The sequence below is a fragment of the Rugosimonospora acidiphila genome, assembly GCF_039543385.1.
Classification (GTDB): Bacteria; Actinomycetota; Actinomycetes; order Mycobacteriales; family Micromonosporaceae; genus Rugosimonospora; species Rugosimonospora acidiphila.
On sequence record NZ_BAABJQ010000047.1, the window covers coordinates 1 to 53,178 of the forward strand.

Annotated in this window: 43 protein-coding genes and 1 pseudogene; 19 read left to right on the top strand and 25 right to left on the bottom strand. The window is 71.0% G+C overall.

Annotated features, from left to right (window positions below; genetic code table 11):
• A partial coding sequence (locus tag ABEA87_RS39805) for a LamG domain-containing protein (RefSeq protein ID WP_345638783.1) occupies positions 1 to 311 on the top strand: 311 nt, incomplete at its 5' end.
• Positions 312 to 349: 38 nt separating this feature from the next.
• Here ABEA87_RS39805 and ABEA87_RS39810 read toward each other — a convergent pair.
• Both ABEA87_RS39810 and ABEA87_RS39815 read right to left on the bottom strand, forming a co-directional pair.
• Positions 350 to 1,873: a DUF459 domain-containing protein gene (locus tag ABEA87_RS39810; protein WP_345638785.1), complete on the bottom strand. Its 1,524-nt coding sequence runs from the start codon at positions 1,871 to 1,873 to the stop codon at positions 350 to 352.
• A 33-nt stretch (positions 1,874 to 1,906) separates the two neighbouring features.
• Entirely contained in the window at positions 1,907 to 3,283 is a 1,377-nt protein-coding gene (locus ABEA87_RS39815; protein ID WP_345638786.1) for an MBOAT family O-acyltransferase, read from the bottom strand.
• A gap of 171 nt (positions 3,284 to 3,454) precedes the next feature.
• On the opposite strand from ABEA87_RS39815, the gene ABEA87_RS39820 reads away from it, so the two are divergent.
• On the top strand, positions 3,455 to 4,642 hold the full coding sequence (locus ABEA87_RS39820) for a permease (protein WP_345638788.1): 1,188 nt from the start codon (positions 3,455 to 3,457) through the stop codon (positions 4,640 to 4,642).
• Positions 4,643 to 4,831: 189 nt separating this feature from the next.
• The gene (locus tag ABEA87_RS39825) at positions 4,832 to 5,278 is read left to right on the top strand and encodes a cold-shock protein (RefSeq protein ID WP_345638789.1); all 447 of its coding nucleotides are present in this window, start codon (positions 4,832 to 4,834) and stop codon (positions 5,276 to 5,278) included.
• Positions 5,279 to 5,415: 137 nt separating this feature from the next.
• On the opposite strand, the gene ABEA87_RS39830 is transcribed toward ABEA87_RS39825, so the two are convergent.
• The 4 genes from ABEA87_RS39830 to ABEA87_RS39845 all read right to left on the bottom strand — a co-directional run bounded on the left by ABEA87_RS39830 (position 5,416) and on the right by ABEA87_RS39845 (position 11,131).
• Entirely contained in the window at positions 5,416 to 6,867 is a 1,452-nt protein-coding gene (locus tag ABEA87_RS39830) for a carotenoid oxygenase family protein (protein ID WP_345638791.1), read from the bottom strand.
• Entirely contained in the window at positions 6,857 to 7,456 is a 600-nt protein-coding gene (locus ABEA87_RS39835) for a MarR family winged helix-turn-helix transcriptional regulator (protein WP_345638793.1), read from the bottom strand. The genes ABEA87_RS39830 and ABEA87_RS39835 overlap by 11 nt, the downstream gene beginning before the upstream one ends.
• A gap of 344 nt (positions 7,457 to 7,800) precedes the next feature.
• The gene (locus ABEA87_RS39840) at positions 7,801 to 10,269 is read right to left on the bottom strand and encodes a glycoside hydrolase family 9 protein (protein ID WP_345638794.1); all 2,469 of its coding nucleotides are present in this window, start codon (positions 10,267 to 10,269) and stop codon (positions 7,801 to 7,803) included.
• A 199-nt stretch (positions 10,270 to 10,468) separates the two neighbouring features.
• The gene (locus ABEA87_RS39845) at positions 10,469 to 11,131 is read right to left on the bottom strand and encodes a hypothetical protein (protein ID WP_345638796.1); all 663 of its coding nucleotides are present in this window, start codon (positions 11,129 to 11,131) and stop codon (positions 10,469 to 10,471) included.
• Between the two features lie 353 nt (positions 11,132 to 11,484).
• Between ABEA87_RS39845 and ABEA87_RS39850 the strand changes: the two genes are divergently transcribed.
• The 7 genes from ABEA87_RS39850 (at position 11,485) to ABEA87_RS39880 (ending at position 20,430) form a co-directional block, all read left to right on the top strand.
• Positions 11,485 to 12,393 (top strand): helix-turn-helix domain-containing protein, encoded by a 909-nt coding sequence (locus ABEA87_RS39850; protein ID WP_345638798.1) that lies wholly within the window; start codon positions 11,485 to 11,487, stop codon positions 12,391 to 12,393.
• Between the two features lie 35 nt (positions 12,394 to 12,428).
• Entirely contained in the window at positions 12,429 to 13,988 is a 1,560-nt protein-coding gene (locus tag ABEA87_RS39855; protein WP_345638800.1) for a hypothetical protein, read from the top strand.
• 146 nt (positions 13,989 to 14,134) lie between these two features.
• Positions 14,135 to 14,692, top strand: a complete 558-nt coding sequence (locus ABEA87_RS39860) for an SRPBCC family protein (protein WP_345638801.1) — start codon at positions 14,135 to 14,137, stop codon at positions 14,690 to 14,692.
• Between the two features lie 282 nt (positions 14,693 to 14,974).
• A complete protein-coding gene (locus tag ABEA87_RS39865; protein WP_345638803.1) occupies positions 14,975 to 15,145 on the top strand; it encodes a DUF6596 domain-containing protein in 171 nt (56 codons plus the stop codon).
• A gap of 212 nt (positions 15,146 to 15,357) precedes the next feature.
• The gene (gene nicT, locus ABEA87_RS39870; protein WP_345638805.1) at positions 15,358 to 16,497 is read left to right on the top strand and encodes a Nickel transporter NicT; all 1,140 of its coding nucleotides are present in this window, start codon (positions 15,358 to 15,360) and stop codon (positions 16,495 to 16,497) included.
• A gap of 336 nt (positions 16,498 to 16,833) precedes the next feature.
• The gene (locus tag ABEA87_RS39875) at positions 16,834 to 17,910 is read left to right on the top strand and encodes a phenylalanine--tRNA ligase subunit alpha (RefSeq protein WP_345638807.1); all 1,077 of its coding nucleotides are present in this window, start codon (positions 16,834 to 16,836) and stop codon (positions 17,908 to 17,910) included.
• 9 nt (positions 17,911 to 17,919) lie between these two features.
• Complete coding sequence (locus ABEA87_RS39880) at positions 17,920 to 20,430, top strand: phenylalanine--tRNA ligase subunit beta (RefSeq protein ID WP_345638810.1); 2,511 nt, start codon at positions 17,920 to 17,922, stop codon at positions 20,428 to 20,430.
• Between the two features lie 86 nt (positions 20,431 to 20,516).
• Here the strand turns inward: ABEA87_RS39880 and ABEA87_RS39885 are convergent, their stop codons facing one another.
• Entirely contained in the window at positions 20,517 to 20,951 is a 435-nt protein-coding gene (locus ABEA87_RS39885) for a cupin domain-containing protein (protein ID WP_345638812.1), read from the bottom strand.
• Positions 20,952 to 20,984: 33 nt separating this feature from the next.
• The gene (locus tag ABEA87_RS39890) at positions 20,985 to 21,554 is read right to left on the bottom strand and encodes a DinB family protein (RefSeq protein ID WP_345638813.1); all 570 of its coding nucleotides are present in this window, start codon (positions 21,552 to 21,554) and stop codon (positions 20,985 to 20,987) included.
• A 139-nt stretch (positions 21,555 to 21,693) separates the two neighbouring features.
• Between ABEA87_RS39890 and msrB the strand changes: the two genes are divergently transcribed.
• The 3 genes from msrB (at position 21,694) to ABEA87_RS39905 (ending at position 24,577) form a co-directional block, all read left to right on the top strand.
• A complete protein-coding gene (gene msrB / locus ABEA87_RS39895; protein ID WP_345638815.1) occupies positions 21,694 to 22,143 on the top strand; it encodes a peptide-methionine (R)-S-oxide reductase MsrB in 450 nt (149 codons plus the stop codon).
• A 16-nt stretch (positions 22,144 to 22,159) separates the two neighbouring features.
• The gene (gene msrA / locus ABEA87_RS39900) at positions 22,160 to 22,678 is read left to right on the top strand and encodes a peptide-methionine (S)-S-oxide reductase MsrA (RefSeq protein WP_345638817.1); all 519 of its coding nucleotides are present in this window, start codon (positions 22,160 to 22,162) and stop codon (positions 22,676 to 22,678) included.
• A gap of 279 nt (positions 22,679 to 22,957) precedes the next feature.
• Complete coding sequence (locus ABEA87_RS39905; protein WP_345638819.1) at positions 22,958 to 24,577, top strand: ABC-F family ATP-binding cassette domain-containing protein; 1,620 nt, start codon at positions 22,958 to 22,960, stop codon at positions 24,575 to 24,577.
• 91 nt (positions 24,578 to 24,668) lie between these two features.
• On the opposite strand, the gene ABEA87_RS39910 is transcribed toward ABEA87_RS39905, so the two are convergent.
• Positions 24,669 to 25,574 carry a L,D-transpeptidase family protein gene (locus ABEA87_RS39910; RefSeq protein WP_345638821.1) on the bottom strand — a complete coding sequence of 302 codons (906 nt, stop codon included), beginning with the start codon at positions 25,572 to 25,574 and terminating at the stop codon, positions 24,669 to 24,671.
• A gap of 181 nt (positions 25,575 to 25,755) precedes the next feature.
• On the opposite strand from ABEA87_RS39910, the gene ABEA87_RS39915 reads away from it, so the two are divergent.
• Genes ABEA87_RS39915 through ABEA87_RS39925 form a run of 3 tightly spaced genes read left to right on the top strand, consistent with a single transcriptional unit; the run spans position 25,756 to position 27,743 of the window.
• On the top strand, positions 25,756 to 26,508 hold the full coding sequence (locus tag ABEA87_RS39915; RefSeq protein ID WP_345638823.1) for a M15 family metallopeptidase: 753 nt from the start codon (positions 25,756 to 25,758) through the stop codon (positions 26,506 to 26,508).
• Positions 26,509 to 26,562: 54 nt separating this feature from the next.
• Complete coding sequence (locus tag ABEA87_RS39920) at positions 26,563 to 27,336, top strand: SDR family NAD(P)-dependent oxidoreductase (protein ID WP_345638825.1); 774 nt, start codon at positions 26,563 to 26,565, stop codon at positions 27,334 to 27,336.
• Positions 27,337 to 27,389: 53 nt separating this feature from the next.
• On the top strand, positions 27,390 to 27,743 hold the full coding sequence (locus tag ABEA87_RS39925; protein WP_345638827.1) for a MerR family transcriptional regulator: 354 nt from the start codon (positions 27,390 to 27,392) through the stop codon (positions 27,741 to 27,743).
• 29 nt (positions 27,744 to 27,772) lie between these two features.
• Here the strand turns inward: ABEA87_RS39925 and ABEA87_RS39930 are convergent, their stop codons facing one another.
• The 7 genes and pseudogenes from ABEA87_RS39930 to ABEA87_RS39960 all read right to left on the bottom strand — a co-directional run bounded on the left by ABEA87_RS39930 (position 27,773) and on the right by ABEA87_RS39960 (position 36,070).
• Entirely contained in the window at positions 27,773 to 28,975 is a 1,203-nt protein-coding gene (locus tag ABEA87_RS39930; RefSeq protein WP_345638829.1) for a hypothetical protein, read from the bottom strand.
• A complete protein-coding gene (locus ABEA87_RS39935) occupies positions 28,972 to 29,808 on the bottom strand; it encodes a DedA family protein (protein WP_345638831.1) in 837 nt (278 codons plus the stop codon). The genes ABEA87_RS39930 and ABEA87_RS39935 overlap by 4 nt, the downstream gene beginning before the upstream one ends.
• Positions 29,809 to 29,866: 58 nt before the next feature.
• Positions 29,867 to 30,515 (bottom strand): annotated as a pseudogene (locus tag ABEA87_RS39940) (TetR/AcrR family transcriptional regulator); the annotation flags it as partial.
• A gap of 97 nt (positions 30,516 to 30,612) precedes the next feature.
• Positions 30,613 to 31,668: a DegT/DnrJ/EryC1/StrS family aminotransferase gene (locus ABEA87_RS39945; RefSeq protein WP_345638835.1), complete on the bottom strand. Its 1,056-nt coding sequence runs from the start codon at positions 31,666 to 31,668 to the stop codon at positions 30,613 to 30,615.
• Between the two features lie 127 nt (positions 31,669 to 31,795).
• On the bottom strand, positions 31,796 to 33,193 hold the full coding sequence (locus tag ABEA87_RS39950) for a glycosyltransferase (protein WP_345638837.1): 1,398 nt from the start codon (positions 33,191 to 33,193) through the stop codon (positions 31,796 to 31,798).
• A gap of 17 nt (positions 33,194 to 33,210) precedes the next feature.
• Positions 33,211 to 34,236, bottom strand: coding sequence for a GDP-mannose 4,6-dehydratase (locus tag ABEA87_RS39955; RefSeq protein ID WP_345638839.1), 1,026 nt, complete (start codon positions 34,234 to 34,236; stop codon positions 33,211 to 33,213).
• Positions 34,237 to 34,732: 496 nt separating this feature from the next.
• A complete protein-coding gene (locus ABEA87_RS39960) occupies positions 34,733 to 36,070 on the bottom strand; it encodes a sensor histidine kinase (RefSeq protein WP_345638840.1) in 1,338 nt (445 codons plus the stop codon).
• 234 nt (positions 36,071 to 36,304) lie between these two features.
• On the opposite strand from ABEA87_RS39960, the gene ABEA87_RS39965 reads away from it, so the two are divergent.
• Positions 36,305 to 36,964 carry a response regulator transcription factor gene (locus tag ABEA87_RS39965; RefSeq protein WP_345638842.1) on the top strand — a complete coding sequence of 220 codons (660 nt, stop codon included), beginning with the start codon at positions 36,305 to 36,307 and terminating at the stop codon, positions 36,962 to 36,964.
• 220 nt (positions 36,965 to 37,184) lie between these two features.
• Here ABEA87_RS39965 and ABEA87_RS39970 read toward each other — a convergent pair whose 3' ends face one another.
• From ABEA87_RS39970 to ABEA87_RS39990, 5 genes are all read right to left on the bottom strand, one after another.
• Complete coding sequence (locus ABEA87_RS39970) at positions 37,185 to 37,937, bottom strand: thioesterase II family protein (RefSeq protein ID WP_345638845.1); 753 nt, start codon at positions 37,935 to 37,937, stop codon at positions 37,185 to 37,187.
• 299 nt (positions 37,938 to 38,236) lie between these two features.
• Entirely contained in the window at positions 38,237 to 39,082 is an 846-nt protein-coding gene (locus ABEA87_RS39975) for an ABC transporter permease (RefSeq protein WP_345638847.1), read from the bottom strand.
• Complete coding sequence (locus ABEA87_RS39980) at positions 39,079 to 40,059, bottom strand: ABC transporter ATP-binding protein (RefSeq protein ID WP_345638850.1); 981 nt, start codon at positions 40,057 to 40,059, stop codon at positions 39,079 to 39,081. Before ABEA87_RS39980 ends, ABEA87_RS39975 begins: the two co-directional genes overlap by 4 nt.
• 122 nt (positions 40,060 to 40,181) lie before the next feature.
• The gene (locus ABEA87_RS39985) at positions 40,182 to 41,375 is read right to left on the bottom strand and encodes a macrolide family glycosyltransferase (RefSeq protein WP_345638851.1); all 1,194 of its coding nucleotides are present in this window, start codon (positions 41,373 to 41,375) and stop codon (positions 40,182 to 40,184) included.
• A 42-nt stretch (positions 41,376 to 41,417) separates the two neighbouring features.
• Positions 41,418 to 42,092 carry a VC0807 family protein gene (locus ABEA87_RS39990; protein WP_345638853.1) on the bottom strand — a complete coding sequence of 225 codons (675 nt, stop codon included), beginning with the start codon at positions 42,090 to 42,092 and terminating at the stop codon, positions 41,418 to 41,420.
• A 313-nt stretch (positions 42,093 to 42,405) separates the two neighbouring features.
• On the opposite strand from ABEA87_RS39990, the gene ABEA87_RS39995 reads away from it, so the two are divergent.
• Positions 42,406 to 42,714 carry a hypothetical protein gene (locus ABEA87_RS39995; protein WP_345638855.1) on the top strand — a complete coding sequence of 103 codons (309 nt, stop codon included), beginning with the start codon at positions 42,406 to 42,408 and terminating at the stop codon, positions 42,712 to 42,714.
• A 300-nt stretch (positions 42,715 to 43,014) separates the two neighbouring features.
• Positions 43,015 to 45,399 (top strand): beta-glucosidase family protein, encoded by a 2,385-nt coding sequence (locus ABEA87_RS40000; protein WP_345638857.1) that lies wholly within the window; start codon positions 43,015 to 43,017, stop codon positions 45,397 to 45,399.
• Between the two features lie 77 nt (positions 45,400 to 45,476).
• On the opposite strand, the gene ABEA87_RS40005 is transcribed toward ABEA87_RS40000, so the two are convergent.
• From ABEA87_RS40005 to ABEA87_RS40020, 4 genes are all read right to left on the bottom strand, one after another.
• Positions 45,477 to 46,700 (bottom strand): cytochrome P450, encoded by a 1,224-nt coding sequence (locus ABEA87_RS40005; protein ID WP_345638859.1) that lies wholly within the window; start codon positions 46,698 to 46,700, stop codon positions 45,477 to 45,479.
• Between the two features lie 211 nt (positions 46,701 to 46,911).
• On the bottom strand, positions 46,912 to 48,723 hold the full coding sequence (locus ABEA87_RS40010) for a non-ribosomal peptide synthetase (RefSeq protein WP_345638861.1): 1,812 nt from the start codon (positions 48,721 to 48,723) through the stop codon (positions 46,912 to 46,914).
• A 2-nt stretch (positions 48,724 to 48,725) separates the two neighbouring features.
• The gene (locus ABEA87_RS40015; protein WP_345638863.1) at positions 48,726 to 51,680 is read right to left on the bottom strand and encodes a condensation domain-containing protein; all 2,955 of its coding nucleotides are present in this window, start codon (positions 51,678 to 51,680) and stop codon (positions 48,726 to 48,728) included.
• A partial coding sequence (locus ABEA87_RS40020; RefSeq protein ID WP_345638865.1) for a class I SAM-dependent methyltransferase occupies positions 51,677 to 53,178 on the bottom strand: 1,502 nt, incomplete at its 5' end. The genes ABEA87_RS40020 and ABEA87_RS40015, both read right to left, overlap by 4 nt.

The following is a 53,178-nucleotide window of genomic DNA, read 5'->3' on the forward strand; positions in this document are numbered from 1 at the left end:
ACAATGCCTGGCATTTCGTGGCGTTGGAGCGTTCGGGTGACCAGTTGCTGATGTGGGTGGACGGCGCCCAGGTCGCGGCCGGTCCCGCCGAGGCCGGGTCGGTCAGCCGGACCGTGTCGTTCCAGATTCAGGTGGGCCAGCGGTTGGATGGCGCGTTCCACTTCGATGGTTCGCTGGATGAGGTGCGCGTCTACAACCGCGCGCTGAGCACGTCGGAGCTGACCCAGCTGCAGACCAAGAACTCGGCCCTCAAGAAGGGTCTGGTGGTGCGGCTGCCGTTCGACAAGATCCTTCCTGCAGCCAAGGCCTGAGCACGGCCACCGCCTGACCGACCGGGCCGCCCGACGATTCACCCGTCGGGCGGCCCGGACCGCTCCGGTGGTTCGGCGTCCCCGGCCGGCCCGGTGGGCACACCGCCCGCCCGGTCGGCCGTCGTCACGGTCGTGCCGGGGTCGTCGGAGAGGAGGAACCGCCCGCCGGACCGGGTGTTGCGCGATCGGGCGCCGACGTACGGCCGGCCGTCCACCCGCCCGTTGGGCGGTCGGCTCGGCTGCGACGCCAGGAGCCGGCGCAGCAGCCTGCCGGCGCCGAAGTTCCGGCCGTAGATGGCGGCCAGGATCGCGCCGACCAGGGCCAGGCTCAGTGGATGCGTGGATCGCCCCGGTCGCTGGCCGTCGACGGTCGAGGGCGCCCCGGCGGTCAGCCGCGACTGGTCTCCCGGCGCGGTGTCCCCGTTCGCCGCCGGTGCCGGGGTCGGGGTGGGTGTCGCGGTGGCCGACGGCGCGGAGCCGCGCGGGCGCTGGCCGCCCTGCCGCTGCGCCGCCTCCGCCTGCTGGTCGCGCCGGTCCCGCTCGCGGTCGAGGTAGCGCAGCAGCAGCCGGGCCACTATCGTCCCGCCGGCCGGGGTGAGGTGCGAACCGTCCGCCAGCCGGGCGTCCGGCACCACCGCGCCGGTCGTCGGGTCGGGTACCGAGTGGGAGAACCGGCCGCCGACCGAGAACAGGTCGTACTGGTCGACCATTGCCGTCGCGGGTATCCGGGCGACCGTGTCGCGTACGGCCGACGCGACGTTGCGGAAGATGGCGTTGACGTTGCTGCCCTCGGCGGGGTTGGTCTGCGCGTCGATCGGTGGGGCGGCCCAGATCACCAGCTTGACGCCGCCGGCCTGGTAGGCGTCGATGACCGCCTGGATCCGGTCGGCGTACAGCCGTGCCCACGCGGCACTGTCGGGGCTGGCGCCGTTCAGCGGGAACCCGTCGTTCTCGCCGAGGAACACCACCGCGACGTCCGGGTGGAAGGTGGCGGCCTGCGACGCCGCCTTCAGCGACCAGTCGAAGGCGTCGGGCCGGACCAGCCCGGTGCCGGCATAGGGTTCGTCGCGCACGTCGAGGTCGTCGCGGTCAGCCGAGGAGAGCAGGCGGGTCAGCGCGTACCCGGGCTCTCCCGCCGTCGAGTCGCCGGTGACCAGTACCCGCAGCGGGTGGCCGGGCCCCGAGGTCGGCAGCGCGTCCGGCACCGGCAGCCCGTCCACCATGAACGGGATGGTCGACGCGGTCGCCGGTGGCGACGAGGCCGGGGCGCTCGGCCGGGCCGTACCCTGCCTCGCCAGCGCCTTCGCCTTGGCCGCCAGCCCGTCCGGGTCCCCGTCGCCGCTGACCACCGGCGCATTGCCCAACGCCCGCGCCAGCAGGTCGTGCGGCTCGTCGAACCCGAGGAACCGCGCCGCCGCGTCGACCGGGCGCAGCACGTCGACCATCGGGGTGCGCACCGCCGAGTAGCGCACCTGCTGCGCCGCGGCCAGCGCGCCCTCGCTGTCCAGCAGCGTCGCCGCGGCGAGCGCGGCGACCACCACGCTGACCATCGGACGCTTCATGCCCTGCCCGCCTTCCCTGGTCCCCGTGGGCTTCTAGAACTGGTAGTAGATGAAGGCCGGCACGCCCAGGTTCGGCACGACGGCCATGAGCGCGACGAAGCCCAATGCGAGGCTCACCCCCTGGGTGGCCGGCGACATGGTGCCCAGCAGGCGTCGCGCCGGCCGCGCCAGCAGCCCGCCCGGTACGAGCTGGATGGCCGTACCGGCCAGGACCAGCACCACGAGCAGGGGAGCGATCAGGCCGGTACCGTGCCCCTTCCACACGAACAGCCGGTCGAGCACCGCGAACGCGTCCCCGAATCCGGGCGCCCGGAAGAACACCCAGCACAGCGCGACGAAGTGGAACGTGATGAGCCGGCCCAGCCACGGCCAGCGCGACGGCCCGGTGCGCCGTTCGAGAGCCAGGGCGGCGCCGTGCAGCCCGCCCCAGGCCACGAAGGTCCAGTTGGCGCCGTGCCACAGGCCGCCCAGCAGCATGGTGAGGAACAGGTTGCGCCGCGGGCGGCCCCGCCCGCCGCCCAGCGGGATGTACACGTAGTCGCGCAGCCAGCTGGACAGCGAGATGTGCCAGCGCCGCCAGAACTCGCGCAGGCTCGCCGCCGCGTACGGGCGGTCGAAGTTGACCGGGAACTGGAAGCCGAGCAGCAGCGCCAGGCCGATGGCGAGGTCGGTGTAGCCGGAGAAGTCCGCGTAGATCTGGGCCGCGTACGCGTAGATGGCGAACAGCACCTCGTACGCCGCGTGCTGTCCGGGTGCCGCGAACACCGGGTCGACGACCAGCTTGCCCAGGGTGTCGGCGATGACCAGCTTCTTCGCCAGCCCGGCGAGGATCAGCGTTCCGGCCCGGGTGTACGGCACCTGGGCCGGGTCGCGGGGCGTGGCGAACTGGGGGATGAGCTCGCGGGCGCGCACGATCGGCCCGGCGAACAGGTGCGGGAAGAATGCCTGGTAGACCAGGAAGTCCAGGGTCGGCGCGGGCCGGGGCAGGTCGCCGCGCCACAGGTCGACCAGGTAGCTGATGCCCTGGAAGGTGTAGAACGACACGCCGACCGTGGCCGCGAGCACGATGACCGGCAGCGGCGCGCCGAGCCCTATCCGGCCCAGCGCCGTGTCGATCTCGTGGGCGAAGAAGCCGGCGTACTTGGCGTACCCGAGCAGGGCGAGGTCGCCCGCGATACCGGTGATCAACAGCGCCCGGTTCCGGGTGTGGAAGACCGCCCAGCCGAAGGCCTGGTTCCACAGGGTGACCCCGACGAGTACCAGCACCAGTCGCGGGCTGGCCCAGCCGTAGCAGACGTACGAGGCGAGGAGGATGAACGGCTTCCAGAGCCGGGGCCTCGGCATCAGCCACCAGTTGACCATGAGTACGGCGGCGAAGAACGCCGCGAACTCCACGGTCGGAAAGAGCATGAACCTTACACTATGATTTGCGGCCTTTGCCCGGCGCGCTTCGGCGGCAAAAGGCGAAAAATCCTCGGGATGGCCGTGCCGACCTCGGCCGTGTCGACCCGGCCCGTGTCGACCCGGCCCGTCCGGTCCGGCGCGGCGCGGCCATATACCTCTGGGGGGTACCTTCGTACGGTGGTGCTGGACGCGATCATCCACGCGCTGGCCATCGCCGGCTCGATGGCCTGGGAGATCCTCTGGGCGCTCATCGTGGGCTTCGGCCTCTCCGCGATCGTGCAGGCCGTGGTCCGCCGCTCGACCGTCGTCCGGCTGCTCGGCGACGGCCGTCCCCGTACCCTGGCCGTCGCCGCGGGGCTGGGCGCGGGCTCCTCGTCCTGCTCCTACGCGGCGGTCGCGCTGGCCAGGTCGCTGTTCCGCAAGGGCGCCGACTTCACCGCGGCGATGGCGTTCGAGGTCGCCTCCACGAACCTGGTCATCGAACTCGGTGTCATCCTCGCGCTGTTGGTGGGTTGGCAGTTCACGGTGGCGGAGTTCATCGGCGGACCCATCATGATCGTCGTGCTCGCCCTGCTGTTCCGGCTCACCCTGCGGGCCCGCCTGCTGCGCCAGGCGCGCGAGCAGGCGGACCGGGGCCTGTCCGGCTCGATGGAGGGGCATGCCGCCATGGACATGTCCGTCCACGGTGGAGGCACCTTCCGCCGGCGGCTGCTGTCGCGCGAAGGGCTGACGTCGGTGTCCCACGTGTTCGTGATGGAGTGGGCGGCGATCTGGCGGGACCTGGCCGGCGGTCTGCTGATCGCCGGCGCGATCGCGGCCTGGGTGCCGGACGCGTTCTGGCGCGGCTTCTTCCTCACCGGCCATCCCCTGCTGTCCAAGGTCTGGGGGCCGCTGGTCGGGCCGGTGGTGGCCGTGGCCAGCTTCGTGTGCTCCATCGGTAACGTGCCGCTGGCGGCCGTGCTGTGGAACGGCGGGATCAGCTTCGGCGGCGTGGTGGCCTTCATCTTCGCCGACTTGATCATTTTGCCGATCATCAACATCTACCGCAGGTACTACGGCTGGCGCACAGCGCTGTACCTGACCGGTACCTTCTACGCCGCCTCGGTGGTGGCCGGGTACCTCGTGGAACTGCTGTTCGACGGCGCCGGCCTGGTGCCGTCCCAGCGCCACGCGAGGGTGGCGGAGGCGGCGATCACCTGGAACTACACCACGGTCCTGAACATCGTCTTCCTCGCCCTGGCCGGGGTGCTGGTGGTGCGGTTTCTGCGTACCGGGGGCGTCGGCATGCTGCGCATGATGGGTGGCGCGCCGGACGCGGGGCACGAGCGTGGCGGCGGCGCCGGCCATGCCCACCACCACGCGTGAGCCCGAGACCGTGCTTTTCCGGGGTGGTAGGGGCGCGTGGTAGGGGTGGTCCTCGGCCGGTGGCCCATTATCATAAGTCCAGCATGCCGTTGCGTTCCGGGTCACCGCCGGTGCCCCGACCGGCCACCGTCGGCCGGTCAACGCGGCGGTAGCGGTCGGTTGAGGTTGTGGTGAGGGAGTATGACAACAATGGCTACTGGTAAGGTCGTGCGGTTCGATGAGGGTCGGGGCTACGGTTTCATCGCGCCGGACGACGGCGGCGATGACGTGTTCGTGCACGCCAACGAGCTCACCGATCGGGGTGTGCGGGTCTCCACCGGCGCCCGGGTCCAGTTCAATGTGATCGACGGCGGTCGTGGTCTCAAGGCGTACGACGTCGAGGTGTTGGATGCACCGCCGGTGCCCGTGGGCGCGCCGGCCGCGGCGACGGTCGTCGCCCCCCGGGAGCAGGCGTCCGCGCCGAGCGAGCGGCAGAGTCCGGATGACGAGCTCTGCGAAATCTTCTCCGAGGCGGAGTTCACGTCGCGGGTCACCGACGTCCTCCTCGACGGCGGTCCCCAGCTGACCGGGGCGCAGATCCTCGAACTGCGCGCCCGACTGCTCAAGTTCGCCAAGCAGAACGGCTGGGTCGACTAATTCGGATTGGGCCGGTGCGGGCGATCCCCTGGTCGGGGTCGCCCGCACCGGTCGTGCCGCCGGTCAACCGTCTCGTCGTCGGTCGTCCGGGGCGCTCGTGAATCGTCCGGGGCGCCCGTCAATTGCTCGAGTGCCTGTCAGTCGTTCGGGGCGCTCACCGCGGGGAAGTGCTGCCCGTGCAAGCCGAACGGGATCCGGTGCGGCACCCAGGCCCTCGCCACCTCGGTCAGCTCGGCGGCGTCGAGCACCAGCAGGAACGACGTTCCGGCGCTCGGGTCGAGCACTATCGACAGCAGCACCCCGCCGTCCTCCCGCTCGTCGCCGGGGGTCCGGACGAAGACTGGTTCGCCCGGGTACGTGCCGGGCCGCGACCATGCCGCCGATTCGCGCCGTTCGACGTCGGTCTTCACGAGCTGATTCGGGAAGTCGCCCGGCTCACGGCTCCCCACCCCGTACACGAACCGGTACGGCCGGCCGTTGCGCCGGTCGTAGTCGATGCGGGGCAGCTCCATGGTCAGCTCGCCGAGCCGCTCGGTGCGCACCTCGCCCCCGCCGGCCGGCAGCACATACCGGCGCGGGGTCGCCTCGGGCACCCGAGCGTCCTCGGCGCGCAGCCGGTCGAGGTACAACGCCCGCACGATGTCGGCGTTGTCGTAGGCGCACACGTCGATGACGAGGTCGCCGTCGCGGGCGAAAGCGTTGATGTGGTGAAAGGCGAAGAACGGCTCGGTCCGGTACCCCCCCTCGAACCGGCCGGTCTCCAGGTCGACGACCAGGAACCGGGTGCCCCGCTCGGGTCGCCAGCGGTAGTTCTCGATGAATGGCCGGCCGGACAGCGGAATCGTCATCGGCACGGTCACGAGCGGGAACTCCACCAGCACGGCAAAGTGGTCCGCGACCGCGAAACTGTGCATGTACGACGGTCGGGGAGCCGGCAGGGTGGCGATCATCCGCTGGTGGGTGTCGCCGACGGCCCGACCGTACAGCTGGTAGTGGGTGGCCGCGCTGAGGTGCGTCGCGTAGCTGATCAGCTCGGTGGAGCCCGGCAGCCGGTGCGGATGAGCGACGGTGAGCTGGCCCGGTGCGGGCTCCCCGACGCCCAGCGTGGAGAGCGTCTGAGGATCGAACATGACCGGCAGCGGCGTCTCCGACATGGCCAGGAACTCGTCGCCGAACCTGTCGACGTTGACGTTGGTGTTGCGGCCGTTGACCGGGGTACGGAAGACCGTGACGAACCGGCGGAACATCGAGCGGCACGGGTCGGTCGCGAACTCCGAGTAGGCGATGCGTCCGGTGTCGCGGGCCGCCCGGTAGGCGGGGCTGTCCACGAAGCGGTTGCGGTACGACACGGTTCCGGCGGAGAAGCTGAACCGGTGCAGCATCGCCAGGCCGTCGAACCAGTGCCGGTACCGGTGGGTGCCGACCTCGAACTTCGCCGGCCCGACCCGGATCAGGCTGCCCGACAGCCAGGCCGGAAAGCTGCCCTCGACGGGCAGGTCGACGGCCGGCAGCTCCCGCTCGAGCGACAGGAACCCGAGTCGGTGGTCGGTCTGCGCCGGCTCGGCTTCCGCCCCGGCCTCACTCGTCATCGGGCCGCCGCTGCTCGGGGCAGTGCACCCGGATGTGAGTGTGCCCGAACGGCGCGTCGACCAGCCCGCAGTGGTGCGGCTCGGGCTGACCGGCGTGCGCGTACGGCTGGAAGTAACGGCAGGTCAGGCACATGCGGGCGGTGGAGATGGCGTCCCGGCGCTGCAACTGGGCGATCTGCCGGCACACCGCCGACAGCAGCCGGCTCTGTTCGTCGGACGGCAGGCCGTCCAGCCGCGCGAGCAGGTGTGCGGCCCAGTTGACCAGGGGCGATGGGAGCTCGCGACCCCGATCGGTCAGCGACACGTGAACGTGGCCGGGATCGTAGGAGGGGGCCGGGTCGAGGCGCACCAGCCCGTCGACGCGCAGCCGGCTCACCGCCTCGACGAGATCGGACACCTTCATGCCGACCGCCGAGGCCAACTCCGTGACCGCTCGCGGTTCGCCGCGCTGCGCGAGCATCAGGACGATCTGCTGGTCGACGAGCATGCTGGGGGTGTCGGTGGCGTGTCCGTCCGTGGCGTCGGCCATCGCGGCGGCCAGCCGTACCAGACCCGTGGCAAGGCGCTCGTCATCTTGATCCGGAAGCATGATCCGGTGTCGCTCCCCCCGAAGGAATTGATCCCCCCGGTGCTCATTCACCCACGTCAGCGACGTCGTGACAAGTGCCGGGGCGCCATTCTCGGGTGTCGCGGTGGCGGTGGGAGGTGGGGACGGGCCGGCGCCCGCCGTCCCCACCTCCGGTGGGGGCCCGGGGGCCGGCGCCCGCCGTCCCCACCTCCGGTGGGCGCCCGGGGGTCGGCGCCCGCCGTCCCCACCGCCGGTGGCCGCCCGGGGGTCGGCGCCCGCCGTCCCCACCTCCGGTGGGCGCCCGGGGGTCGGCGCCCGCCGTCCCCACCGCCGGTGGCCGCCCGGGGGCCGGCCACCGCTGCGTCCTATCCGGTGGCGCAGGTGGTGCCGTTGACCGTGAACGCGGTCGGCCTGGCGTTGGTACCGCTGTAGCTGGCGTTGAACCCGATGGAGGTGGACGCGCCCGGCGCGAGCGTGCCGTTGTACGACAGGCTCGTCGCGGTGACCACCGCGCCGGTCTGGGCCCAGGTCGCCGACCAGCCCTGGCTGATGGTCTGGTTACCGGCGAACGTGAACCTCAGGGTCCAGCCGTTGATGGTCGAGCCGCCCGAGTTCGCGATGGTGACGGTGCCGGTGAACCCGCCGCCCCAGTCGTTGGTCGAGTAGGTGACCCGGCACGCCGCGGCCGCGCCGGTCGGACTCGGGCTGGGCGAGGTCGGGCTGGGCGACGGACTGCGACTCGGGCTGGGGCTTGGGCTGGGGCTGGGCGAGGAGCCGTGGCTCGGCGACGGGCTGGGCGACGGGCTGCGGCTCGGGCTGGGCGAGGCAGACGGCGACGGGCCGGTCCCGGAGCCGCCGGGCGCGGTGCCCCACACCAGGTTCGTGCCGTCGTAGAGCGTGATGTTCGGGTCGTTGACCGGGGTGGCACCCGGCGTATTGGGCAGACCCTGGAATGAATAGTCCTTTGTGTAGTCGTGCGGACCCGGGAACGTGAGGCGGAACTGCACTTCGCGCTTGAAGTCGGACTGGCCGGACGGCTGGATCGAGGTGCCGGTGCAGTCGATGGTCACGTAGTAGGTGCTGCCCGTCAGCTGGGTCACCCCGGTCGGCGGCTTGCACTGGTTGTACGGCGAGCTGAACTGCAACTGGCTCGCCGAGTACCCGGGGTCGAGGGTGAAGTAGTAGCGGAACGTGCCGCTGGTCAGCTTCCGGGCCGGCCAGGCCGACTTGTTCTCCACCAGCGCCTTGATCTCGACGAAGTTGCTGCCGGTGGCGTTGGGGGCGGCCTGCACCAGCAACTCCGGCCCGTCCGGGGTCTCCTTCGGCGGGAAGTTGGACAGCGTCGTGCCCCCGTACTCCTGGGTCAGCTCCGACAGTGCGCCGGAGAACAGGGCGTTGTAGTCCAGCGCCCCCTCGGTCTGCTGGTAGTTGTTGCGATCGTCGGTGAACGCGTCGCTGCCCGCCGAGTTGGGGCCGCCGACCAGTTCGCCGATGGGCGTGTGCCGTTCGTTGGCCGGGTCATTGATATTGTTCGTCCACGAGCCGTGCGCGCCCCGGCTGTGGATGTTCTTCGGCCACGCCGTGCTCTTCCCGCCGTTGGTGAAGCCGGCCTCGTAACTCTCGTGGTTGGGGTTGTCGCCGAGCAGGTAGTTGACCTGGCGCACGCCGAAGTCGTGGTACGCCTGCGCCTTCGTGGCATCCCGGCCCTGGGACTTGAGCCAGTTGCCGAACTCCAGCGCCAGGAACGCCTCGTTGGCCGCGTACCGGGAGGTGCCCCAGACATCCACCACGGCCTCGCCGCCGGGCGTGTAGTTGACGTGCGAGCCATTGACCGAGCTGGTGAACCAGTCGAGGTTGCGCTCGGCGTCGTCGATGTACTGTTGCTGCCCGGTCAGCTCGGCCATCAGCACGTACACGCCGAACGACTTGTCGTCCCAGTTGATCGTCCAGTTGTACTCGGGCGTGGTGGTCTGGGACATTTTGTTCATGTTGCCGTAGTACGACTCCGCCTTGGTCAGGTAGCTGCTGTCGCCGGTCGCCTTGTACAGCCACACGGCCGCCCAGGTCAGCTCGTCCCAGTAACCCGACCAGGAGTTGTAGTAGCCCTGTGCGGCGGTGATGCAGGCGTCATACTTGCCCCGGTAGTCGTCGGCGAACTCGTACAGGGACTTGGCCTGGGACAGCAGGGTCGCCGCGTAACTCGGGTCGCTGCCCTTGAACAGCAGGTACGAGGAGGCCAGCGCGGCGGCCGCCTCTCCGGTCAGGTCCGAACCGGGGCAGGACTCGGTGACCGCGTACGAGGGCCGCGGCGACGGGTTCACCTCCGGCGGGCCCCAGAACGCGTGGTCCGACCCGCCGTCGCCGACCTGGCCGTAGAACACGTGCGCGGACGGGTGCGCCTTGATGATGTAGTCGTCGCCCCAGCGCAGGTCCCGCAGCAGGTACTGGGTCTGGCCGGACTGCGTGTACCCGCCCGGGTCGGCCAGGCCGCCCCAGGCCAGGGCGGTCATCGAGTACGCCTCGGGGAACCCGAACTTCACCTCATCGCCGGCGTCGTGGTACCCGCCGGTGAGGTCCAGCCCGTGGTCGGCTCCGTCGGTCAGGTCGGAGTCGCCGCGCCAGCTCACCCGGTTGTCGGCGGGCAGCTTGCCGGAGCGCTGCGACTCGTAGAACAGCATCGAATCCTGGAGGGCCTCGGCGTAGTTGAACTCGCCGGTCGCGACCGGCGCCGCGGCGGCGAGCCGGGCCACCGAGGCGACGACGCCGCCGGTGAGCACGGCGAGAACGATGACCAGCGCGGTGCGCAGTGACTTGCGGGGTGGGCGCAGGGACATGGGAACGCTCCTGGGGGTGGACGTGGTGGCAGGAGTGAGCGATGGCAGGAGTGAGCGATGGCAGGAGTGGGTGACGGCAGGAGTGAGTGGCGTCGGGCTCATCGGCCGCGCCCACCCGGCCCCGGTTTGGGAGCGCTTCCATCGACGTCGATTGTGGACTGTAGTCCTCGTCCGAAGTTTGGCCAAGGGCCGCCGGTGGCTACCGGCGCGAGCGGGCCGCGCGGCGCAGCTCGTCGGGGTGGGCGGTGCGGTCGAGCGCGACCCGCACCAGCGCCGAGGCCAGCCGCGGCACCTCGGCGGCGCGTACCGAGCGCGCCAGCGCGTCCGGCGCGGCCGGCAGTCCGACCTTGGCGGCGCCGGCGGTCACTTTCCGATCGAGGTACGGTCGGAACTCCGGCCACACGCCCTGCACCTCGCGCAGGAAGATGTCGGCGCCGGTGGGCCCGATGCCCGAGAACTCGATGAGCATCGAGCGCATCGGCCGCACCTCGCCGTCCGCCTCGGCGCGCATCCGGCGCAGGTCGCCGCGCCAGCGCTCCAGGCACAGCTGTGCCTCGTCGCCGAGCATGCGCGCGGTGCGCTCGTCGTAGCGGCGGTAGTGCCCGCGCCCGAGCGCGTCGACCCGCTGCTGCCAACTCGCCCGCGCCATCGCCTGTGGAGTGCGGTATCCGGCGGCGAACAGCGCCCGGGCCGCGGCCACCGCCACGCCGGCCGAGATGCGGGCACTGAGCAGCGTGGTGAGCACCAGCAGTTGGTACAGCGGACCGGGCTTGTCGGCCAGCCGGATACCGGCCTCCTCGGCGAACGTGGTGCCGTACCCGTTCAGCAGCCCGCGTACCAGCTCGGTGCTCCGCTCGGCCATCGGTGCTCACGTCCCTTCGGGTACTGGCGGCACTGAATCCCGCCCCGATACCCGTTACCGGTCAGTAGAAACCCGCCTTGCGGCAATCGCCCTCCAGGCGTCGCGCATCCGGGGCCGCGCGCGGACGCGCGAACGCCTACCATCCCCCAGGGACGTGTGACCGAACCCACCGAGTTACCGCGCGGAATCGGATGTGCGGCTGATCCGGAGGGCCGAGACCGGGTGGCATGCTTGCCCGGTCGTGTAGATCGTCCGCGGGGGCAGCGGGCGCTGCGCACTCGCCGCAAGGCGGTGTGTGTCAGCGGTGGTGTGAGAGCGTCCCGGAAGCACCGGCGGGGATCGGAGGTCGGCGGATGGCCACGGCTGGCCAGGGCGGGGGACCGACCACCGGCCCAACCGTGATGCGCATGCTGCTCGGTGCGCATCTGCGTCGGCTGCGGGAGGCGCAGGGCGTCAGCCGTGAGGACGCCGGTTGGCGGATCCGGTCCTCGGAGTCGAAGATCAGCCGCATGGAGTTGGGCCGCGTCAGCTTCAAGGAGCGCGACGTCGCCGACCTGCTCACCCTCTACGGCCTGGAAGACGAGGATGAGCGCGAGCGGCTGCTGGCCCGGGCCCGCGAGGCCAACACCCAGGGTTGGTGGCACCGGTACGGCGACGTGCTGCCCAACTGGTTCCAGTCCTACCTGGGCCTGGAGTCGTCCGCCTCGCTGATCCGCACCTATGAGGTCCAGTTCGTGCCGGGGCTGTTGCAGACCCGCGACTACGCCCGCGCGGTGGTCAGGCTCGGGCACGGGCACGCGTCGGCCGAGGACATCGAGCGCCGGGTCAGCCTGCGACTGGCCCGCCAGCGGGTGCTGACCCGGCCGAGCCCACCCCACCTGTGGGCGGTGGTCGACGAGGCGGCGCTGCGCCGGCCGATCGGCGGCCGTGAGGTGATGCGTGCCCAGATCGAGGCCCTGATCGAGGCCACCGGGCTGCCCAACGTGCGCCTGCAGGTCATCACGTTCGAGGCCGGCGGGCACGCCGCGGCGGGCGGGGTGTTCAGCATCCTGCGCTTCCCCGAGGAAGACCTTCCCGACGTCGTCTACATCGAGCAGTTGACCAGTGCCCTCTATCTGGACAAGCGCGACGATGTGGATCATTACGCCGCGGCGATGGAGACCCTGTGCGTCGAGGCCGAGCCGCCCGACCGCACGATCGAGGTGCTCACCGGCATCCTGCGGGACCTCGACGCGTCCGCGAGTGACCGGAAGGTCCAGTAGGTGGGAAAGATGAACCGTCGGGTAGCCTGCACCGCGTGCTTCCTCAGACGCGCACATCCTCCTCGCCCCGGGACGCCGCGGCGGGGGCCGGATCGACCGAGCTGAGCGGGCCGGCCACGGCCGACGACCCGATCGCGCCGTCCGACCAGGGAGAAGGCTCCCCGAGCGGGTCGGAGACCGCACCCACCGAGCGGACCCCGGGTTCGGCCGCGCCGGTGGCCACCCGGCCGCGACGCCGGCTGTGGCCCTGGCTGGTGGCCGCCGTGTTGGCCGTGGCGGTGGCGGCGACCTCGTTCCTGCCGTGGGAGTGGTCGTTCATCGACGACGGCGGCATGCTCACCTTCCTGCACGGGTACCAGCACCAGCACGGCTGGTTCCTCGGTGCGCTGGACATGATCTATCACGACTTCCAGGGCGACCGGGCCTGGGGCTTGTTCCGCCCGACCTTCTGGGTCTTCACCGGCACCTTCTACCTGCTGCCGGTCGGGGCGGCCCACGCGGTGCGGATCGCCATGGTGCTCTGCGCAATCATCGGCCCGCTCGTGCCGATCGCCAGGCGGTTCCACGGCGGGCCTCGGGTGGGGATGCTGATCTGGACGACCGCGGTGGTGGTCGCCGGCGGCGAACTGTTCGTCGGCATCTGGTACCCGTCCCTGCAGGAGACCTCTGGTCTGTGCTTCATCGGCCTGGGCTTCCTGGCCACCCGCCGGCACTGGCCGCGGGTGCTGGCGTGGCTGGCCGCGGCCTGGTTCAAGGCGCCGTTCGCCTGGCTGTTGCTGGCGTACGGGCTGGTGCTGTGCCGCAAGCGGGAGACCCGGAGGCTGGGCATCGTCACCAGCCTGGTGTCGCTGGGCACCCTGGCCGCCGCGACGCTGCTGGCCCGCAGCGGCAGCTACACCAGCAAGCTGGACTTCAGCCCGCACAACGTGCGGGTAAACCTCGACCTCAGTGTCGGCATGTTCGCGGCGCCGCTGCTGGTGGTGGTCGCCGGGCTGGTGCTGCTGCGGCCGCGCATCGACATCAGCATCGCGGGGGACAAGGACCCGACGGCCGTGGTGCTGCTGCTGGGCGGCGCCGGCTACCTGGCGAACCTGCTCGCCTGGAATGTCGGCGGCTACTACGCCGGCCCCTACGTCTACCTGCTGACCCTCGGGGTGGTCTTCGCGGTCACCGGGATCGGCACCACCAATCCACGGTGGATGACCGCCGCTCTGGTGGTTCCGGTGCTGATGGCCGGGTTCTTCCTCCACGACACCGCCGTGGAAGGGTACGACCGGTTGGCGACCGTCACCGGCCTGCGCGACTGCGTGCTGCGGCTGCCGGACGGCGCGGTCACCGGGACGAACCGGCACGAGGCCTGGGTCCGGCTCGACTACATCGTGCGCGAGCACAAGCCGGACTGGAAGGGTGAGGTCGTGCTCGTGCTCAGCGGCCAGGTCACCGGCACCGACGAGGACGGCGCTGCCCGGGGGCTCGACTACTTCATCTACCAGCCCGGGTATGGCTTCGCCGACCCGTCGCTGACCTCGGGCCCGGTGGTCTGCCGTACCCCCGACGCGAACGTGTATCAGGTCGTGCCGCCGACCACGGCCTGACGCCCACGCATCCCTCGCCGGGCCGCCGATCCGATGCCGGAACGGCGGCCCGGTCGATTTTTCCCGACGCTGTCCATCCGGGCGTTCGCCGATCGTCGTGGTGTTGAGAGCCCCGAACATCGGGGCGCTGACGCGAGGAGGAGCACGTGCGGACGAGCACGCAGGACCAGGTGACGGGCGCGACCACCGAGGTACGGATGGAGGTCGACCTGCCGATCGAGGAGGTCTGGGCGCGGGTCACCGAGGTGGGGCGGGTCGGGCGGTTCAGCCCCGAGTGCGTCCACGCCGCCTGGCTGGACGGCACGGACGGCGCACCCGTGGCGGGCGCCCGGTTCGAGGGGCGCAACGAGTTCCCCGACGGGTTCGTCGCGACCGTCGAGTGCGTCGTGACCGAGGCGCGGGAGCCGTCGGTGTTCGAATGGGTGGTTCTCGACGGCGACCGGGAGGTCGCGCGGCCCGGCTCGGCCTGGCGCTACGAGCTGCGGCCGGGTTCCCGGCCCGGTACCACCGAGCTGGTGCACCGGTTCACCCACGGCGCCGGCATGACCGGGCTGCGCAGGTTGGTCGTGGAGCGGCCGGGAGAGGCCGAGGCGGTGGTACGGGAGCGACTGGCGACGCTGCACGCCAACATGACGACGACGCTGAGCGGCATGATGGACCGCGCACCGGCCGGCTCCACCACTCCGGTGGGAGATGCCAAGTGAAGTCATGCCCTTCGCCTGCGTCGATGCGGACTACGCGGACCAGGTGACCGAAGATCCGGATCTCGACACGCCGATGCCGTGGGTCGAGGAGCTGGACGCGGCCGGCATCCGGCTCGACGGCGACCAACTGCGCCCGCCGCGGGACGCGACGACCGTCCGGGTGCGCGGCGGCGAGGTGCTGCTCGGCGACGGGCCGTGGCGGAGGAGTGCGCCCAGGAGGCGTTCGCCCAGGCCGCGGCCCGGTAGCCGGTCGACGGGCTGTCGCGCAAGCCGGGGGCGTGGTTGGTCACCGTCGGCCACCACCGGGCCGTCGAGGTGCTGCTGCACGACGCCCGGCGCCCGGCCCGGGTCGACGGCGCCGGTCGGCTGGTGGCCCTGGCCGATCAGGACCGCGCCCGCTGGCACCGGGCCCAGATCGACGAGCGCGCACCGGGCCGGAGCGCGACTACCTGATCCGGAGGTTGGCCGAGCTGGAGCCGTGATTCTCCGTAGTCTCTCCAGTTCACATCGTCACGGAGAATGATCTTCGCAGTGACGCGTCCCGCACTCGCGAAGAACTCGCTATCGCAAAAGAGTTGCAATAGCTTAGTCTGGGCGGGAGAGAGCAGCACGGACCCAGGCCGCGTGCCCCGGTTCGGCCCGCCATCGTTGGAGGTTCCCGCCCCATGCCGACCGCCACCCCCGACACCGCGACGTCCGACCCGACCTCCCGCCGCGTGCCGCTGACCCGGCGCGAGTGGGGCCGGGTGGCCGCCATGGCCACGTTCATCGCCGTGCTGCACGTGGTCGGCTTCGGCATCCTGATCCTGTTCGTGGTGCCGGCCCACTACAAGGTGGGCACCGGCCTGTTCGGCCTGGGCACCGGGATCACCGCGTACACGCTGGGCATGCGCCACGCGTTCGACGCCGACCACATCGCCGCCATCGACAACACCACCCGCAAGCTCATGGCCGACGGCAAACGGCCGCTGTCGGTCGGCTTCTTCTTCTCCCTCGGCCACTCGACGATCGTGGTGGGCCTGACCCTCCTGCTGTCCCTGGGGCTCCGGGCGATCGGGGCGCAGCTGTCCGACGACTCCTCCGCGCTGCACACCTACGGCGGGCTGGTCGGCACGCTGGTGTCGGGCGGCTTCCTCTACCTGCTGGGCATCATCAACCTGGTCATCCTGCTGGGCATCATCAAGGTGTTCCGCGACATGCGCCGGGGCCACTTCGACGAGGCGGCGCTGGAGCAGCAGCTCAACAACCGGGGCCTGATGGCCCGGATCCTCGGCCCGGCGCTGCGGGCGATCACGTCGCCCTGGCACATCTACCCGGTCGGGGTGCTGTTCGGCCTCGGGTTCGACACGGTCACCGAGGTGACTTTGCTGGTCATCGCGGGCACCAGCGTCGCGGCCGGGCTGCCCTGGTACGCCATCATGTGCCTGCCGATCCTGTTCGCCGCCGGCATGAGCCTGCTGGACACGATCGACGGATCGTTCATGAACTTCGCCTACGGCTGGGCGTTCTCCAAGCCGGTCCGCAAGGTGTACTACAACATCACCATCACCGGGCTGTCCGTGGCGGTGGCGCTGCTGATCGGCACCGCCGAGCTGCTGGCGATCCTGGCGGACCGGCTGAACCTGACCGGCGGGCTCTGGGACTGGGTGGGCAACCTGGACCTCAACAAGATCGGCTACGCCATCGTCGCGCTGTTCATCCTGGTCTGGGTCGTCGCGTTGGCCGTCTGGAAGCTCGGCCGCATCGAGGAGCGCTGGAGCGCCGACCTGCGGCAGAGCGAGCCGCAGCAGGCGACGCTGGACTGACCTCCCCGGGCCGGCGCCTCGCCCCCGCCGCCAACCCGCAACGCCGCCGGCCGCGCCGGCGGTCGGGGATAGGGGTGTACCGGTGTTGCGCGGGCTCGCGGAGTACGGCATCATGAGGACGTGATCCGCCACACTCGTCGATTTACCAGCCCCCGGTTGACCGGTGGGCTGCCCGTCTGAGCACGGCGACTTCCGCGCGATCCGCGCGTGACCCAGGCCCCCGGTTTCCGGGGGCTTCTTCGTTTCCAGGCGCTTCTTGCCGCTGAACGGTTCTTCGTTTCGAAGGCGCTTCCTGGTCTCGGGCGCTTCATTGCTTCGGTGTGGAACGGGTGGGTCATGACTGGTCAATCGGCTGCCACGGGTGCGGCCCAGCGGGTCGGCGACGTGCTGCGCGCGGCGATCGAGGGGATCGCCGCCGCGTCGACGCTGGCGGAACTCGACGTGCTCCGGCGCGGGGTCATCGGGAAGTCGGGCACGCTGCCGGCGATCCGGCGCTCGATCGGCGGGCTCGACGCCCCGGCGCGCAGGCTGGTCGGCGTTGCCGTCAACGATGCCCAGCAGCGGATCGCCGGCGCGCTGGCCGCCCGGGAGAGCGAACTGCTCGACGCGGAGCCGGCGCTGGCCGTCCCCGTCGACGTGACGCTGCCGGGCATCCAGCCCGCCCGGGGTGGGCTGCACCCGACCATCCAGCTCATGTACGACCTCAACGACGCGTTCGCCGCGCTGAACTTCGAGGTGTACTCGGGCCCGGAGATCAGCTCCGAGCTGTACGAGTTCGACTACCTGAACTTCCCGCCCGACCATCCGGCCCGGGAAAGCATGGACACGTTCTGGCTCGACGGCGGCGGCGACGGCGACGGGGACCGGCACGGGGCCGACCGGTTGTGCCTGCGCCCGCACCTGACCGGGGCGAGCGTGCGGTACATGGCCGAACACGTGCCGCCGTACGGCTTCGTGTACCCGGGACGGGTGTACCGGAACGAGAGCATCGATCCGCGACACGAGCGGGCGTTCTTCCAGTACGAGGTCCTGATCGTCGATCGCGACCTACCGCTGACCGCCGGCAAGTTCCTCGTCGACACGATTCTCGACACGGTCTTCGGCCGCCCGGTGCCCATCCGCATGCGCAGCGGGTTCTTCCCGTTCGTGGAGCCGGGATTCGAGATAGACATGCGGTGCCAGGTGTGCGACGGCGCCGGGTGCCGCACCTGCCGCGGGGTCGGTTGGCTGGAGCTCATGCCCGGCGGCAGCCCGCACCCGAACGTGCTGCGCGCCGGTGGCCTGGACCCGGAGCAGTGGACCGGGTTCTACGTCAATGTCGGGCTCGACCGGCTGGCCATGATGCGGTACGGCATCGACGACGTACGGCTCATGCACGGCGCCGACCTTCGTTTCCTCAACCAGTTCGCCTAGGAGTGCGCGGTGAAGGTCTCACTGGAATGGCTCACCGACTTCGTCCGGGTGCCCGCAGGTGTCACGCCGGCCGGGCTCGCCCACCAGTTGACGCTGCGGACGGTGGAGGTCGAGGACGTCATCGACGTCGGCGCGCCGCTGGCCGGGACGGTCGTCGGCCACGTCGAAGGCATCGAGCGGGTGCCGGGCCACCCGCACGTCGCGGTGGACTGCCGGATAGGCCCGGGGCGCATGGTGACCGCCGTGTCCCGGGCGGAGGACCTGGCGCCGGGGATGGCGGTCGCCGTGGCGCTGCCGGGCGCGCGCCTGAGCGGTCCGGGCGGCGAGCCGGTCGATGTGTCCACAATGGACGTCGCCGGCCGGCGCTGGACCGCGCTCGTCGGCACCGCCGAGCAACTCGGTCTGGGGCGGATGTTTCCCGGCGGACACCTGTCGGGCATCGACGCGCCCGCCGGCACGCCGCTGGCCGAGGCGCTGGGCTTCGACGACGTTGTGCTCGACATCGACAACAAGTCGCTGACCAACCGCCCGGACCTGTGGGGCCACTACGGCATCGCGCGGGAACTCGCCGCCATCTACCGGGTGCCGCTGGCCCCGTTGCCGACCGCGCCGCCGTTCCCCCCACCGGCCGGCGCCCCGGCGGATGGCCGAGCGCTCGGCCCCGACCTCGTCGCAGACGTGGACGAGCGGCTGTGCCGGCGGTTCGCGGCGGTCGCCTTCGAGTTACGCGACCAGTCTGGCTCGGCGCGTCTGGCGCCGCGCCGCGACCCAGACCAGTCGCCCGATCCCGCCGGGCTGTCCCCGCTGTGGCTGCGCAGCCGGCTCGCCCGGCTCGGGGAGGCCAGCGTGAACCTGTGCGTGGACCTCGCCAACTACGTGATGTTCACGGTCGGCCAGCCGACCCAGGTGTACGACGCCGACCGGATCACCTTGCCGCTGGCCGTACGCGCCACCGTCGAGCCGGTGACGGTACCGCTGCCGGCCGGCCCGGCCACGCTGGAGCCGGGTACGCCGGTCGTCGTCGACGCCGACGGTCCGGTGGCGCTGGCCGGGATTCTGGGCGCCGCCGCGCCGGCGGCGCGCGGCGACAGCCGCCGGTTCGTGCTGGAGGTCGCGACCTTCCGGCCGCGCCCGGTCCGCCGCGCCGCCCAGCGGCTCGGGCTGCGCACGGAGGCGTCCGCGCGCTTCGAGAAGGGGCTGGACACCCAGCGGGTCGATCAGGCCGTCGGGCTCTACCTCGACCTCCTCGCCCGGCTCGCGCCCGGGGCCCGGGTCACCGCCACGCGGGACGTCGACCCCGACCCCACGCCGCGGGCCCGGATCGCCGTCGACCCCGACTTCCTGGCCCGGCGCATCGGCACCGCCCTGGAGCCCGACGAGATCCGGCGGATCCTGGTGAGCCTGGGGTTCCACGTCGAGTCCACCTCCCGGCTGGACGTGACGGTGCCGACCTGGCGCTCGACGGGCGACGTGTCGCTGCCGCACGACCTCGTCGAGGAGGTCGCCCGCGTCCACGGGTACGACGCCCTGCCGGTGGCGCCGTTGAACGTCACCCTGCGGCCGGTACGCGACCTGCGGCTGCGGCCCGTCGACCGGGTGGTCCGCGAACAGCTGGCCGCGCGCGCCGGCATGCGCGAGGTGGTCACCTACCCGTGGGTCGCCGACGCGCTGCTCGCCGCGGCCGGGCTGGACGGGGCGCGGACCGTGCGCTTCGACGGCGCCCCGGCCCCCGACCGGGCGACGCTTCGTCCGTCCCTGGTGCCCAACCTTCTCGAGGTCATCGCCGCGAACCTCCGGTACGCCGACGAGTTCGCCGTCTTCGAGGTCGGCACCGTGTTCCGCGCCGGCCCGCCCGGCGACCACCGCGGCCGCTCCGAGTCGTTGCCGGAGCAGCCCGTGATGCTCGCCGGTGCCGTGGTCGGGCGTGACGGCGAGGTGTTCCGCCGGGCGAAGGGCGCCCTGGAGATGCTCGCCCGCGAGGCCCGGCTCGGCGACCTCGCCACGGCGGCCGGGACCGCCGGCCAGCCGGGTGCGGTCGGCCCGGCCCCGGCGTGGGCCGACCGCTCCGCCCGCGTCGCCATCACCGCGAACGGCGCCGTCATCGGCGCGCTCGCCCTGCTCACCAAGCGGTCGCGCCGGCTCGCCGGCATCGACGCTCCCCAGGTCGCCTGCTTCGAACTCGAACTCGACCGGCTGTCCCCGCTGCCCTCGCGGGACAACCGTTTCGAGGTGCTGCCCGCGTTGCCGGAGGCGGACTTCGACCTGTCGGTGGTGGTCGGTGACGGCGTCGGGTGGTCGAGGCTGGAGGCGGTGGCGGTCGCGGCGGATCCGCTCGTGCACCGGGTGGCGTTCCTCGACGAGTACCGGGGCTCGTGGGTGCCGGCCGGCCATCGCTCGGTGAGCCTGCGGGCGACGCTGCGGCCGGCGGGCACCACGCTGACCGCGGAGGCGATCGGCCGGTCCCGGCGGAGGGTCGTCGAGGCACTGGCCGGCGCCCTCGGCGCCGGGCTGCGGGAGTGACGACCGGGCGTCGTCGGCGCCGGGCTGCGGGGGTGACCGGCCGGCGCCCTCGGCGTCCGGTTGCGGGGGTGACGGCCGGGTCGGGCTCAGTCGGTCCTGATGCCGCCGCGGTCGCGCTCGGAGAGGTGCTCGACGGTCTCGCCGGTCAGGCAGTTGGTCCGGGTGACGTCCCGCCCGCCGTAGACCCAGTAGATGCGCATCAGGTCGCCGCCCCGGTGGCGGAACCGGTGCGGCACGCCGGCCGGCACCCAGGTGGTGTCGCCGACCTCGAGTTCGAACTCCTCGTCGCCGATGGTCGCGGTGGCCAGCCCCTCGATGACCAGCACGGTCTCCTCGACGTTGTGCGTGTGCAGGGGGAGGCCGGTGCCCGGCGCGAACGCGGTGATGCCGGAGGTCACCGTGTTGTGGGCGAGGTTCCACTTCCCCATGATCGGGAACGTCGCCACCCCGTTGCCGCGGTCGAAGCGGTCGAGCTGGGCCGACCGGAGTACCAGCGCGTCGGTGTCGGGCCTGTCCGTCATCGCCTTAGGATACGGTAGACGGTATACGATTATCTAGGCTCCGGAGCCCCGGCCGGTGCCGGTGGCGCGGTAGAGGTCGCGCAGGGCCGCGATCTCGGCGCCGTGGTGGATGAGTTCGTCGAGTTCGTGCAGGACGAACGACGCGCGGCTGCTCTCGCCGTACCCGCCGGCGACCTCTCCCATCGGGTCGCCGAGGGTGGCGGCGTCCACCGCCGCGAGGTGCCCGCGGAACCGGGTGTAGGCGAGCCCCAGCCGCCGTACGGCCTCGTCCGCGGTGCCGGGCTCCCCGGCACCGCGCCAGCCCCTGCCGAGCGGCTCCACGCCGAGCCAGGTCGCGTTGCGGCGCGCGGCGAGTACGCCGATGAGGTGGCACATCCGCCACGCGATGGTGGTCAACGGTGGCGGATCGGGAGGCGTCGGAGACTGGTCGGCCCGGTACGTCCCGTCGCCCACCGGCCGGACGGACCAGCAGGACCCGGCGGGCTCCCACAGGTACTCCTCGTCGCCCAGACCCGCCAACCGGTCGCGTAGCCGCCCGTACCCGAAGTCGGACAGCAGGAGCAGATCTCCCTTGATGCGCCCCATTGGGTCCTGGCCCGTCATCCGGCCAGCGTAAGGCAGCGGCTGCCCGGTGCCCGGCGCCGCCGCCGGCGCAATTCGACGCCTGGCCCGGGTTAGGAACATCCGCCAGCGGAGACACACAGTCTGGATCCGGTGACAAAAGTTTCGAGGGGGAACGACAATGCGACAACACGAGTACCGCAAGGACCCCGACGCCGTCTCCCGGCTGTCTCGCGAGCAGTACCAGGTCACCCAGGAGTCCGGCACCGAACCGGCCTTCAACAACGCCTACTGGGACAACAAGAAGCCGGGCATCTACGTCGATGTCGTCTCCGGCGAGCCGCTGTTCGACTCCGAGCACAAGTACGACAGCGGCACCGGCTGGCCCAGCTTCACCGCGCCCATCGAGCCGGACAACGTGGTCGAACTCCAGGACACGGCCCTGGGCATGGCGCGCACCGAGGTGCGGTCGGCGCACGGGGACAGTCACCTGGGTCACGTGTTCGACGATGGTCCCGCGGCCGAGGGCGGGCTACGGTACTGCATGAACTCGGCGGCGCTGCGCTTCATCCCGCGCGACGACCTCGAACGCGAGGGCTACGGCGAGTACCGCAAGGTGTTTGAGGCTTAGACGAAAGGGCGGGGCGATGGCGGAGCGTACCGAGAAGGCGATCCTCGCCGGTGGCTGCTTCTGGGGCATGCAGGATCTGATCCGCAAGCGGCCCGGGGTGCGGGCCACCCGGGTCGGGTACACGGGCGGCGACGTGCCGAACGCCACCTACCGTAACCACGGCACCCACGCCGAGGCGATCGAGATCGAGTTCGATCCCGACCAGGTGTCGTACCGGGACATGCTCGAGTTCTTCTTCCAGATCCACGACCCGACGACCAAGAACCGCCAGGGCAACGACGTGGGCACCAGCTACCGTTCGGCCATCTTCTACACGGACGAGGAGCAGCGCCGCGTCGCGCAGGACACCATCGCCGACGTGAACGCCTCCGGGCTGTGGCCGGGCAAGGCGGTCACCGAGGTCAGCCCCGCCGGGCCGTTCTGGGAGGCCGAGCCGGAGCACCAGGACTACCTGGAGCGGATCCCCAACGGGTACACCTGCCACTACATCCGCCCGGACTGGCGGCTGCCGCGCCGGGACGAGCGCGTCGGCTAAAGCGTTTGCGGCCGGGACGGTCGCCGCTGTTAAAATTGCCGGCGAGCAATCGTCGGGACAAGGGAGAACGGACATGCTGGGGGACGACGACATCTCCGGGTGATACCGGGCGACTGGTCAGGGTCGTAGCGCGGCGCTCGACGTCGCCGAGCCGGACCGGTCGATGGTTCGGCCATCGGTAGGTGCGCAGTGGCGCCCTCTGGCCGTGCCTTCGTCGTATCCCTTTGTCCCCGCCGGGCCGCCGTGTGCGCCCGCGGCTCACTCATCGAGGTCGTCCACATGTCCGACGCTTTCGTCGTCTGCGCGAACCTGTCCTTTTCCTGGCCCGACGACATCCCGGTCTTCCAGGATCTGTCCTTCACCCTCGGCGAGGGCCGCACCGGCCTGGTCGCGCCGAACGGCGCCGGCAAGACCACCCTGCTGCGGCTGATCGCCGGAGGGCTGCGGCCCACCGGCGGGACCGTGTCCGTCGAGGGGGTGCTCGGCTACCTCCCGCAGGACCTTCCGCTGACCGGCGACCTGATCGTGGCCGAGGTGCTGGGCGTCGCCCCGGTGATCGACGCGCTGCACGCCATCGAGTCCGGGGACGCGGGCGAGGAGCACTTCACCACCGTCGGCAACGACTGGGATATCGAGGAGCGCACCCGCGCCCAGCTGGACCGGCTCGGGCTCGAGGACGTCTCGCTCGCCGGGCGGCTGCACACCCTCAGCGGCGGCCAGGTCGTCTCCCTCGGCCTGGCCGCCCAACTGCTCCGCCGGCCCGACGTCCTGCTGCTGGACGAGCCGACCAACAACCTCGACCTCGACGCGCGCCGCAGACTGTACGGTGCGCTCGAGGACTGGACCGGCTGCCTGCTGGTGGTCAGCCACGACCGGGCGCTACTGGACCGGATGGACCGCATCGCCGAACTCGACCGCAGCGAGGTCCACTTCCACGGCGGGAACTTCACCTCCTACGAGGAGGCGGTGCGGTCCGCGCGGGAGGTCGCCGAGCGCAACGTGCGCAACGCCGAGCAGGAGGTCAAGCGGGAGAAGCGGGAGCTGCAGCAGGCCCGTGAGCGGGCCGAGCGCCGGTCCGGCAACGCCTCCCGCAACCTCAAGAGCGCCGGCCTGCCGAAGATTGTCGCCGGCGCGATGAAGCGCAGCGCCCAGGAGTCGGCGGGCCGGTCGAACACGATGCACTCCGCCCGGGTCGGCGAGGCCAGGGCCCGGCTGGACGAGGCGGGCCGCGCGCTGCGCGACGAGCAGCGGATCGTGCTGGAGCTGCCAGGTACCAACGTTCCGGCCGGCCGCGTGCTCTTCGAGGGGGAGCGGATGCGGGTATGCCACGGGCAGCGGGCCGTGTTCGCCGGCGACGGCGTGAACCTGACCGTTCAGGGACCCGAGCGGATCGCGCTGACCGGGCCCAACGGCGCCGGCAAGTCCACCCTGCTCCGCCTGATCAGCGGTGACCTGGAGCCGGACGGCGGCCAATTCAGGCGGGCCGGCGGCCGGGTCGCCTACCTGTCGCAGCGGCTGGACCTGCTGGACCTCGACCGTACCGTGGCGGAGAACCTGGCCGCGTTCGCGCCCGGGATGCCGCAGGCCGAGCGGATGAACCTGCTGGCCCGGTTCCTGTTCCGGGGACCGGGGGTGCACCTTCCGGTCGGGGTGCTGTCCGGCGGCGAGCGGCTGCGCGCCACGCTGGCCTGCGTGCTGTTCGCCGAACCGGCTCCGCAGCTGCTCCTGCTGGACGAGCCGACCAACAATCTGGACCTGGTCAGCGTCGGCCAGTTGGAGAGCGCGCTGGCCGCCTACCAGGGCGCGTTCGTGGCGGTCAGCCACGACGAGCGGTTCCTCACGGAGATCAACGTGGGCCGCCGGCTGCGTCTGGCCGAGGGGAGACTGCTGGAGGCCTGACCCCAGCACCGGGCGGGGCGGTGTCGGAGCGGGGGCGGTGTCGGTGCGGGGGCGTGCCGGTGCGGCCCCCGCGGGCGCCGCACCCTGGCCGTCAGTACCGGCTGAGGTTCTGGCTGGGCGCCATCACGATGCGCGGGTGGTCGGCCGGGTTGAGCCACTTCAGCACCTTGAGCAGGTTGGACTGTGCCAGCGAGACACAGCCGGCGGTACCGCCGCTGCCCATGACGTGCAGGAAGATGCCGCTACCGCGGGCCGGGGTGGCCGAGACCACCGGGATGTTGTAGTTGATGACCGCGAAGTAGTTGTACTGCGGCACGGTCTCCCACAGCGACTCGCTGGCCCCGCCCGGGTCGGAGCCGTGCACGAAGCTGTTGTACGTGGACGAGCTGGGGTTCTCGTCCCAGTAGTCGTCGGCCACCAGCTTGTGGTAGCCGTACCGCACGCCGGGGTTGCTGTCGACGCCGTACATGGTGGAGCCGAAGCCGTAGACCCCCGTCGGGGTGGTGGGGATGTTCTCCTGGTGGTTGTCGCTGAACCCCTTGGTGCCGATCCGCGCGCTCATCTTGCCGAACTCCGGCTGCCACACGCCATTCACCTTCTGGAAGGTCTCGGCGGTCGCCACGTCCGTGCCGTACCCGTTGGTGTAGACCACGAGGAGCTGGGTCGTGCTGGACGGGATGGTGTGCAGCCGGGAGGCGAGGTTGCTCGTGGTGGTCGGCGTCGCGGCCTTGGTGGTCGGGGCGTGCGTGGGGGTGGGCGTCGGCTTCCGGCTGGTGGGCGTCGCGGACGGGCTCGGCGAGGGCGACGGGCTGGCCGAGGGCGAAGTGGAGGGAGACGGGCTCGCCGCGAGGCTGCGGTCGACCCAGACGGCGGCCGGAGCCATCCCGCCGTTGACCGTGCTGGAGCCGTTCGGATTCGCGCACGCCGTCAGCCCGAGCCCGCCGGTCAGTGCCAGCGCGATGGTGCCGGCCACGGCCCACCTGAGTGGGGTTCGCATTCGTACTCCTCCAGCCAGCAGCCGAGCATCGCGAGCCGCCAAACGCTATCACGGTGGCCGTTCCGGGCCTCAAACGCCAGAAACGAGCAGGGCCCCGGCCTCGGGTGAGCAACCAGCCTCGCGTTGACGATTCGCGGCGGGCCGAGCGCCCCGTCGGGGCCGGGCCGCGTAGGGTGGCCGGGTGAGCGTGCGCCGGGTGAGCCCGCGAAGGGTGGCCGTGCTGGCCGCGGTCGCCGGCCTGCTGCTGGCGGGCCCGGCGCTGGCCGGCTGTGCCGGCGACTCGGGGTTGACCTCGGCCGCGTGGCACGCCTCCACCGTCCGGACGTCCGCGGCCCCGAGCCCGACGCCGGCCTCGCCCAGCCCCACCCCGTTCGTCGGCACCGCCTCGCCGGTCACCGCCGACACCGTCGCGCACACCTGGCACGCCGGCTGTCCGGTCGGGCCGAGCCAACTGCGCCTGCTGCACCTGAGCTATTGGGGCTTCGACAACTCGCCGCACGTGGGCACGATGGTGGTCAACAGCGTGGTGGTGACGGACGTACTCAAGGTCTTCCAGAGCCTGTACGAGCAGCGGTTCCCGATCCGGCAGATGCAGCCGGAGGACGCCTATGGCGGCAGTGACCCGGACTCGATGGCGGCGGACAACACGTCGGGCTTCAACTGCCGCAACGCGGTCGCCACGGGCAAGCCGTCGTGGTCCGTACACGCCTACGGCGAGGCGATCGACGTCAACACGGTGGAGAACCCGTACATCTTCCAGGGACAGTCGCAGCCGCCGGCCGGCGCCGCCTACGAGGACCGGTCGAACGTGCGGCCGGGCATGGCGGTGAAGGGCGGCGTGCTCGTGCAGGCGTTCGCGGCGGTCGGCTGGCAGTGGGGCGGCCGATGGGCCGACGGACCCGACTACCAGCACTTCAGCAAGACCGGCGGCTGAGCCACGCGCCGGTCTTGACCTTGCCGCTGGCGGCAGGGTCGGACGATGCCCGGCATGGATAGCAGCACCGGATCGCAGAACAGCTCGCAGGCCGGCAGGGTCGTCGTCGTCACCGGGGCCGGCACCGGGATCGGCCGCGCCACGGCCCGGGCCTTCGCCACCGAGGGGGCTCACGTGCTCGCGGTCGGGCGGCGGGCCGAACCGCTCGAGGAGACCGCCCGCGGCCAGGACCGGATCACGCCGTTGACCGCCGACCTGACCGCGTCCGGCGAACCCGAGCGGATCGTGCGCACCGCGCTGGAGGTGCACGGCCGGTTGGACGTGCTCGTGAACAACGCCGGGATCGTGCGCGGCGGCGCCCTCGGTGCCCTCGCGCCGGAGACGATCTCACCCCAGCTCGCCACCAACCTCGTGGCACCCATCCTGCTGACCCAGGCCGCGCTGGCGCCCCTCGCGGACTCGCGCGGCGTCATCGTCAACGTCAGTACGGCGGTGGGGCAGCGGGCCTGGCCGGGTAACGCGGTGTACGCCGCGACCAAGGCCGGCCTGGAGTCGCTGACTCGAAGCTGGGCGGTCGAGCTGGCGCCGCGCGGGATCCGGGTGGTGGCGGTCGCGCCCGGTGCCATCGACACCCCCATCGGCGAGCATCAGGGCCTGACGCCGGAGCGCCGGGCCGCGGTGCGGGAATGGCAACTGGCGCACACCCCGCTGAGCCGTATCGGCCGGCCCGACGAGGTAGCGTGGGCGATCGTCCAGCTCGCCGCGCCGGGGGCGTCGTTTATCACCGGCGCGGTGCTGCCGGTCGACGGGGGGGCGGTCGTGGCGTGAGCGGTCGTGGCGTGAGCCGTGGGTGGCACGCCGATGGGGCCGGAGGTGAGCAGGTGCGGATCGGCGAACTGGCGAAGGCGACCGGGGCGACCGCCCGCGCGCTGCGGCACTACGAGCAGGCCGGGCTGATCCGGTCGGAGCGGGCGGCCAACGGGTACCGCGTCTACAACGAGCGGGCCGCGGTGCGGGTCGGCAACATCCGCTACCTGCTGGCCGCCGGACTCACCCTGGACGACGTGCGGGTCTTCCTGCCCTGCCTGGACGGCGACGTGGCCGCCGCATCGCCGTCGGAGGCGGGCGTCCGGGTCGCGCTGGAACGGCTGGCGGTCCTCAACGAGCGCGTCGCCGCCCAGACCGAGGCCCGCGACCGGCTGGCGGCCGCCCTCCGGCGGAGCGCCCGACCCTAGTCACGAATGCCGCGTCCGTCGGGGCGGCTTCATACCGGGCCGGCTTTGTACCGGGCCAGGATGTTGTGCCAGGCGTGCGGGGTCAGGGCGTAGTTGCCGATCGCGCCGCCGCGCAACCGGTTCGCTCCGCCGGGTCTGGCGAGCAGTGAGCCGGAGAGGTACGCCAGCGGCAGTCCGCTGCGCGGATCGCCGCGCAGCGGGGTCAGCTCCTCCGTGCTGTCCCGGTAGGGGCCGGTGTGCGTGAGTGCCCGGGCGAGTTCCCGCGCGACGGCGCCCCGGCCGCGGGCGGCCGCGGCGGTCAGCGCGAGGAGCAGTTGATGGGTCCGGATGCCCGGCCGGCCGGGCGGCTGCGCCGGTGGGTGTTGGCCGAGGGAGACAGCCACCAGCGCGCCGGCGAGATCCACCCCGGCCGCCAGCGCGTTGATGGGTTCCACTATCCGCGGGTTGAGGTCGATGTATCTGGGTCCGTCGGGGGTGAGGATGGCGTCGGCGGACAGCGCGCCGTGCCAGCCGAGCGCCGCGCCGAGCCGGGTCAGGTGCCGCTCGATGGCCGGCAGCGGCTCGCTGGTCTTTCCGCTGGCGCCACCGTTGCTGCCCTCCCTGTGCCGGCGGCAGGAATGCCAGGCGATGAGCCTGCCGGCGTCGAAGACGGCCTGCACCATGAGCAGGGGTCCGGGCGCCGGGCGCTGGACGAGCAGGCGGTCCCCGGGGTCGATTCCGTCAGCCAGGACGCGAAGCTCCGCGAGGCCGTCGACGTACCGCACCCCGGTGCTGGCGGTGCCGATGGGCCGCTTGACGTAGCTCGGAAGCGGCGCGGCGAGCAACTGCTCGCGGGTACTGGCGACGGTGGCGGCCGGCTGCGGCAGCCCCAACTCGGTGAGCAGTTCGGCCGCGCTGAGCTTGTCCTGAACCCGGCGCAGCGCGGCGAAGTCGGGTACGGCCAGGGCGGCCGGTACCGCCTCGGGATCGAGTGCCAGCACCGCTACCTGTTCCTGAGTGGGCAGCAGCACGTCGAAGTGCCCGGCGCGCAGGATGGCGGTGGCCGCGTCGAGCCAGGCGAACGGATCGCGCCCGTACGGCGGCACCCGGTGGACCCGCGACACCCAGCGGGTGGCGTGGGTCAGAGCGAATCCGGCCGAGTCGAGCACCTCCACGGTGTGGCCGGCGCGCGCGAGCACGGTGGCGACCTGTCGGGAGGTCAGGCCTGAGCCGTCGGAGAGCAGGATTCTCATCGGCCGGCCCCGATTCGGTCGCGCAGCCGCGAGGAGAGCGCCCCGGCCAACTCCCGGGTGGGCCCCAGCGGGTAGGCGGCGGCCACCTGATCGAGGAGGTGCCCGGCGGCGGTGGCCTCGGCGGCGGTGAGCAGCGCGCGTGGCTCGGTCGCGTCGGCGTCCAGCGCCCGGTGCAGGTGGGTGGCGCGATCGTCCTGCTCGGTGGTTGGCAGCGATACCCGGGGACGGCGCAGGTAGGCCACGAGGGCCGGTACGGTGGCCACCACCATGATCGCGATGGTCAACGGGGTGAGCAGCGCGTCGATGTCGAACGGCACGCTGGCGCCGAACCCGTACCCGGCCAGGATGACCCCGTCGGTCCACAGCAGCGCGCCGGCGATGTTCCAGAGCAGGAATCGTCGGGGCGACACCCGCAGCGCACCGGCGGCGGGGTTGATGGCGGTGCGGATCACGCCGGCGAAGCGGGCCAGCACCAGTGCCTTGCCGATGCCGTACCGGGCCAGGTAGCGCTCCCCGCGGTCGAGCCGGTCGCGGTGCCGGCCGCGACCCAGGCGGCGGGCGGCACCGCGGCCGAGCAAGTAGCCGACCTGAGCGCCGGCGATCGCGCTGAGCGGCGCGCCGACCAGCAGCGCGGGCAGCGGCAGCGAGACGCCGGCGATCTGGTCGGAGGCTCCTGCGGCCACGATGCCGGTGAGGAACAGCAGGCCGTCGCCGGGAAGGAAGAACCCGATGAGCAGGCCGGTTTCGGCGAACAGGATCGCGAATACCCCGATCAGCCCGAAGGACCGCAGCATCGAGCCTGCGCTGGTCGGGTCGAAGGCCAGAACATTCATGGGCCGAGCATAGGTGGCCGACTGAACAATCGTCCAGTCTGCTGAACGGTTGATCAGTCGGTCGCCGTTCGGTCGGATCGCCGTTCGGCGGGTCACCGCTCGGGGAGTGGTTATCGCTCGTGGAACAGGCCGTGGCGCAACAGTCGCTGGTTGGCGGCCGACCGGCGGGCCAGCACAGCGGGCTCGAACGCGTCGGCCGGTAGCAGCGGTTCCAACAACAGCGGCCCCAGCACCAGCAGCAGGAGTTGGAACCTGGCCCAGTCCGGGTCCGCGTCGGCGCGGACGACGCCGGCCGCGCTCAGCCGTTCCAGCACCCTTCCGGCCCCGTCTCCCAGCCGGGTGAACAGGGTCCGGCCGGTCTCGCTGTCCTCCAGCAACGCGCGCCGCACGTACCGGCGGACGTCCTCATCGGCGCCGAACAGCCGAGCCGTCGCCCCGCCCAACTCCGCCATCAGTCGCGGTACCGGCAACTCGATGTCCACCGCAGTCAGCGCGTCGCCCACCGTCGCGAGCACCTCGTCGTCCACGGCCGCCCGCAACTGCTGCTTCGATCCGAAATGATGGGCGATCAGGGCCGGCGACACGCCCGCCTCGGCGGCCACCACCCGCACCGAGGTGGCTTCGAAGCCCTGCTCCGCGAACAGGCGCATGGCCACCCGCCGCAACCGGGCCCGGCCGGTGAGATCCTGTTCGGCAACCTCTCGCATCATCACAACGTACTGCCGGAACCCGCCGCCCCGGGCGTCGAGGGCCCGGGGCGACGACCCGGGTTCCGGCGAACTCCTTCAAAACCAGGGCGGTGCCTCAGGCGCCGTAGAACTTACGCACCCGGCTGATGATGAAGTCCTGGTCGGCCGGGCCGAGCGAGGTGTACGTGGGCAGGTAGAGCCCCTCCTCGGCGAAGTGGTTGGCGCGCAGCCGCGGCCAGCCCGGGTCGAGGTACATCGGCTGGCGGCTCATCGGCTTGAAGAACACCCGGGTCTCGATACCTTCGGCGGTCAGGAACGCCTGGAGCGCGCCACGGTCGCGGGCCAGCAGGTCGTACATCCACAGCACCTCACGCGCCGGCATGAGGGTCACGCCGTCGACATCGCGCAGGCCCGCGTCGTACCGGGCCTCGATCTGCTCGCGCAGCTCGAGGATGTCGGTGAGCTTCTCCGTCTGCGCGAGCGCCAGCGCGGCCTGGAGATTGGTCATCCGGAAGTTGTAGCCGATCTTCTTGTGCAGGAAGGTGTGTTCGCGGTTGAACGCCATGCCGCGCAGGTGCGCCATCTGGCTGGCCAGGTAGGCGTCGTCGGTGAGGCAGACGCCACCCTCGCCCGCGGTGACGATCTTGTTGGCGAACAGGGAGAAGCACGCGATGTCGGCGACCGGGGCGACGCCGTGCGCCTCGGCCGAGTCCTCGATCACCCGCAGGTTGTATTCGTACGCCAGCTGCATGATCGAGTCCATGTCGCAGCGGCGGCCGTAGATATGCACCGGCATGATTACCTTGGTGCGTGGCGTGATCCGCTCCTCGATGGCGTTCACGTCGATGTTGAGGTCGTCGCCGCAGTCGACGAAGACCGGGGTGGCGCCGGTGTAGGTCACCGCCCAGGCCGAGGCGATCATCGTGAACTCGGGCACGATGACCTCGTCGCCGGGGCCGATGCCCAGGGCGCGCAGGGCGAGCGTCAGCGCCGCGGTACCCGACGAGCAGGCCACTCCGTGCCGTCTGCCGTGCCGTTCGGCGAAGGCCTGTTCGAAGCGCGGGACGAACGGTCCCTGCGACGAAATCCACCCGGTACGTAGCGCCTCGTTGACGTATGTCGGTTCTAAGTCGGTGAGGTAGGGTTGGGAGACTGGGTATTTGTAGGCCATAACGCTCTCCTGGCTGGGGTGAGCGTTCGCCGATCCGGCTCCGGGTACGGAGCGAACGCGGTGCGGTCCAAATATGTTGGCGCCGCGGGGGAATGCCCCCGCGGCGCCGATGAATGACAGCAACGGTTCAGGTTGCGGCCTCCGTGAGGACAGGCTCGTCCGCGCGGCAGGCGTCAAGAATTACATCGGCGGCAGCGGACGCGCCCCCTGCCGCCCGGAACCGCTCGGCCCACTCGCGGGCCCGAGTAGTGAACTCCGGCTCGCGCAGTAGCCGGCGCAGCGCGGCGGCGATCCGCTCGCCCGACAGCGTATCCTGATAGGACAAGACAAGCGAGGTACCGCTGTCCGCGACCCGCGCCGCGTGGTCGTAACAATCCATCCAAAACGGCTGTACGAGACCGGGCTTTCCGAAGTAGATGCCTTCGTACGCGCTGTTTCCACCGCCGTGGTTGAAGTAGACGCGTACGTGCGGGTGGTTCAGTACCTCCAACTGCGAAGGCACCCAGTGCTCGACGCGCAGGTTGGCCGGCAGGTCGGCGGGAAGCATCTCCTGCTGGCGCCGGGGAAGCTTCCACAGTAGATGGTGCTCGGGCCCCAGCCGGCGTACCGCGTCGATGACCGCCGTGACCTGCTCCGGCCGCATCCGCATGTGTGTTCCGAAGGCGAGATAGACGATCGACTCGTGGCCGTCGAGCCAGTCCCGCAGGGCTGGATCGGGCTCCGCGGCCTCGGGCAGCGGCGGAACCACCGGGCCGACCATGTGCAGATGAGAGGGGGCGGCGGAGAACGGGTACTCCATGCCGAATACCGAATAGCCGACTATCGCGCGGGCGTCGTCGGCGTACTTCGACTGGCTGGCGGATGCGTTGCTGATGCCCGCCTCGCGCCGGCGTCGGGTGAAGTCGGCGGCCGGCACCTTGGTCAGCAGCCCACGCAGCAGGCTGAGCCGGAAGCGCAGGTTCGCCAACCTCTGCCGGAGGCTGAGCTGTCCCGGCAGGCCGCTGTTCGGGCTCGGGTAGCTCAGCGGCAGGCGGTCGGCGAAGACCTCGCTGACCGCGATGGGCACGCTCAGCACGTACGGCACGCCGTGCTCACGCGCGGCGTCGGTGGGGTACACGCTGGACGAGTCCACCACCATGAGCCCCGGGTTGAGCTTGCGTACCTCGGCGAGCATCCGCTGGTACATGGTGATCATGATGTCGGCGTCGGTGACCTTGGCCAGGTAGGTGATGACGTTCTGCGGGCGCGCGGTCAGCGCCCGCGGCCGGGCCGGCTGGGTCGCCGCCGCGTAGGTGTCGTCGTCCCATTCTCCCGGTGGGCGCTCCAGGCGCTCGCCCAGCGAGATGAACCGCACCGAGGTGCGGCCCTGGATCGCCTCCACATCACGACGGCGATCCTCGGTGGAGGCGAAGTACAGCTCCGGAACGCCTCGGCGGGCCAGCTCTCCGGCGACCACGAGCATAGGGTTGATCAATCCGGCGTCGGCGATGCTGGCGAATAGGACAGGACCTCGTACGGCGCTCATCGGCGCTCCTCCCGGTCTCACCAGCTCGCGGCGAGCATGAGCTGGTCGTACTTGTGGGCATTGGAGACCGCCACCAGATCCGCCTCGACCATCATCTGCATCAGCTCGGGGAAGGTGACCGCGGGCTTCCACCCCAGCTCGACACGGGCGCGGGTGGGGTCGGCGCAGAGCAACTCCACCTCGGCGGGGCGGACCAGTTCCGGGTCGATCTCGACGTAGTCGCGCCAGTCGAGGTCGACCGAGTCGAAGGCCATGCAGACCGCGTCGCGGACCGAGTGCATCTCGCCGGAGCCGACGACGTAGTCGACCGGGTCGTCGCGCTGGAGCATCGCGTGCATGGCCCGGACGTAGTCGCCGGCGAAGCCCCAGTCCCGCACGGCGTTGAGGTTGCCCAGGTAGAGCTTGTCGCGCAGGCCCAGCTTGATCTCGGCGACGGCGAGCGAGATCTTGCGGGTCACGAACTCGACCCCGCGGCGCGGTGACTCGTGGTTGAACAGGATGCCGGATACCCCGTACATGCCGAAGGACTCGCGGTAGTTGCGGGTGATGTAGTGGCCGTAAGCCTTTGCCACGCCGTACGGGCTGCGCGGGTGGAAATTGGTCTGCTCGCTCTGCGGGGAGTGCACGACCTTGCCGAACATCTCCGACGAGGACGCCTGGTAGAAGCGGATTCCGCCGCCGGCGGTCCGCGACTTGTCCAGGCCGCATACGGTGCGGATCGCCTCCAGGACCCGCAGCACACCGGTGCCGTTGATGTCGGTGACCAACTCCGGCTGCTGCCAGGACATCGGGACGAAGGAGACCGCGGCCAGGTTGTAGACCTCGTCGGGCTGCACCTTGTCCACTGCCGCGACCAGGCTGGACTGGTCCATCAGGTCGCCCTCAACGAAGGAGAGGTCGGTCAGCATGCGGCTCACCCGCGACTTGCGGGGATTGGCCTGCCCGCGGACCAGTCCCCACACCTGGTAGCCGAGGCCGAGCAGGTATTCGGCGAGGTAGGAACCGTCCTGCCCGGTGATTCCCGTGATTAATGCACGTTTCATGTAGCGCGCCTTTCTCTGTCGGGAAAGCATTCGCTTCCACCCGAGCACGGACAGCTTTCCGCAAGCGGAATTGCACTCGATGCGCCGAGCCGCACCGCCAGTCGGCGCTGTTGTCGCGCGCCGGCCTGATCCGTCGCCGGCGGGCACCAATAACGGTGAATCCTGGCAACATGGGGTGTCAAGGCGAGTAGGTCAAATGTGTGGTGCCCGCGGCGAACTCCGGTGTCCACCCGGCGAATGAGGGGCCGGGACACCCATTATTTAGGGGTTGAGGGCCGGGTTTGAATGCGATCCAATAATGATTGGTGGAATAGCATGAATGGCCGATTCACCGTCTGCGCGGCGACACACGGCGTCGCTCGGGCGCGAGCGTGGCACGGCGCGGCGCGAGCACGGTACAAGCACGGCACGAGCACAGCACGTTCACGGCCTCGTGCGGGTCGCCGTGGCGGCCGGCACGAGGCCGTGAATTCGTCGGGGCCGTGATCCGACGCCGTTACTGGGCCTCCGACCCGCCCGAGGGGCGGGCCAGGCCCGTCGCCGGCATCGCGTCGGGGATGAGGACCCTGACCGAGGTGGGGCCACCGAGCGGGCTGTCGCAATCCAGCACCCCGTCGAAGACCGCGAGCCGTCGCTGCACGCCGCGCAGGCCGGAACCGCGGGTGGGGTCGGCGCCGCCCACCCCGTCGTCGGTGACGTCGATGCGCAGGTCGCTGCCCTCGGAGACCACCGAGACCGAGGCGTGCCGCGCCCGGGCGTGCTTGACCACGTTGGTCAGCAGCTCGGAGGTCACCAGGTAGACGGTCGACTCGACGGCCTGCGGCACATGGCCGTTGATCTTCACCCGTACCGTGGTCGCGATCGGCAGGTCATAGGCCAGCGCCTGTACGGCGCCGCTCAACCCACGCTCGGCGAGGATCGGCGGATGGATGCCGTGCACCAGTTCGCGTAGCTCCTGGAGGGCGGCGACGGCCAGGCCGCGCACCCGGGCCAGCATCTCCAGCGCCGCGTCGGGGTCGGTGCGTACCAGCGACTCCACCGCGTCCAGCGTCATGCCGATCGAGACCAGCCGGACCTGCGCCCCGTCGTGCAGATCGCGCTCGATGCGGCGCAGCTCGGCCGCCTGGGCGTCGATCGCCTCACCGCGCTGCGCGGACAGCCGCTCCACGCTGTGCGCGAGCTTCGCCCGCCGGCTCTGCCCGAGGCTCCAGCGCACCCACTGCCGGTACCAGGACGTCGCGGGGACCGCGGACCGGAAGCCGGCGAAGGCCAGCAGCAGGATCGCCACCCCCGTGAAGACCGCGGCGCCCAACGGACGGTCCGGCAGCCGCACCAGCAGATAGGCGGCGTAGCCCAGGGTGCCGATCGGGAGCAGGAAGATCACCGCTCCGACGAACGGATCGAGGAACAGATACAGCAGGTCACGCCACATCGCCGGATCGGTGAAAAACCATCGCGTGCGCCGCTGGGCCAGCGCCACTAGTTTGGCCTTGTGGAAGTCGTAGCCGTTCCACCACCAGCCGTTGGCGGTCTCCTCCATCCTGGGTAGCGGAAGGTAGGGCGCGATCACCTCCTCTCCGCCGCGGATGGCGGTCCACCGGCGGGTGGCCGTCGCCGCCAGCCGACCAGCGGGCAGCGCCAGCAGCACCGTGGTCCCGGCCCCGGCCAGATACTGCGGCCAGAGCAGGAACAGGGGCAGGGCGGTGATGGCGAGCTTCGCCAGCGTCCACAGGGCCAGTCCGGCCGCACCGGGCCAGGCCCGCACGTGAGTCATGGTCATCATCCGTAACCGGGCGGGCCCGCGTTCCCGCGGGGACACTGCGCTCACGCCCATCGGGCCTCCTCTTTGGCGATACCGCCGTTACCCATCAAGGTTCTCAGCCATGCCGGGGCCCGACAATCCGGCAGGGCACCGTGTCGGGGTTGGTCTAGCTGCGGTTCGGGTTGGTCTAGCTCCGGTCAGGGTTGGTCTAGCTCTACCCCCAAGGGCGCGGCCTGATGGCGATGTCCGGGCACCTCGCTACCATGAGCGCATCCCGCCTTATCCCGACGAAACGATGGAGTGCCGGTGCGCATTGTGCTAGCCGAGGATCAATACCTGCTCCGCGACGGTATGACGCACCTGCTCGGCGCACGCGGCTTCACGGTGGTCGCCGCCGTGGACAATCCCACGGACCTGATGGAGGCGCTGCTGGCCGAGCGGCCGGACCTGGCCATCGTGGACGTGCGGCTCCCGCCGACCTTCACCGACGAGGGCGTCAGCGCCGCGATGGCCGCCCGCAAGCGCCTGCCCGGGCTGCCGATTCTGGTGCTCTCGCAGCATGTTCAGCAGGTTTACGCCAGGGATCTGCTGGCCGACGGCCAGGGCGCGATCGGCTACCTGCTCAAGGATCGGGTGCTCAACTCGAGCCAGTTCATCGATGCCCTCAAGGTGGTCGCGGCCGGCGGCACGGTCATGGATCCCGAGGTCGTCGGCAAACTGATGATCCGGAACTCGGCACGGCACGGCATCGGCTCGCTCACCGAGCGGGAGACGGACGTGCTGCGGCTGATGGCGGAGGGCAGTTCGAACGCGAATATCGCCCAGCGGCTGGGCATCAGCGAGGGAGCGATCGGAAAGCACACCGCGAGCATTTTCGGGAAACTCGATCTGCCCCCGTCGGACGAAACGAACCGTCGCGTGCTGGCCGTTCTCGCCTATCTCAACAGCGCCGATCTCGACAATTAGCATCCGGCTCGGCGCATTGTCGTCTGAGTCGGGGGGTCACCGTAGGTCGATCGCGGTGAGGGTGCTGCCCGGGGTGTGACGATCGCACACCCCGGCGTGTTTCTCCTCGTGGATCCAAGGTCAGCGGTCGAAGTCGTCTCGATCCGCCCGCTGGGCCGAGCAGCAGCGGACGTACCAGCCACGCCTCCGGCGGGCCGGCCGGGGCGGGCGTGGCCGTGGCTCACAGCCCGCCGCAGGACAGCAGCATGTCCGACACCGCATTGATCACCTCGTTCTGGTGAGCCGCGAGGAAGAAGTGGCCGCCCTGGAAGACCCTCAGCTCGAAGGGTCCGGTGGTGTGCCTCTCCCAGGACTGCGCCTCGGCGATCGTGGTACGCGGGTCGTCGTCACCGGTCAGCGTCACGACCGGGCAGGACACCGTGACGTCTTCCGCGCACCGGTAACGTTCGATGGCCCGATAGTCGCTACGGATCGCCGGCAGAATCATCCGCAGCAACTCCTCGTCGCCGAGCACGCGGGCGTCCGTGCCGCTCAGCGCCTTCATCTCCTCGACGATGCCGTCGTCGTCGCGCAGGTGGACGCTCTCGTCCCGGGCGCAGCTGGGCGCGCGCCGGCCGGAGGCGAAGATGCTCAGCAGTTGCCCCGTGCCGTCCCGCTCCAGGCGACGGGCGACCTCGAACGCGACGATCGCGCCCATGCTGTGGCCGAAAAGCATCAGCGGGCGATCCAGCCACGGCCCGAGCGCCTCGGTGACGGCGTCCGCGAGCGCGGCGATGCTGCCGACGCCCGGCTCGTTGCGGCGGTCCTGGCGTCCCGGGTACTGCACGGAGAGCACGTCGACCGTGGGCGCCAGCCCGGCCGACATCGGGTAGTAGAAGCTCGCGCTTCCGCCGGCGTGCGGCAGGCAGACCAAGCGCACTTTGCTGTCGTCCGACGGATGGAACCGCCGTACCCACAGATCCGGGTTAGCCATTGTCGTCGTCTCCTGTCCCCGGTGATTGCCGCGCCGACGCGGGATCTGAACCCGCCTCGGCTCCTGAGTCCATTCACCCAGCCCGCGACGGCAAACTGAACCCCAGACCTGGAGGTAGGGGCTTGGAAGACGTGCGGTCCGCCCGTGGCTCCGAGAACCGGCGAGCCGTTGGGACGATCGGCGAACCGGCCGAGCAGTCGGGGCGCGCGACGGATGCCCTCAGGCGGGCAGGGGACGATGCCCCGGGACCCGGCACGGGGGGAGCCAGGGTCCCGGGGCATCGGGCGGGAGGGCGGTGCTCAGGTCAGCGCGCGCCGGTGGAAGCCGGCGATTCCGGTCAGCCCGAACACCACGGTGAAGGCCACCAGAGCGGCCAGCGAGATCGGCAACGGAATCGACTCGACCTTCCCGGAAAGCAGCAGCGACCGGATGGCCTCGGCGACATAGGTCAGCGGGTTGACGGCGCACACGACCTGGAACCAGCGCAGGTCGGACAGTGCCCGCCAGGGGAACTGGGTCGCCCCGGTGAAGATGAGCGGAACCAGCAGCACGGTGAACAGCACGTTGATGTGCCGCGGGGGAACCAGCGTGCCGCAGACCATGCCGAGGCAGGCACCGGTGATGGCACCGAGCACCACCACCCCGACGGCGGGCAGCAGCCCCGACACCGGCCAGGACACGTTCTGGAGCACCAGGAAGCCCACCGGCACCATGAGCAGCGCGCCGATGGTGCCACGGATCGCCCCGAAGAGGATCTTCTCCACCGCGACCAGCCGGATCGACAGTGGTGCCAGCAGCCGGTCCTCGATCTCGCGGGTCACCGAGAAGTCGAGCACCAGGGGCAGCGCGGTGTTCTGCAGACCCACCACGAACGCGTTCATGGCGATCAGACCGGGCAGCAGCACCTGCGAGTAGCTGTTGTCCGCGTACCCGATGCCGGACAGCACGCGGCCGAAGATGAACAGCAGGAAGACGGGCTGGATCATGGTCTGCAGGAGGAACGGCACCAGTTCGCGCCAGGTGACGAACAGGTCGCGCTGGAGTACGGCGAGGAACGCCCGGCTCTGCGCCACCCGCTTGACCGCGACGTCCTGCTCGGCGGTCGGGAGCGGGCTGTCCAGCCGGGAGGGGATCACGGCGGTCATCGAAGGTCACGTCCTGTCAGCGAAATGAATACGTCCTCAAGGCTTGGCCGGCTGAAGGCGACGTCGGTGACGGTGCACTGCAGCCCGGACACGATCCGCAGCGTGTCGGAGAGAAGCTCCCCGTGCGACCGCTCGGAGTACAGGCGGAAACTGACGGCGCTCGGGTCGTCGTCGGGGCGGCGGGTCAGCTCCTCGACCCGGGTGACCTCGGGCTGCCGGCCCAGGGCGGCGCCCACGTCCGAGGTGACCGCGCCGTAGAGCCGGAGGCTGACCGTCAGCGTGGTGCTGCCGGGCAGCGACTGGGTGAGCTTGTCCGTCTCGTCCAGCGCCAGCAGCCTGCCGTGGTCGACGATGCCGACCCGGTCGCAGAGCTTGGCCGCCTCGTCCATGTCGTGAGTGGTGACGACCACCGTCACGCCGTCCTTGCGCAGTTCGGCGATGCGTTCGTGGACGAACAGGCGCGACTGCGGATCGAGGCCGGTGGCCGGCTCGTCGAGGAACATCACCGTCGGGCGGTGCATGAGCGCCCGGGCAATCATCACCCGCTGGGCCTGGCCGCCGGAGACCTGGTCGGCACGGGCGTCCGCCCGGGCCGTCAGACCCATCCAGTCGATGAGTTCGGCGGCGCGCCGGCGCCGCTCGGAGCGGCCCATGCCGTGGTACGCGGCATGGAAAATCAGATTCTGGCGAATGGTCAGGGACTGGTCGAGATTCTGGCGCTGCGGTACGACCGCCAGCATCCGCCGCGCGAGCGCGGACTGGCGGACCACGTCCACCCCGGCGATCCCGGCATAGCCTGCGGTCGGCAGGGTACGGGTCGTCAGCACGCTCACCGTTGTTGTCTTGCCCGCGCCGTTGGGGCCGAGCAATCCGAAAACCTCGCCGGCCCGGATCGAGAACGACAGTCCGTCGACCGCGGGACGGGTGGCCCGGGGATATCTCTTCACGAGGTCTTTCACGACCACCGCGTCCTGCACGTCGGGTCTCCAGTCGTCGAGCGGACCACGGCGGGTCCGACAATCTGGTCGGAGGAAGTTTGCGGGCGAGGAAGGCGGGGGACCACGCCTTCCTCGCCCGGTATCCGCCTCGCGGGAGAGGGTCAGCGGGCGGACTTCAGGTACGTCTCTAGTTCGTCGGCGGCGGCTACGGCGCCGCCGGTGGCCCGCACGATCGCGCCCAGATCGCGCGCCGCGGACCGGTAGGTGGAGTTGTGGTGGACGGAATCGATGGCGGCGCGCAGGCTGCTGACCGTCACCTCGGTGCCGGCCAGGTTGACGCCGGCGCCGAGTTCCGCGACCCGGTTGGCCACGGCCGCCTGCTCGACGGACTGCGGAATGGTGACCATCGGCGTGTCCCGCGCCAGGGCCTCCATCGTTCCACCCATGCCGGAGTGGGTCACGAATACCGCGGCGTGCTCCAGCACGGCCCACTGCGGCACGCTGGCGTACACCTCGACGTTGGGTGGAATGGCGCCCAGCTGGGCGAGGTCCACGCCGCCGGTCGACACAACGGCGTGCCAACCGGTGGCGGTCACCGCGCGGATCGCGGTGCGGAAGAACTCCGGATGGTTGTTCATGGCCGTGCCCAGCGAGATGTAGACGATCGGGGCACCGTTCGCCGGTGGCTGCCAGGTGCCCTGGAACGACCGTCCGCCCAGACACGGCCCCACAAAGGCGAACCGTTCGTCGAACGTGTCACCGGCGTACTGGAACTCCCTGGGCAGCACGACGAGAGAGAACTCGGGTCGTGCCACGATGAAGTCCTCGGGCGCGATCGGTGCCACGCCGTGGGCGGCGGTCAGTTCCGCCAGCTTCTCGCGGAACGCGACCCGGGCGGGGTGCTCGTCGACGCCGCTGGCCGCCTCGCCCGCGAACGTCGCCAGTGACCACTGGTCGTTGTACGCGAACGAGGTGAACAGCTCGACGGCGGGGCACTGCCATTTGGCACCGAGCACTCGCCCGGTCGCGTAGATGGTCCGGTCGTAGACGATCAGGTCGGGTACGTCGTCGCCGAAGCTCCGCTCGAAGTGCGGCAGCGTTGCCGCGCTCTCCATGACCAGAACCAGCGGCAGCCATGCCGCGAAGTCGGCCGGGGGGTCCTCGGTGCGGGGCTTGGGGGTCAGATTCGACTCGTACCGCAGCACTCGGGCGCCCGTCCGTTCCACCAGCGGCGCGAACTGTTCGGTCGCCGCCACGGTGACGCGGTGGCCGCGGCGAATGAGCTCGGCCGCTGCTTCCAGCGTCGGAAAGACATGTCCGTATGCCGGGATGGTGAACAGTGCCAGGTGTGCCACGGCTGCTCCTCCTAACGGTGGGTGGGTTCGGTGGGTGGGCTCTTAGGCACGCAGGTTGTGCTTGCGGGTGTAGTACGCCATGAAGGAGAGCAGTCCACCGAGAATGACGAACCACTGCACCGTGGTGACCAGGTTGATCTGGTCGATCGGCAGCGTGTACGCCAGCGTCACCCGGATCACCGCGTCGAGCACCAGCGCGACGCCGAACACGACGGTCAGCAGGCGCAGCCCGTGCCGCATCTGCGGCTCGTTCTTCCAGCGCGTCTCCCACTCGCTGGCGCCCCGCTCACCCTTCTTGGTGCGGGCGATGCTCATGCCGGCGTGCAGGAAGAACGGCTGCCGGAAGAACAGCGTGATCAACATCCACCCGCCGAACATGCCGGTGATCCAGCCGTCCTTCGCGAAGAAGAAGCGGGCGTTCCCGGAGATCACCGAGATGACGGTGCCGACGACCATCATGCTGACCATGAACAGGCCCAGGGCGTCGGTCTTGCGGTAGCGCAGGAACACGTACACCGTGCGCAGTGCGGGGACGATACCCGAGATGACGCCCGCGGTCAGCGGCGACGCGCCGTGCTGGCGCAGCAGGTAGTAGGCGGCCAGTGGAACCACCAGGTCGAAAGCCGCGGAGGCGAGCAGTGCCAGCCGCGAACTGCGGGGCTCGTGCGTCGCCACCGGGGCGACCTGAGCATTGCGTGTGCTTACCGTTGTCCTCATGTCCTCTCCCGATACAGCGTTGATTGCCGATGCTCGTGAGAGAAACGGTAGACGCATATTTCAGCCGGCGTAAGCCATCTACGTCAACAGTGGGGGGGAGGGCTAGCTCCACCCCTATGGTGACCGTGCTCCACCCCTATGGTTTGGTCGCCATACCCCGACATGGGCCCAGTCACATTGTCTAACGCATTCGGGGGCCGCATTCTGTTTGAGGGGTGGTCGAACCGTCGCCCTGATCGCCGGCAGGCCGACGATCTTTCATATCTTCGCGGTTTCCCGGAGCGCGGGCAATCGCCCTTGTTAAGGAGCTCTCATGCGGCTGAAAGCGGGGATCTGCGGGGTCCTGCTGGGGATCTCGATGCTGGCGACGGGCTGCGCCGAAACGAGTCTCGGCCTCAGCTGCGCCCATGGCAACTGCCAGGTTGACCTGCGTGATGGCAGCTCAGTAACGCTGGCCGGGCATCAGGTGAAGGTCCTGCGGGTCGACAGCGCATCGCTGACGTTACTGGCCGGCGGCGCCCGGTTCATGCTCGATGAGAAAACAGACATCAATATCGGATCGCTGCACCTGCACCTCGAGCGCCTGCGTGGCGGTGTGGCGACTGTCGATGTGTCCAGCTGACCGATCGGCGGATTAGTATTTCGCCGCCGGCGGCCGCCATCGCTGGGTGTAGTGGATTATCCTAGCCGAAATATCCTGGTGGCCTGGCCGAACGGCTGCCCCAGCATCGTTCCCCTGTGCGAACGGTAGTCCGGAACTCTGGGGTTACACCGCCGCCGTACCGCGCCTAACTTTTGCGCCGCAAGCACTGTTCGCGGGGACTCCCGCCCGACATGGCGAGGCGAGGTTAAGGTGCGAAAGAATGATCTTCCACTACTGATCAGACGCTCCATTGAAACGGCCCGTCGGGCCCGCTCGATCATGGCGGCGGTCGTCACGGCCGCCATGGTGGTGACGCTCGGCGCCCTACCGGCTCAGGCCGCGCGCCCCCGGTTCTCCAATCGCATTCAGTCGCTGATCTCGCAGATGACGCTCGACGAGAAACTCTCCTTTGTGCACGGTGGCACCGACCCCAACGACCTCGGCGAGGCGGGCTATCTGCCCGGCGTTCCCCGCCTGGGCATTCCGCCGCTGCGGCTGACCGACGGCACGAGCGGCATCCGGATCAACCAGCCCACCACTGTCCTGCCCGCGCCCATCGCGCTCGCCTCCAGCTTCGACGACCAGCTGGCGCAGACGTACGGCGCGGCGCTGGGCCGGGATGGCCGGGCGATGGGCATGGACGTGCTGCTGTCGCCGATGGTGAACACGATCCGGGTGCCGTACGGCGGCCGGAACTTCGAGACCTTCAGCGAGGATCCGGTGCTGACCGCCCACATGGCGGGCGCGGAGGTCTCCGGCATCGCGAGCCAGGGTGTGATTCCGGTCGTCAAGCACCTGGCCGCCAACAACCAGGAGGACGACCGCACGACGGTCAACGCGGTGGTCGACGACCGTGCCCTGCACGAGGTGGAACTGCCCGGCTTCCAGGCGGCCATCGACGCGGGCGCCGGCGCGGTGATGTGCTCCTACAACCGGCTCAACGGCCCGTACACCTGCGCGGATTCGGATCTGCTGAACACCGTGCTGCGCGACCAGATGGACTTCACCGGCTGGGTGATGTCGGACTGGCGCGAGTCGCTGACTCCGGACAGCATCACCGACGGCCTGGACCAGGAGATGCCGGACTCCACCTACTTCGGTGACGACCTCAAGACGGCCCTGCAGAGCGGCACCATCCCGATGTCCGCGCTGGACACCTCGGTCGGCCGGATCCTCACCGAGATGGCCCGGTTCCACCTGCTCGACCAGCCGTTCCCGGCCCGGCCGACGCAGGACCCGACCGGCATGACCGCCACCGCGCTGCAGGTCGCCGAGTCCGGCGGGGTGCTGCTGCGCAACAGCGGCTCCGTGCTGCCGCTGGCCACCGGCTCCGCCAACAGCGTGGCCGTCATCGGCGCCGCGGCCAAGACCCCCAAGGTGAACGGCGGCGGCAGCTCGCATGTCCTGCCGGCGGTCGCGCCGACGAGCCCGGTCGACCAGATCACCGCCCGGGCCGGCCACGCCACCCCGGTCAGCTACACCACCGGATACGACCCGACCGGCGAGCCGATTCCGAGCAGCGCCTTCGCGCCGTCGATCGCACCCATGTCGCTTCCCGCCGGGCAGGAGGGGATCGTCTACTTCGGAACCCTGACCGTGCCCACCGACGGCGACTACAGCATCCAGATGCAGGCCACCGGCGGTGGCGGCTTCATCCAGGTGGACGACGGCGCGGAGAGCGCGCTGTTCGGCGACTCGATCAGCACCGGCTACACCGGCGTCACCACCCACCTCACGGCGGGCGCCCACGATCTGCTGGTGTACGGCATCGCCGACTTCAACAACCCGCTCACGATCAACATGAACTGGATCACCGAGCAGATGGCGCAGCAGCAGATCGCCGACGCGGTCGCCGCCGCCCGTGCGGCCAAAACAGCCGTGGTGTTCGCGTACGACGACAGCTCCGAGGGCCTGGACCGGCCGAACCTGGAGCTGCCCGGCTACCAGGACGAGCTGATCTCCGCGGTGGCGGCGGCCAACCCGCGCACCGTGGTGGTGCTCAACACCGCGTCGGCGGTGAAGATGCCGTGGCTCAACCAGGTGAGCTCGGTGCTGGAGATGTGGTACCCCGGTCAGGACGGCGCCCAGGCGACGACGGCGCTGCTCTACGGCGACGTCAATCCCAGTGGCCGGCTCACCCAGACCTTCCCGACCGACGAGGCACACACGCCGGTCAGCGGCGACCCGTCGCTGTACCCCGGGGTGGACGATCAGGTGAACTACTCCGAGGGCATCTACGCCGGCTACCGCTGGTACCAGAAGAACGATGTGCAGCCGCTGTTCCCGTTCGGGTACGGCCTGTCGTACACCCGGTTCGCCTACAGCGGCCTGGCGTCGGTCCCCGCCTCGGACGGCGGCCTCAACGTCCGGCTGACCGTACGCAACACCGGCAGCCGTACGGGTACCGACGTGCCGCAGATCTACCTCGGTCCCAGCTCGCAGGTGAGCGTGGCGCAGGCGGCTTCGGTCTACGCCGGCTCCGCCCGGGTGACGCTGGCGCCCGGAGCGAGCAAGCAGGTGACCGTGCACATCGATCCGCAGCAGCTGTCCTACTGGGACACGACGTCGCAATCGTGGAAGCGGGCAGCGGGCGCACGCAAGGTGTGGGCCGGGTCGTCCTCCTCCTCATTGTCGCTGAGCACCACGACCGCGGTTCCGCGGTAGAGGGGCACGGCGCGGAAGCCGGAAACACCAAGGAGGCGGCGGTCCGATCGGACCGCCGCCTCCGTGTGTGTGGCGCGTCAGCCGCCGACGGGCAGGTGGCGCAGGCCGCGGATGATGGCCGACCGGCGCCGGTCCGCCGGGCCGGTCTGGTGCAGGTTGGGCAGGCGGGTCGCGAGTACCCGGAACGCCACGTCGGCCTCCAGCCGGGCCAGCGGCGCGCCCAGGCAGTAGTGGGAGCCGCCGGAGAAGGAGAGATTGTCGGGCGTGGTGGGCCGGGTGATGTCGAAACGGTTCGGCTCGTCCCACACCTGCGGGTCGCGGTTGCAGCCCGCGGTGAGCACGACGAAGGCCGTGTCCGCCGGAATCCGGCGGCCGGCCACCTCGACGTCTACAGCGGACACCCGGCTCGACTGCTGGACGGGCGCCTCGAACCGCAGCGACTCCTGCACCGCTCCCGGAGCCAGGTCCGGGTCGGCGACCAGCCGTTGCCACTGCTCGCGCTGCTCCAGCATGGTGCGCACGCCGACCCCGATGACGTTGACCGTGGACTCCGCCCCGGCCAGCGTCAGCAGCTGGCACATCGAAATCATCTCGTGGGTGCTGAGCCGCCCCTCGCCTCGCGCGGTCAGCAGGCGGCTGATCGCGTCGTCGCCGGGGTGTGCGATCCGGTACTCCATCAGTTCCGTGAACAGCGTGTCCAGCGCGTCGAGCGAGGCCTGGACCGACCGGATGTGGTCCAGCGAGGTGATCTCGTCGAAGATCCGCCCGAATGCCGGGCCGTGGATGAGGTACCGGCTCAGGAACGGCTCCGGGATATCGAAGATGGTCGCCACGACGGTGACCGGGATGAGGTCGGCGAAGTCCGTCATCAGGTCGAAGTTGGCGGTGTCGACCCGGTCCAGCAGCTGGTCGCAGACGCCGACCAGCCGGTCCCGGAACCCCGCGATCACCTTGGGGCTCAGGAACGGCGCGGCCAGCCGGCGCAGCCGTGCGTGGTCGGCGCCGTCGGCCCCCAGCATGGAGTTGTCGAAGCTGGTGATGGTCGGGCTGATGGGTACGCCGTCGGACTTGAGCACGCCGAAGCGGCGGTCGCGCAGGACCGTGCTCGCGGTCGCGTGGTCGACGGTCACCCACGCACCCAGTTCGCTGAAGTACAGCGGTCCGCGGTCGCGGACCCGTTCGTACAGGGGATAGGGGTCTTCGGGGCCGCGCAGCAGCAGGGCAAGCGGGTCCCCGAGTTCGCCCAGGGTCCAGAGCACGCGCATCTGCGTGTTCATGTCCTGGGCCGTCTGCACCGGCATGAGGTACTCCTCGGGTCGTGACGGTGCGGTCCGACCTGTCGGGCGCGGCCCAGGCACTGTCCTGCCGATCCCCGCCAAGGTGCGGCGAAGCCCAGCCGCCGTCCGGCGGCTACGGAACGCCCCGATACCACAGTGGTATCCAGGCACCCCGTGGCCCGCCGGATCGACGCCCGGGCTTCGCCTCGATTGGAGGGGATCGATGGAACAGTGCCTAGCCCGCCCTCCCGGCGTCGATCAGACCGGCGATGGCGGTAACTGTCGGGTCGTCGAAAATCTGAGAGATGCGCAGAACCGTGCCGAGTTCCCGACGGATGCGGGTGCACAGCTGCGCGGCGGATAGCGAATTGCCGCCGAGGCGGAAGAACGAGGCGTCCGGCGGAACGCTGGGTACCCCGATGATGTCGGCGAACAGCGCGGCGACCTGCGCGGCCGTGCCGGTCAGCGGGACCGCTGCCGCGGCCTGCTTCGGCGCGCTACGCAGCTCGGCCGCGCGTTGGACCAGCTCGCGCCGGTCCAACTTCCGGTCCTCCAGCACGGGCATCCGGTCGAGCCGCTGCACCAGGGCCGGAACCTGATAGTGGGGCAGCAGGTCTTCGAGCAGCTCCCGTATCCGGTCGGGCTCGAGGTCGGCGCCGCCGGAGGTGGTGTAGAACAGGCACAGGTCCTCGCAGGCGCCGTCCGGCCCGGTCAGCGGCACCAGGGCGCAGCTGCCCACGCCGGGCAGCGCGCCGGCGTGGTGCTCCACGTCGTCCAGTTCGATCCGGTAGCCGCGGATCTTGACCTGGCGGTCACCGCGGCCGTCGAAGTGCAGCCCGGCGTCCGACCAGTGGCCGACGTCGCCGGTGTGGTAGACGAGGGTCTGCTGCCCGTCGACGGTCAGCGGCAGGAACTTGCGCGCGGTCAGCTCCGGGTCCTTGAAGTAGCCGAGCGCCAGGCCGTCGCCGCCGAGCACGACCTCGCCCTGCTCGCCGAAGCCGCACGGCTGGCCGCCGTCCACGACGTACACCTGGGTGTTGGGGAACGGCACGCCCAGCGGTACCGAGTCGTGGCCGTCGCAGTCCTCCGGGGTGACCACCCGGTACGTCGCCGCGACGCTCGACTCGACCGGACCGTACATGTTGATCAGCGGGATCTGGGGGTGCGCGTCGAGGAACAGCGCCGCGTGCCGCTCCGACAGCTTCTCGCCCCCGGTGCCGACAATGCGCAGCCCGCTGAAGCCGTCCAGGTCGTTGTTGACCATGCTGTGGAACACCGCGGTCGGCGGGAAGATCGTGTTGACGCCGTGCACGGCGACCAGGTCGCGGATCTTGGTGGCCAGCTCGAGGGTGTCCTCCAGCAGCACCAGGGTGCCGCCGTTGAACAGCACCCCCCAGGAGTCGAGGCCGAACGCGTCCCAGGTGGGCGCGAGCGCCTGCGGCATCACGGCGCCCGAGTCCAGCGGGGCGAACACCCAGTCGTCGAACAGCCGCACGTTGCCCCGGTGCGCGGTCAGCACTCCCTTGGGCGTGCCGGTCGTGCCGGAGGTGAAGAAGACGGCGCAGGCGTCGTCGGTGGAGACCGGCACGACGGTGCGCGCGGCCGAGCCGGGCACGGTGTCGGTGATGTCGCCCGGCGCCCTCCAGCTGGGAGTCGGCCAGGCCGCGTCGTCGTCAGTCACCACCACCGGGCCGTCCAGGTGCGCGATGAGTTCCCGCAGCCGGGTGGCCGGCCAGCGCTGGTCCAGCGCCGCGTAGGCGGCGCCGCACTTGAGTACGCCGAGCATGGCGGCGAACAGCTGCGGCGAGCGGGGCAGCAGCACCGGCACCACCGTTCCCGGCAGCGCACCGCGGTGCTGCAGCGCGGCGGCGTACCCGTCGGCCGCCGCGTTCAGCGTGCCGTAGCTGACCTCCTGGCCGCGGTAGCGCAGCGCCACGCGATCGGGCCACCGCTGTGCGCACCATTCGAAGAGACCGTGCATGGTGGCCGCCCGCCAGCTGCGGCTGGGCGCGGGATTGAAGTCGAGTGGCGAACCGTTGCCTGGCATAGTCAACTCCCGGAGCTCAGTTGTGTGCTGTGGATCCGCTCCGCGAGCAGGGCGGGCGTGGGGTGCGCGAAGACGGCGGACAGCTTCAGCCGGGCGCCGGTGCGCCGCTCGATGTGCTGCGCCAGCTGCGCCGCCAGCAGCGAGTGGCCGCCGTGGTTGAAGAAGTTGGTGTCGGGTGCGACGGTGTCCTTGCGCAGCAGGTCGCGGAAGAGAGACATCACCAGCTGTACCGTCTCGTCGCTCGGCCCGTCGTCCGACTCCGTCGGGGTGCCGGCCGCCGCGGTGCGGGCCAGAGTCGCCGCCGCGTCGCGGTCGATCGTGTGCCGGACGGTCTCGGGCAGGGCGTCCACGCGCACGTAGCGAGCCGGTCGCGCGGGCGGTGGCAGGACCTCCTCGGCGTGCCTGGTCAACTCGGCGACCAGCCGGTCCTTCGCGGCGGCCTGCACGACCGCCACCAACTCCTCGTCGCCGTTCGGGCCCGGTACGCGGACCACCGCGGCGGCGCCCACGTCGGCGTGGCCGACCAGGGCGTTCTCCATCGTTGCCACATCGACGCTGGCCAGGTCGCCGGAGTGGAACGGGCCGGACACGTCCAGGGTGCCGTCGGGGCGCCAGGCCGCGAGCAGCCCGGTGTGTACCCGGGTCTGCGCGAAGTGCGGGCCGGTCAGATACAGCTCGCCGCGCACGCCCACGGGCAGCGGGCGGCCATCGGGGGCGTGTACCGATGCCGTGCCGACCAGGGCCGTGACCCCCGCCGTCGGGACGTCCGCGTCGAGCCTCTGGTGCAGCGCCCACCCGCCGGTCTCCGGCAGCCCGAACACGGCGTGCGCCTGCTCGCCCGCGGCCCGCAGTAGGTGGGCCAGGGGAGCGGGCACCGGTTCGGTACCGGCCAGCACGGTCCGGCCGGCGAGCGAGGGGCTCACCGTGTCGATCAGCCGGGACCAGGTCGTCGGGGTCGCGTGCACGGTGCGCACGCCGTGGCGTTCGAGCATGCGGCCCAGCGCCCGGCCGTCGGCGCGCACCGCGTCGGGGGCGGCCACCACGCCGTCGCCGGCCAGCAGGCCGAGCAGCAGTTCGGCGATGGATGCCTCGGAGGCCGGTGAGCTGAGCCAGGCCACCACTCCGGTGGGGCCGTCCAGCCGGGCCGCGAGTTCGGCGATGGCGGCGGGCGCCCCGCGCTGGGTCAGGCCACCGGAGCCGGCCAGCAGCGGCGCGTCCGGCGACACCGGGCTCGCCGACAGGGGTGGGGTCATGTCGACCGGAGGCGGGAAGGAGTGCCAGCGCTCGTCCACCAGCTTGGTCGCGGCGGTGATGACCACGCCGGCGTCGGCCGTGGCGTCGCTGACCTGCCCGATGGGCAGTGCCGGGTCGACGGGGCGGGGTACGGCGCCGGCGAGCCAGCTGCCCAGCAGGCCCGCCGCGAGGTGGGGTCCGCGGGACGCGACCAGGGCGACCTCGGTGCCCACCCGGGCTCCGGCCCGGGACAGCAGCGCCCAGACCGCCACGGCGGCCGACCACAGATCGCCGCGGGACAGCACGCCGGCGCTGATCACCGCTGGTGCCTTCGGGTCCGCCCGGCACAGGGCGGCGAGTGCGCCGACGACCGTGTCGCCCGACAGCTCGGTCAAGGCCGGCGCCGGCGCCGGAATGATCTGCCGGTCGCGCTCGGACCAGCCGTCCAGCTCGGCCAGCGGCCGGTCCGGCGCGCTGGCGGCGGCCACCAGCAGCGCCTCGTAGCGTTCGGCGAGCAGGTGGACGGTCTGATCGTCGTGCACCTCGGTGCCGTAGACGATCTTGAGCCGGCTGCCCTCGCGCGAGGGCAGCACGATGAACTCCAGGTCGAACTTGCTGTGCCCGGCGTCCGCCTCGATGATCTCCGCGGGCAGGCCGCCGATGGTGAAGCCGCCCTGGCCGGCGAAGGGCATGTAGTTGAAGACGTGCCGGAACATGGTGGTACGCCAGGACGAGTCGGCCCGGTTGACCTCGGGCAGCAGCACGTCCATCGGCACGTCGGCGTGGGCGATGGCCTCGAAGAACAGGTCGCGGACCTTGGTGGCGAACGCCCGGAAGGTCTGCCGGGGGTCGAACCGCACCCGCAGCGGGACGATGTTCACGTGGTACCCGATCGCCCGCTGGGCCTGCTGGCTGCGAACGTTCACCGGGAAGCCGACGCACACGTCCGGGCCCGCGCCGTGCAGCCCGAGCAGGGCGTAGTAGGCGGCCAGCAGGATGACGGCGTCCGGCGCGCGCAGCTGCTGCTGCATCGCGCCCACGGTCGCCGCCGCCCGCGCCGAGAAGTGGTGGACGAAGTGGTCACCGTGCAGCGTCGGCTGCGCGCTCTCCGGTCGCCCGCACCACAGCCCGGTGGCCGCCGAGTCGAAGCCACGCAGGTGCTCGCGCCAGAATTTGAGGCTGGCCGGGGTCGGCTCGGTCTCCGGCCAGGGCGCCACGGTCTCGACGGCGTCCAGGGCCGGCGCGGTGCCCGACTGGACGGCGTCGTAGGCGGCCCTCAACTCGTCCACGAAGATCGACATCGAGCTGCCGTCGAAGATGAGGTGGTGCACCGCCACGGCCACCAGGTCGTGCTCCGGGCCGTGGAACAGCCCGAGCCGCAGCAGGCACGTGCCGTCCAGCGCGAACGGAGTCGTCACTATCTCGCGTACCGCGGCCTCGGCGTCGACGGTCGACTCGTCGCCGACCAGGTCGAACCGCGCCTCGCCGACCGGGACCACCCGCTTGAGCAGCCGGGTGTCCTCCGAGCTGAAGACGGTACGCAGCACGTCGTGCCGGCGGAACACGAGCTCGGCGGCGGTACGCAGCACCTCACGGTCGAGCCGTCCGGCAACCCGTACGGCCACGCCCGGCACGTTGTTGACACCCTCGTCCGGCACCAGCCGTTCGAGCAGCCAGAGGCTCTCCTCCTTGCGCGACGCGGGGCGCCACGACACGGCAGTCATCTCGGTTCTCCTCCGGTCTCCTCCGGGTTGCCTCGGAGCACGACGATTGCCTGCGGGATCCGGTCGGCCGGCAGGTGTTCCGCGAGGTACTCGCGCAGCGCGGTGACCAGTCCGGCGGTGGCCGCCGAGGCGACGGCCGGATCGTTGGCGTAGCTGGGCACCGGGCCGAACTCCGCGTCCGGGGTGGCCGGTGCGAGCTGCGGGTCCCCGCCGAAGACGACGTCGAGGCGCCCCGGCGAGCCGTCGGCCGCCCAGGTCACCACCGTGTGCAGTCCCAGCTCGGCGCCGAGCGCCCAGAGCTCCTCCGGATCCGGGCCGGCCGTGTCGCCGGGCTGCTGTCCGAGCGGCAGACCGGCGTCCAGCCGCCGCAGTGCCGCGACCTCCGCCGCGACCCGGCGGTTGGGCACGCCGGTGATCCGTACCGGGCCGGCCGCGTGCGCCAGCAGGGCGCGCAGCCCCACCAGGCCGTCGGCCACCGTGTCCCAGGGCAGCGTCGTCGCGGCCGGCTGGGCGGGCGACGCGGGCCGCTTGCGCAGGACGGCGTCGTACCGGTGCCGGCTGAGTTCGTTGTGGTGCCGCGCCCGCTTGACGCGCACGTCCACCGAGGCGATGTCCGGCACCTCCCGCGCCAGCGCCGGGAAGAACGCGGGGTCGACGACGAGTTCCTTCTCCTCCGCGGTGCTGCGCTCGACCAGTACGAGGGCCTCCTCGGGGCTCTCCTTGTCGAGCTCGCCGGCCACCACGGCGGCACGGAAGGCGCGCAGCAGCCGCCGGTTACGCACGTCGCCGACGAAGACCGCCCCGCCGGGCGCCAGCATCCGGATGGCTCCGGCGATGACGTCGGCGAGGTAGCGGCCGTCCGGGAAGTACTGCACCACCGAGTTGATGACGACGGTGTCGAAGCCGCCCTCGGGCAGCCCGGTGAAGTCGTTCGCCTCGCGGGCCTCCAGCCGGACCCGGCCGGTCAGCTCCGGCTGTGCGGCGACCTGCTCGCGCAGGGTCTCGACCACGGTCTCGGAGAAGTCGGTGCCGAGGTACGACTCGCACTCGGCGGCGAGCTGGCCCATCAGCAGACCCGTACCCACGCCGATCTCCAGTACCCGCGCCGGGCGCAGCGACCGGATGCGCGTCACCGTGGCGTCCCGCCACTCGCGCATCTGCTCTAGCGGGATCGGCTCGCCCGTGTAGCTGCTGTTCCAACCGACGAAGTTGTCGCCGAGGCCACCGGAGGGGGTCAGCTCGCCGTACACCCATTCGTAGATGACGTGCCACTCATCGACACGGGCCTGGTCCTGCGTGGCGTCGGGCGCATCGACGGGGCGGATCCGCGCCACCACGCGCTTGGTCCCGGGCGAGGCCGGGTCCGGCTCAAGGGTGACTTCCGCCGTGGCCACCTCGGGGTGGGCGGCGATGACGTGGCGGACTGGTTCGAGCCAGTCCGGGGTGCCAGGCTCGCTCGTGACAGATGCGGCCGTGGCGGGCTGGGTGAGTGAGGTCG

Excerpts from the sequence above, each read along its gene's own strand:
- ABEA87_RS39810 (WP_345638785.1), bottom strand. The coding sequence starts at position 1,873 with ATGAAGCGTCCGATGGTCAGCGTGGTGGTCGCCGCGCTCGCCGCGGCG.
- ABEA87_RS39815 (WP_345638786.1), bottom strand. The coding sequence starts at position 3,283 with ATGCTCTTTCCGACCGTGGAGTTCGCGGCGTTCTTCGCCGCCGTACTC.
- ABEA87_RS39825 (WP_345638789.1), top strand. The coding sequence starts at position 4,832 with ATGGCTACTGGTAAGGTCGTGCGGTTCGATGAGGGTCGGGGCTACGGT.
- ABEA87_RS39830 (WP_345638791.1), bottom strand. The coding sequence starts at position 6,867 with ATGACGAGTGAGGCCGGGGCGGAAGCCGAGCCGGCGCAGACCGACCAC.
- ABEA87_RS39835 (WP_345638793.1), bottom strand. The coding sequence starts at position 7,456 with ATGCTTCCGGATCAAGATGACGAGCGCCTTGCCACGGGTCTGGTACGG.
- ABEA87_RS39840 (WP_345638794.1), bottom strand. The coding sequence starts at position 10,269 with ATGTCCCTGCGCCCACCCCGCAAGTCACTGCGCACCGCGCTGGTCATC.
- ABEA87_RS39845 (WP_345638796.1), bottom strand. The coding sequence starts at position 11,131 with ATGGCCGAGCGGAGCACCGAGCTGGTACGCGGGCTGCTGAACGGGTAC.
- ABEA87_RS39850 (WP_345638798.1), top strand. The coding sequence starts at position 11,485 with ATGGCCACGGCTGGCCAGGGCGGGGGACCGACCACCGGCCCAACCGTG.
- nicT (WP_345638805.1), top strand. The coding sequence starts at position 15,358 with ATGCCGACCGCCACCCCCGACACCGCGACGTCCGACCCGACCTCCCGC.
- ABEA87_RS39875 (WP_345638807.1), top strand. The coding sequence starts at position 16,834 with ATGACTGGTCAATCGGCTGCCACGGGTGCGGCCCAGCGGGTCGGCGAC.
- ABEA87_RS39885 (WP_345638812.1), bottom strand. The coding sequence starts at position 20,951 with ATGACGGACAGGCCCGACACCGACGCGCTGGTACTCCGGTCGGCCCAG.
- ABEA87_RS39890 (WP_345638813.1), bottom strand. The coding sequence starts at position 21,554 with ATGACGGGCCAGGACCCAATGGGGCGCATCAAGGGAGATCTGCTCCTG.
- msrB (WP_345638815.1), top strand. The coding sequence starts at position 21,694 with ATGCGACAACACGAGTACCGCAAGGACCCCGACGCCGTCTCCCGGCTG.
- msrA (WP_345638817.1), top strand. The coding sequence starts at position 22,160 with ATGGCGGAGCGTACCGAGAAGGCGATCCTCGCCGGTGGCTGCTTCTGG.
- ABEA87_RS39905 (WP_345638819.1), top strand. The coding sequence starts at position 22,958 with ATGTCCGACGCTTTCGTCGTCTGCGCGAACCTGTCCTTTTCCTGGCCC.
- ABEA87_RS39910 (WP_345638821.1), bottom strand. The coding sequence starts at position 25,574 with ATGCGAACCCCACTCAGGTGGGCCGTGGCCGGCACCATCGCGCTGGCA.
- ABEA87_RS39920 (WP_345638825.1), top strand. The coding sequence starts at position 26,563 with ATGGATAGCAGCACCGGATCGCAGAACAGCTCGCAGGCCGGCAGGGTC.
- ABEA87_RS39930 (WP_345638829.1), bottom strand. The coding sequence starts at position 28,975 with ATGAGAATCCTGCTCTCCGACGGCTCAGGCCTGACCTCCCGACAGGTC.
- ABEA87_RS39935 (WP_345638831.1), bottom strand. The coding sequence starts at position 29,808 with ATGAATGTTCTGGCCTTCGACCCGACCAGCGCAGGCTCGATGCTGCGG.
- ABEA87_RS39945 (WP_345638835.1), bottom strand. The coding sequence starts at position 31,668 with ATGGCCTACAAATACCCAGTCTCCCAACCCTACCTCACCGACTTAGAA.
- ABEA87_RS39950 (WP_345638837.1), bottom strand. The coding sequence starts at position 33,193 with ATGAGCGCCGTACGAGGTCCTGTCCTATTCGCCAGCATCGCCGACGCC.
- ABEA87_RS39955 (WP_345638839.1), bottom strand. The coding sequence starts at position 34,236 with ATGAAACGTGCATTAATCACGGGAATCACCGGGCAGGACGGTTCCTAC.
- ABEA87_RS39960 (WP_345638840.1), bottom strand. The coding sequence starts at position 36,070 with ATGGGCGTGAGCGCAGTGTCCCCGCGGGAACGCGGGCCCGCCCGGTTA.
- ABEA87_RS39970 (WP_345638845.1), bottom strand. The coding sequence starts at position 37,937 with ATGGCTAACCCGGATCTGTGGGTACGGCGGTTCCATCCGTCGGACGAC.
- ABEA87_RS39975 (WP_345638847.1), bottom strand. The coding sequence starts at position 39,082 with ATGACCGCCGTGATCCCCTCCCGGCTGGACAGCCCGCTCCCGACCGCC.
- ABEA87_RS39990 (WP_345638853.1), bottom strand. The coding sequence starts at position 42,092 with ATGAGGACAACGGTAAGCACACGCAATGCTCAGGTCGCCCCGGTGGCG.
- ABEA87_RS39995 (WP_345638855.1), top strand. The coding sequence starts at position 42,406 with ATGCGGCTGAAAGCGGGGATCTGCGGGGTCCTGCTGGGGATCTCGATG.
- ABEA87_RS40000 (WP_345638857.1), top strand. The coding sequence starts at position 43,015 with ATGGCGGCGGTCGTCACGGCCGCCATGGTGGTGACGCTCGGCGCCCTA.
- ABEA87_RS40005 (WP_345638859.1), bottom strand. The coding sequence starts at position 46,700 with ATGCCGGTGCAGACGGCCCAGGACATGAACACGCAGATGCGCGTGCTC.
- ABEA87_RS40010 (WP_345638861.1), bottom strand. The coding sequence starts at position 48,723 with ATGCCAGGCAACGGTTCGCCACTCGACTTCAATCCCGCGCCCAGCCGC.
- ABEA87_RS40015 (WP_345638863.1), bottom strand. The coding sequence starts at position 51,680 with ATGACTGCCGTGTCGTGGCGCCCCGCGTCGCGCAAGGAGGAGAGCCTC.